Origin of the sequence: Streptomyces sp. NPDC085931, from assembly GCF_044540565.1 — a bacterium.
GTDB lineage: Bacteria > Actinomycetota > Actinomycetes > Streptomycetales > Streptomycetaceae > Streptomyces.
The window spans coordinates 57672-113906 of record NZ_JBITSK010000014.1; the positions used below are offsets into that span (position 1 = coordinate 57672).

Consider the following 56235-nt stretch of genomic DNA (forward strand, 5'->3'; position numbering starts at 1 on the left):
CTTCGGCCACGCCATCGCGCCGGGCGCCCCGGTGCTCTCCCGGGTCGGCGCCTTCGTCGAGGGCGCGGGCTTCCTGCCGCACCTGTCCGGCCGGGAGAACCTGGAGCTGTACTGGCGCGCCACCGGCCGCCCCGCCGAGGACGCGCACCTGGAGGAGGCCCTGGAGATCGCGGGCCTGGGCGACGCCCTCGCCCGCGCCGTGCGCACCTACTCCCAGGGCATGCGCCAGCGCCTGGCCATCGCGCAGGCCATGCTCGGCCTGCCGGACCTGCTCATCCTCGACGAACCCACCAACGGCCTGGACCCGCCCCAGATCCGCGAGATGCGCGAGGTGATGATCCGCTACGCCGCCGCCGGCCGCACGGTCATCGTCTCCAGCCACCTCCTGTCCGAGGTGGAGCAGACCTGCACCCACCTGGTGGTGATGGACCACGGACAGCTCGTCCAGACGGGCCCGGTCGCGGAGATCGTCGGCTCGGGCGACACGCTCCTGGTGGGCACGGCCACGCCCGTGGAGGAGCCCGTCGTGGAGAAGGTCGCCGCCCTGCCGGGCGTCGCCTCGGCCGTGCGCGCCGACGAGGGCCTGCTGGTCCGGCTCGACGCCGACGGCACCCCGCAGCGCCTGATCGCCGAGCTGGTACGGCTGGACGTGGCGGTCACGTCGGTCGGCCCGCACCGCCGCCTGGAGGACGCCTTCCTCACCCTGATCGGAGCCGAAGCATGAGCACGCTCGCCGAGCCGCCCGCCGAGGTCGCCGACGGCTACCGCGCGGGCCGCACCCTGCCCTTCCGCGTCGAGCTGGTCCGGCAGCTGAAGCGGCGCCGCACGATGGTCATGGGCGGCGTCCTGTTCGCCCTGCCGGTCATCCTGCTCATCGCCTTCCAGGTGGGCGGCGACCCGGGCGGCGGCAACAACCGGGTCAACCTCATGGACACGGCGACCGCGTCCGGGGCGAACTTCGCCGCGGTCAACCTCTTCTCCGCCGCCGGCTTCCTGCTCGTCATACCCGTCGCCCTGTTCTGCGGCGACACGGTCGCCTCGGAAGCCGGCTGGTCGTCCCTGCGCTACCTGCTCGCGGCCCCCGTGCCCCGGGCCCGGCTGCTGTGGTCCAAGCTCGCCGTCGGACTCACCCTGAGCTTCGCCGCGATGGTCCTGCTCCCGGTCGTCGCCCTCGCCGTCGGCACGGCCGCCTACGGCTGGGGCCCGCTGGAACTGCCCACCGGCGGCAGCCTGTCCACCGGCACGGCGGCCCAGCGCATCCTGATCGTCGTCGCGTACATCATGGTGTCCCAACTGGTCACCGCCGCCCTCGCGTTCTGGCTGTCCACCCGCACGGACGCCCCGCTCGGCGCGGTCGGCGGCGCGGTGTTCCTCACCATCATCGGCAGCGTCCTGGACGAGGTGACGGCCCTCGGCGACTGGCGCGACTTCCTGCCCGCGCACTGGCAGTACGCCTGGCTCGACGCCGTCCGTCCGCAGCTGGAGTGGTCGGACATGATCCAGGGCACGTCCGTCTCCGTCACCTACGCGCTGGTGCTGTTCGCCCTGGCCTTCCGGGGTTTCGCCCGCAAGGACATCGTCTCCTAGGGCCTGTCCGGCCCTTCCCGCCTGCCTCGCGGTACCGCCCCGCCCCATTGACCTTTGCTTACGCCCGAGTAAGTTTACTCCCGAGTAAGTACGAGCACGTGCCCGTACACACGAGCGGCAGCACGTCAGCCTCATCCGCGACCGGGAGCCGTCATGGGCGTACGCAAGGATCTGAAACGGGCGAAGCAGCGCACCGGCCTGGCGCTGCGCACCGGGGCCGAGACCGTCAGGGACGAACGGGGCGTCGTCCGCGAGGCCCGCGTGGCGCCCCTGGCGCCGCGCCCCACGACCGGCGCCATCGCCGACATCCCGTTCACCAACGCGGCCGAGGCGCCCGACGCCGTGGTCCTGCGCCGCGAACGGCACGGCAGCTGGCAGCCCGTCACCGCGGCCGCCTTCGCCGACGAGGTCACCGCCGTCGCCAAGGGCCTGATCGCGGCCGGCCTCGAACCGGGCGGCCGCGTCGCCGTGATGTCCCGCACCCGCTACGAGTGGACGGTCCTGGACTTCGCGATCTGGTCCGCCGGCGGCCAGACGGTCCCGGTCTACGCCACCTCCTCCGCCGACCAGGTGGAGTGGATCGTCCGCGACTCCGGCGCCCGCCACGTCGTCACGGAGACAGCCGGGAACGCCGACACGGTCCGGACCGGCACGGCGGGCCACCCCCGGCCCCCGCGCGTGTGGCAGCTCGACGGCGGCGCCCTCGACGACCTCACCGCCCTCGGCCGGGACGTGACCGACGAGGAGGTCGTCAAGCGCCGCACGGCCCTGACCCCCGACACCCCCGCCACCCTCTGCTACACGTCCGGCACCACCGGCCGCCCCAAGGGCTGCGTCCTCACCCACGCCAACCTGCACGCCGAGGCCGCCAACACCGTCGAACTGCTGCACCCCGTGTTCAAGGAGGTCACCGGCGAGACCGCCTCGACGCTCCTCTTCCTGCCCCTCGCGCACATCCTCGGCCGCACCCTGCAGATCGCCTGCCTGATGGGCCGCATCGAGATCGGCCACTTCCCGAGCATCAAACCGGACGAACTCCGCCCGGCCCTCCGGGCGTTCCGCCCGACGTTCCTGGTCGGCGTCCCGTACCTCTTCGAGAAGATCCACGACACCGGCCGCGCCACCGCCGAGAAGCTCGGCCGCGGCTCCTCCTTCGACCGCGCGCACCGCGTCGCCGTCCGCTTCGGCCAGGCCCACATGAACCGGTTCCTGGGCAAGGGCAAGGGCCCCGGCCCGGCCCTGCGCGCCGCGCACGCCCTGTACGACCTGCTGGTCTACCGCCGCATCCGCAAGGAACTCGGCGGCCGCCTGCGCTACGCCATCAGCGGCGGCAGCCCTCTGGACCGCGAGCTCAACCTCTTCTTCTACGCGGCCGGCATCCTGATCTACGAGGGCTACGGCCTCACCGAGACCACCGCCGCCGCCACCGTCGTCCCGCCCCTGGCCCCGCGCCCCGGCACGGTCGGCCTGCCGGTCCCCGGCACCACCGTCCGCATCGCCGACGACGGCGAGGTCCTCATCAAGGGCGGCATCGTCTTCACCGCCTACTGGAACGACCCGGCCGCCACCGCCGAGGCCCTGGACGACGGTTGGTTCGCCACCGGCGACCTGGGCTCCCTCGACGAGGACGGCTACCTCACCATCACCGGCCGCAAGAAGGACATCCTCGTCACCACGGGCGGCAAGAACGTCTCCCCGGCCGTCCTGGAGGACCGCCTGCGCAGCCGCCCGCCCATCGGCCAGTGCCTCGTCGTCGGCGACAACCGCCCCTACGTCGCCGCCCTGATCACCCTCGACCCCGACGCCCTCGCCCACTGGCTCGCGGTCCGCAGACTGCCCGCCGACACCCCGCTGTCCGAGCTCGTCCACGACGAACGCCTGCGCGCCGACGTGCAGAAGGCCGTGGACCACGCCAACGAGGCCGTCTCCCGCGCCGAGTCGATCCGCGCCTTCGCCCTGGTCGAGGGCGACTTCACCGAGGAGAACGGACTGCTGACGCCGTCCCTGAAGGTCAAACGGCAGGCGGCGACGGCGGCGTACGCGGAGCAGATCGAGGCGCTGTACGCGGGCAGGGCCTGACGCCACCGGCACAGCGAAAGGGGGCGGGCCGCCGGGCGACTGCCCGGCGGCCCGCCCCCTTTCGGGCGCGCGTGCGTCAGCCGCCGTTCGCCGACAGGATCGACACGTCCTCCAGCAGGTGCGCCAGCGCACCGTCGCGCTTGGCGTTGGTGGAGTTCTCCGCGCACTGCTGCTGCTGGTGGTCCGACAGGATCGGGATGTCCTGGATCGGGATGCCGATGAGCGCGCCGACACCGATCGGCAGGTCGTTCACGGCGATGCACGGCTTGTTGAACGAGCCCTGGATCAGGGCCATCTGCGGGCTCATGTTGCCGTACGTGGACGAGTTGCCGAAGCTCTGCATCGCCCCGTTGCCGTTCACGGCGGTCGGTCCGCTGTCGTCGCCGACAGCGAGCGCCTGCGGGGCCGCGGCGGCGGAGGCTCCCATGACGGAAGCGGCGATCGCCGCGGTGGCAATAACCTTCTTGATCACTGACCAGTCCTTTCTGAGGAAACCCCGTCCTCCGGAGCGTTCTGGTCAACTGCACGGGCGGTGCATGGTTTCTCCTCATCACTCTGTCAGCCCATGCCAGGACAGTTTGTGTGTTCTTACTTCCCGGTGATTATCAGGGATTTGGGGCGCTGCGGGCCAACCGGGTGAACACCCGCAACCAATCATCCGGAGCCGTGTTGATGAGGCCGTAGGACATGCGTCGCTACGAGGAAAGGAACGCGAAGTGCTCAAGAAGGCAATGGTCGCCGCGGCGGCCGCCGCCAGTGTCATCGGAATGTCGGTGGCGGCAGCTCCCCAGGCTCTTGCCGTCGGGGACGACTCCGGGCCGTCCGTCGCCAACGGCAACGGCGCCTCGTCGTCGTTCGGCAACTCGGCGACCAAGGGCGACATGAGCCCCCAGCTCTCGCTGGTGGACGGCACGCTCAACAAGCCCTGTCTCGCCGTTCAGGACCTCGACGTCGGCGTTGCCGCCCTCATCGGCGTGGTGGTCCAGGACATCCCGATCCTGTCGGACCACGTCCAGCAGCAGTGCGCGGACAACTCGACGAACGCCAAGCGGGACGGCGCGCTCAACCACATCCTGGAGGACCTGTCGGTCCTCTCGGCGAACGGCGACTGACCCGTACCGTACGCAGCCCGGGCGGCCCGCCGGATCCACGGCGGGCCGCCCGGCCGTACCCGGGGCATTCACGGGGCATTCGAGTGAATTCCCCTGCACCGTAAATATCTTAGTGTCTTCGAAGGTCGATTCCTCGTTTGCAGGCTGCAGGTCATGGTGCGAGCCGTTCCGGCTGTGCTCGCTCGGCTTCGGCCGACAAAGAGGCATGACTGCAGAGAAGGGAAAGTTCATGAAGAAGAGCGCTGCTGTCGTCGCGGGCGCGATCATGGCCCTGGGCATGGCCGGCCCGGCCATGGCGGACGCCGGAGCCCAGGGTGCCGCGGTGGGTTCCCCGGGTGTGCTGTCGGGCAACGTCCTCCAGATCCCGGTGCACATCCCGATCAACGTGTGCGGCAACACCGTGAACATCGTCGGCCTGCTGAACCCGGCGTTCGGCAACGTGTGCAAGAACGACTGACGCGGTAACGCACGAGCAGCACCGGCTGCGACCTGGCCGGCCCCGGGAGAACACCGTTCGCTCCGGGGCCGGCCTTTCCCACTTCTACGAGCACTCCACGAGCAGGAGGCAACGAGATTGCGACAGACTCTGAGCAAGGGAATGGTCGCGGCAGCGGCCGCGACGGGCATCCTGTCCCTGTGCGGCGGCGCCGCCCTCGCCGACTCGACCGCCGAGGGAGCCGCCAAGGGCTCTCCGGGCGCCGGGTCCGGCAACACCATCCAGGCTCCGGTCGAGGTGCCGGTCAACGCCTGCGGCAACACCGTCGACGTGGTCGCCGCGCTCAACCCGGCGTTCGGCAATTCGTGCGCGAACGACTCGGACGGCCGCGGCGGTCACGGTGACGGCGGCCGCCACGACTCCCCGGGCGACTCGGCGTACGACGACGGCGACGACTGGCCCGGCGACGGCGACGAAGGCGACGACGGTGAGGGCACGCCCGGCGACGAAGGCGACCAGCCCCCCGGCGACGGCGAGGACCGGTCCCACGGCGGCGGCACACCCCGCGGCGACGGCGGGTACGGCCACGACGACGGTGGCTACGGCCACGACGACGGCGGCTACGGGCGCGATGACGACGGCGGCTACGGGTACGGCGACACCCCGCCCACGAAGCCCCCGCACACACCCCCGGCCACGCCCCCGCACACCCCGCCGGTGAAGCCCCCGCACACACCCCCGCCGGGCGGCCATCAGTCGACACCGCCGCAGACGCCCCCCGCGGGCCACCGGACACCTCCCGGCGGTCAGGAGCAGCCGCCCAGTCTCCCCGAGACCGGCGCCGGGGCCCTGCTCGGTGCCGCGGCCGCCAGTGCGGCGCTGATCACGGGCGGCGCCGTGCTCTACCGGCGGGGCCGGGCCGCGTCCCACCGCTGACACAGCGGGTGCCGGACGCGAGCGCCCGGCACCCGTGAAGGCTGTGCGGTCAGCAGTCGCCCGGGTAGAAGAACCCGAGCAGGGGGATGCCCAGCAGGATCAGGCCCAGGCTGTCGTGCTCCTTGCACTCCTCCCGGTCCTTCGAGTCCCGGTCCTTCGAGTCCCAGTCCTTCGAGTCCCGGTCCTTCGAGTCCCAGTCCTTCGAGTGGGTGACCTCGGGGAGGATGTCCGCCTGAGAGGCCGTCGCGGTGCCGCCGAGGAGCGCGACACTCAGGGCGAGGCTGGAAAGCACCGTTGCGGTGCGCTTCATGTGAGTCATAGGAACAAATTAGGCATTCTCGTATAAAAAGCACGCACTTCTATCGCGCCATGCGGGTGAACCACCCAGCTGGCTCCGGGCGCAGACGCTCCAGCACCCGTCCGGCCGCGTGCCGGCCCCACAGGTGCCACATCGCCCGGCCGGGCGCCCGGTCGTCCGAGGCGTGCCAGGCCAGCTCCCGGCCGGCGGGCGCGGGCCGCAGCGCGCTCAGCGGGGCGTAGTTCTCCACCACGAACGCCCGCCCGGGCCGCGGCGCCCCCTGCGGCAGCGGACGGTGCGTCAGGTCCAGGTGCAGGGCCCGTACCACGTCCACGCCCGCCGTGTCGGTGAAGAGACGGAACTGGGCCCCGGGGCGCGGGTTGAAGTCGAGCAGGTGGTAGCGGCCCGTCGCGCCGCAGCGGCGGAAGTCCAGGTCGAGGATGCCGCGGTAGCCCAGTTCCCCGGTGATCCGCTCGGCGAGCACCCGCACCTCCGGGTTGGCCGTCCAGCGGCCGACCGACGTCAGGCCCGCCCCGCGCGGGCGGGCACGCTGCTTGCGGCCGGTGCCGCCGGCCCGCACCAGCCCGGAGCGGTCGGCGTACCCGTGGAAGAACCAGTCGCGGTCCGGGCCCGGCGGCAGGAACGCCTGCAGGAGCAGCCGGCTGCCCGCCTCCCCGGCCCGCCGATACAGCTCGCGCGCCTGCCGCGCGGAGCGCACCAGCACGGTGCTGCGCAGCCCGCTGTCCGCCGGCACCAGCCAGGGCCTGCTCCACTTCGCCACCACCGGCAGTCCCAGCCGCGCCACGGCCGAGGCCGCCCGCTCCGCGCTGTCCGGCACCAGCGTCTCGGGGTGCGCGACGTCCAGCGCGGCGCACACCCGGGCCAGTTCCGCCTTGTCGGCGACGCGTTCGGGCAGCGCCCCGGCCGTCTCGGGCAGCAGGTACGCCGGCGCCAGCTCCTCGCGCATCCGGCCCACCGCGACGGCCCCCGCGTCGTCCATCGCGATCAGCACCGCGGGACGCGCGAGACGCGTGGCGACACGGCGCAGCACCCGCGCGATCTCGGCCGGGGACGCCCCGGGCGGCGGCGGTGCGTGCAGCCCGCGCACGAAACAGGACTCGCGCACGGGACTCCCCGCGCAGTCCGCGACCACGTGCACCTCCACGCCCGCCCGGCCGAGTGAGCGCACGGCGCCCAGCGTTCCGTGGTGAAAGGGGTTCCGGTCCATCCGCAGCAGAACCGCGGGGACGCGAATGTCGAGCAGAGACACGGGCATTTCCTTCGAACTGGGTCACCGGTGCGGGCGAGGGGGCCACTCGAAAGCCTCAGTGGCGGTGGCGTGAATCCGTTTCATATGACTGAGTGTCAATAAGCGGAGGACAACGAAAGGGGCGGCCATGGGCACACGGCAGCGACGCGCACGGTCCCGGCGGCTGGCCTTCGTCGCGGCGGCGGTCGCCGCGACGGCGGCGCTGGCGTCCGGTCACACGGTCGTCGCGGGGACGGGGGCGGCACATCCCGCCGAACCACCGGCACCCGCGGCCACACCAGCGGCCACCCCGGCGGCACCGGCGGTTCCCGCCGTCCCGCCCGGGTCGCCCGCACCGGGCGCCACGGAACCGGGCACGGCGCCGGGCACCACACCCGCCGCACCCGCCCCCGCCTTCGGCGCCTACCTCGACTACGGCCCGCGCGGCGTGGCCCGCATGGCGCAGCTCAGCGCCTGGCTCGGCGGGGCGAAGCTGCGCGTCGGGCACACCTATCTGCCCGGCGACCGCTGGAGCAACATCGAGGGCCGCCCCGGCTTCCTCGACGTGTGGGCCAACTGGCGCCGCGAGCAGGCCGACCGGCTGCTCGTCCTCAACGTGCCCATGCTGGAGCGCAACGAGGAGGGCGTGCCCGACCACGAGGTCCGGCGGCTGCTGCGCGAGGGCGCGGCAGGGCGCTACGACCACCACTTCCGCGCGCTCGCCGAGCGGCTGGTCGAACTGGGCGTGCCGGACACGGTGCTGGTGCTCGGCTGGGAGATGAACGGCATCACGTACACCCACCGCTGCGGGCCGGACCCGGAGGCGTGGAAGCAGTACTGGAACCGGATCGTCACCACCATGCGCGCGGTGCCGGGCCAGAGGTTCCGGTTCGACTTCACCCCGAGCCGCGGCCGAGACGCCGTGCCCTGGACGCAGTGCTACCCGGGCGACGACACCGTCGACATCATCGGCATGGACGCCTACGACCAGCCGCGCGGAATGTCGTTCGACGAACAGGTGAAGGAGCCCTACGGGCTGCAGCAGCACGTGGAATTCGCGAAGGCCCACGGCAAGGCCATCTCCTTCCCGGAATGGGGACTGTTCCGCAACGGCGACAACGCCGACTACATGAAGCGCATGCTCGCCTGGATGGACGAGCACAAGCCGCTGTACCAGACCCTGACGGACTACTGCCCGCACGGCGTGTGGCAGTGCGACGACAACCCCCGGGCCTCCGAGGTCTACCGGTCCTTCCTGTTCGGCCGCGACGAGGACAGCACCCCCGCCCCGACCACCCCGGCCCCGACCGCCCCGGCCAGTCCACCGGCGCCCACCCCCACCCCGCGGCCGAGCACGCCCGAGCCGGAGCGTCCGGCGAACTGCTCGCCGCTGAACCTCGGCGACTGGGTCGAGTACTGGATGGGCGGCAAGCTCTGCCTGCGCCTCGACTGGTGGTCGCGTACGCACTAGCCCGGGGCCGTCAGCGCGGCCGGCGGCCGGCCCGGTCAGGGCCGGCCGCCACGGTCGCGCTCCCGCAGACGGCGCAGCACGTCCTTGCCGCGCCGCCGCGCCGCCGCGTCGCACAGCGCCGCCGCCAGCAGCGGTGCCGTGCGCCGCCGGGCCAGCAGCAGCCGCTGGTTCACCACCGTCAGCGGACGCCAGTGGTGCTTGTAGGGCTCGTTGCCGCGCAGCAGGCTCAGGGTGCCGAGGGTGGCGTCCTTGGTGTGGGTGGCGGTCGAGTCCAGCAGCATGGCCGCCACGTCCGCCTTGTGCTCGCGCAACCGCGGGTGGGCGCCGTACAGATAGCCGCCCGCGAGCCGCGGCGACAGCAGCGTCAGGTCCACGGCCACCACCTCCTCGTCCAGCCGGAACTCGGTGACCACCGCGTCCCCGCCGCGCACCATCGGCCCGACCGAGCGCACCAGGTGCTCCCGGAACCGCGGCCGCAGATGCTCCGAGGTCACCTTCCGCCCCTGCCACTGCAACCGGTGCAGCTCCAGCAGCCGCAGCAGGGCCGTCTCCACCTCGGGCGGCGCGACGACCCGCCGCTGGATGCCGAGCGCGTCCAGCCGGCGCAGCTTGGCGCGCAGCCGCTGCTGGGTCTTCGACGGCAGCCGGGCGATCAGCTCGCCCATGGGGACGGCCGGCAGCTCCAGGCAGACGGAGTCGTCCACCCGGCCGCGGGGCCCGGTCCACCGCTCGTAGACCCGCTCGGCCGCTCCGCCGGGCCGCACCTCGCGCAGGTCGATCAGCGCGGTGCGGGCCGCGGCCGACAGCGCGCCGGTGAGCGCGGCCAGCGCCTCCTCGCCGTGCGCGTCGTCCAGCAGCACGTCCCCGTAGTCGGAGATCGCCCCGCCGAGCGGCACCAGCGACGGGAGCGGGCGCCGCACCAGCGTCAGCGGGGCGGCGGCGACCAGGTCACCGCTTCGCCCGTCCCGCACCAGCACCAGCCGCAGCCGGCCGCGCCCGCCGTAGGACCGCCACCAGGAGTGCAGCCAGGCGTGGCTCTGGAACGGGGTGGCGTGCGCGTACCGCCGGTGCAGCCGGTCCCAGTCGGTGGCGAGGGCCGCGAAGTCCCGCTCCCGGGTGACCAGTTCCGCCGTGTACGTCACAGCTGCCCGTGCGCGTCGGCGGCGACGGCCGGACCGGGCACGGCGGCCTGCCGCCCGGTGGTCTCCGCGGCCCGGCGGGGCCGGACCAGCACCGCCAGCCCGCCCAGCAGCCCGCCCGCGCTCGCACCGACCAGCCCGGTCACCCGGGCGGAGGCGGAGGACGGCTCGGCCGGCTCGACCGCGCGGGCGAACTGCTGCAGCTCCACGCGGGTCGACTCCTCGGTGTCGGCGGCGTGCCGGGTCAGCGCGCGGGCCACGGCGTCGGCCATGTCGGCGGCGAGGTCCGGGCGGGAGGAGGTCGCGGTGACCGACACCATGGGCGCGTCCGGCGAGGTCGCCGTGCGGACGCTCTCCCGCAGCGTCGACACGGGCACCCCCGCCCACACCTGCGCGTCCCCGAGCACCGCGAGCTGCGGGGCGACCCGGCCGTAGGCCTGGGCGAAGCCGAGGGCGGTGGCGGTGTCGGACTTCTGGGTCGGCACGGCGACGACGTAACTGGTCGCCGTGTACTGCGGGGTCCTGACCAGGCCGTACGTGCCGCCGAGCAGTCCGCCTGCCACGGCCCCGGCCGCGAGCAGCGACCAGGGGGGCAGGGACCGGGTGAGGGCGGTGACCGGGCGGTGCTGCCGTGCGGGGGTGTCGGTCATGAGGTGCGGGCTTCCTGGGGCGAGGGGGACAGGGGACGGGCGACCGCGGCGGCGTACACGTCCATCAGCCGGGCGGCGCTGCGGGTGATGCAGTAGTGGCGGGCGGCCTCGGGCACCGTGCGCTGCCCGGTGCCCCGCAGCCGTACGTCCGTCAGGGCGCGGGCGAAGGAGTCGGGGCCGCCGGTGACGCGCCGGGCGAGGGGCGCCGCCGCCGGGGGCAGGTCCTGCAGGGCGGGGCAGGAGGCGTAGAGGACCGGCAGGCCGCAGGCGAGGGCCTCCACGATCGCCAGGCCGAAGGCCTCCTCCGGGGACGGCGAGGCGAGGACGTCCATCGCGCAGGCCAGCGACGGCAGGTCGGGGCCGGGTGAGCCGTCGGGGACACAGGGGCGCTCCCCGGTGAACAGCACCCGGTCGGCGACCCCGGCGGCCCGGGCGGTGCGGCGCAGCACGTCCTCCTCCGGGCCGCCCCCGACCAGCAGCAGCCGGTGGTCCTCCGGGAGCTGGGCCAGCGCCCGGATCAGCACCCCGAAGCGCTTGCCGGGCGCGAGCCGGCCGACGGCGCCGATCACGTACGCGTCCTCCGGCAGGCCGAGCCGGCGGCGGGTCTGCGCGCGGCGGGCCGCGTCGAAGCGGAAGCGGGCCACGTCGATGCCGTTGGGCACGACCTCGATGCGCGGGCCGGGCACGCCCCAGCGCTTCAGGCGGTCGGCGACGGTGGGGGAGACGGCGACCGTGGTGCGGCCGAGGCGCTCGCCCGCCAGGTACAGCGCGCGGACCCCCGCGTTGAGCGGCCGGCCCTCCATCTGCGAGTCGCCCAGGGAGTGCTCGGTGGCGACCACCGCCCGCACCCCGGCCAGCCGCGCGGCGATCCGGCCGTACACGCAGGCGCGGTACAGGTGGGTGTGCACGAGCTGGTAGCCGCCCGCGCGGATGATCCGCACCAGCCGGGGCAGCGCGCCCAGGTCGCGGTTGCCGGCCATGCCGAGGTGGTGGACGCGCACCCCGTCCGCGCGCAGCCCGGCGGCGACCGCCCCCGGGTTGGTCAGCGTCACCACGTCGCAGTCCACGGGCAGGTGCCGCAGCAGCAGCCGCAGTTGCTGCTCGGCACCGCCCACGCCGAGACCGGTGATGATGTGCAGGGCCCTCACCGCGGCTCCTCGACGGGTCGGCGGCGCAACCGGTGCAGCCGGTACTTCAGGAACAGCCGTACGGGGGTGTCGTTCTGGCCGATGTGCACCCGGGGCAGCGCGTGCGGGCCGCCCAGCGGGCCCGGGTCGATCGCGCAGGCGTAGGTGTAGCCCGCCCGCCGTACGGCGTCGACGGCCCGCGCGTCGACCGTGCCGTAGGGGTAGCAGAAGCCGGCCGGGGGCGCGCCGGTGAGTTCCGCGAGCACGGTCCTGCTGCCCTCGGTCTCCGATCGGAGGGTGGCGTCGTCGGCCCGGGTCAGGTCGACGTGGGTCAGGCCGTGCGAGCCGATCTCGACGCCCTCGGCGGCCGCGCGCCGGACCCCCTCGGCGGTCAGCAGCGGCTTGCGCGGACCGAGCGGGTCCCAGGCGTTCTCGCCGCCGAGCCGGCCCGGGAGCACGAACAGGGTGGCGCCGCAGCCGTGGCGGCGCAGGACGGGCAGGGCCGCGGAGACGAAGTCGGCGTAGCCGTCGTCGAAGGTGAGCCCGTACAGGCCCCGCCCCTCGCCCCGGGCCCGGGCGGTGAGCAGGTCGGTCATGGACACCCCGCGCAGCCCGCGCCGCCGCAACAGCCCGAGCTGCTGGTCCAGCCGCTCGGGCGCGACCGTGATGCGGTACGGGTCGTCCGTGGGGTCGCCGACGGAGTGGTACATCGCCACGAACAGGACCGGGCCGGGTCTGGCGCGGGTGCCGGTGTCCGGGGAGTCAACGGGAGCGGCCATGAGGGAGCCTTCGTGAGACGGAACGGAGGGTGGTCAGCGCGGTGCGGCAGCCCTGGTCGCCCAGGGCCCGGCCGAGCGTGAGGAAGACGACGGCGACGGTGAGGGCGCCGGCGGCGAGGGCGGTCAGGGGCGAGCCGGGCACGCCCGCGGAGTGCGGCAGTGCGAACCGGCCGGCGGCCCAGGCACCAGCCGCCGCCGCCACGGCCGCGGCGGCCAGCGGGCGGCCCAGCCCGGCCAGGACGCGCCGGGTGCGGATCGGGATGGAGCGCGGGCCCATGCCGGCCAGCAGCAGCGCGGCGGTGACGGTGATGCCGGCCGCGTTCGCGGCGGCGATGCCCAGGACGCCCCAGGGACCCACCGCCCAGGCCCCCGCGCCGGCGGTGACGACCAGGCCCGCCACCATCGCGCCGAGCGGGTACCAGGTGACCCGGCCGGCCGAGAAGTACGAGCGGATCAGGGCCCCCACCAGGGTCTGCGCGAGCAGCCCGAGGGCGTACACGCGCATCACCCGGGCGGTCGCGGCCGTGTCCTCGGCGGTGAAGGCGCCCCGCTGGAAGAGCAGGTGGACCATGTGCGGGGCGCAGGCCACGACGACCGCGCCGCCGGCCAGCACCAGGCAGGCGGCCAGGGCCAGGTCCCGCTCCACGCGGGCGCGGGCCCGCTCGGTGTCGCCGTCGGCCAGGGCGCGGGCGACGACCGGGAAGGTGACCGTGCACAGCATCAGCGACAGGGTCATGGGGATCTGGGCGACCTTCTGCGCGTAGTTCAGGTGCGAGATGGCGCCGGCGGGCAGGGCGGAACCGAGGAACCGCTCGATCAGCACCTGGGACTGGCGGCACAGCGCGAACAGCAGGACGGCGGCGAGCAGGGCGAGCCCCATGGGCCGCCCACCGCCGACCGCACCGCCGCCCGTTTCCGCACGGCCGACCGCACCGCCGTCCGTTTCCGCGCGGCCGTTCGCGGCGCCGTCCGTTTCCGCGCGGCCGTTCGCACCGCCACCCGTTTCCGCGCGGCCGACCGCAGTGCCGCCCGTTTCCGCACGGCCGGCCGGCCCGGCGCCCCGGGCGCGCCGCAGCTCGCGCCACATCACCGGGAGTTGGGCGAGGACCATCAGGCAGCCGCCCGCGGCCACCCCGACCGCCGCCGCGCGCACGCCCCACCGGCCGCCCAGCACGAGCACGGCCGTGATGATGCCGGTGTTGTAGGCGACGTAGATCGCCGCCGGGGCGAGGAACCTGCGGTGCGCGCGCAGGGCCGCGCTGCAGTACCCGGCCAGACCGAAGGTCAGTACGCAGGTCGCGGTGAGCCGGGTGCAGTCCACGGCGAGCGCGGGATCCGGCAGGCCCGGGGCCAGGACGTCCACGAGCTGCGGGGCGCAGACGGCCAGGAGCGCGGCGACCGCGGCGAAGGCCAGCGACAGCCGGGGCAGGGTGGTGACGACCAGCGAACGGACCGGGTCCCCCTCGGCGCCCTGCGCCCGCCGGGCCAGGGCCATGCTGAACGCCGGGATCAGCGCGATGGCCAGCCCGTCCTCGATGAGCAGTGTCGCCGCGAACTCCGGCACGGTCCACGCCACGAGGAACGCGTCCGTGTCGCTCCCGGCCCCGAACATCCGCGCCAGCGACAGGTCCCGCACCAGCCCGAGCAGCGCCCCGGCAGCGGAGAACACGGCGGTGACGAACGCGGCCCGGGCGAGGAACCCACGGGTGACGGGGGCGTCGGCGGGCGCGGTCCCACCCGGGGCGGTTGGGGTGCCCGGTGTCCCGGGGCGGCTCGCGTCCGGTGCGGCCGGAACCGAGGGTTCCGCCGCCGCCGGAATCGCCGTTTCCGCCGCCGGAACCGTCGTTTCCCGCGCCGCCGGGACCGTCGCTGCCTCGCCCGTGCCGGTCTGTTCAGGCGTCAGCGTCATCGCGCCGCCGCCCCCTTCGCCAGGGCCCGGGGACCGGAGCCGGCGCCGGCCCCGTCGGACCGCGGCCGGGTGCTCGCGGCGGCCAGCCCCCACCACGCCGCCAGGCCGAAGCACATCGCCGTCAGCACCGTGGACGGGCCGCCGATGTCGGCGTAGGCGAAGTCCGTCAGCTGCCAGACCAGCAGGCCGCAGGCGACGAGGCCGCAGTCCAGGCCCGGGGCGGGGGAGCGCCGGGTCCGCCACAGGGCGCGCACCGCGCACAGCAGCAGCGCCAGCCAGCTGCCCGCCAGGGCCAGCAGCCCCAGCAGGCCCTGCTCGGACAGGATGAGCAGGTACATGTTGTGCGGGGACAGCAGCGGCTGCTTGCGGAAGGCCGCGCCCGCGCCCTCCGTGTCGCTGCCCGCCGACAGCGCCAGGGAGGCGTGCGAGTCCCGGTGCTCGGGGAAGCCCTTGAGCCCGACGCCGGTCACCGGATGCTCGCCCCACATGCCGGTGGCCGCCGCCCACATGGTGTACCGGTCGGTCACCGACTGGTCGGGCGCGTCCGTGACCCGCGTGATGCTGCTGATCCGCTCCTGCAGCATCGCCGTACCCAGTCCGAAGCCGCCCACCACGATCACGCCCACCGCGGCCAGCACCGCCCCGGCGGTCAGCGCCCGCCGCAGCCCGGACAGCAGCAGCTGCGCGGTGACCGTCACCGCCGTCGCGATCCACGCCCCGCGGCTGAAGGACAGCGCGAGCGGCGGCAGCAGCACCAGCGCGCAGGCCAGCCCGATGACCCGCTGCCGCACGGGCCCGGCGCCGAGCGCGAGACCCACCGCGCACACCAGCCCGAGCGAGACGACCGTGGCCATCCCCATCACGTCCTGCGCCCCGAACGTGCCCACCGCCCGCACCGGCCGCCCCTGGTACGAGGCGCCGGTCCCGGTCGCGTACTGGTGCACCCCGACCGCTCCCTGCCACACCGCCAGCCCCACGAACGACCAGGCCAGCAGCCGGAAGTCGGCCCGGTCGCGCAGGAGCAGCAGCACGGCCGCCGGGACCAGCACGAAGACCTGGAGGTAGCGGCCGAGGCCGGTGAGCCCCTCGCCCGGCGACACCGCCCCCATCGCCGCGACGGTGACCCCGAGCACCGGAAGTCCCAGCACCACCGCGGCCGTCGGTGACAGCGGCCGCCGCCGGTCGCGGACCAGCCGGACGGCGCAGAACAGCACGACCACCGCGGACACCGCGTCGGCCGGCCCGGCCCCGCCCTCGCCGCCCGGCCCGAGCGGCAGCGCGAGCAGGACGACGACGGCCAGCAGCGGCAGAACGGGCGCGTGCGCCCCGACCCGGGTCATCCGGCTTCAGCTCCCCGTCGGACGCACGAGTGCGGCCGCGGTCCGCAGCAGCAGGCAGACGTCCTGCCACAGCGACCAGTCGTCGATGTAGGCGTTGTCGTACCGGGCCCGGTCCTCGATCGAGGTGTCGCCGCGCAGTCCGTGCACCTGCGACAGGCCCGTGATGCCGGTCCGCACCCGGTGCCGTGCCGCGTAGCCCGGGTGGGCCTGGCCGAACTGGGCGACGAAGTAGGGGCGTTCGGGCCGCGGCCCGACCAGGCTCATGTCGCCGCGCAGCACGTTCCACAGCTGCAGCAGCTCGTCCAGCGAGGTGCGGCGCAGGAAACGGCAGAACCACGGCATCCGGCGTTCGTCCGCCACGCTCCAGCGGGTCGCCGACTCGTGCTCGTCGACCGGGCGGTGGGTGCGGAACTTCAGCAGCGTGAAGGGCCGCCCGCCCTGGCCGATCCGCTCCTGCCGGAACACCACACCGGGCCCGTCGCTCGCCCGCAGCACCACAGCGCACACCAGCAGCAGCGGGCTGACCAGCAGCAGCAGCGCCCCGGACACCACGACGTCCAGTGCCCGCTTGCCGGCGCCGCCGCGCGGTCCCGCCCCGAGGTCGAGGTGACGGCAGGAGAACCCGGCGAGCCGGTCGGGCGACCGGTACGACGGCACGTCCGGGTCGATCTCCCACACCGTGCAGCCCGACTCGGCGAGCGCCCGCAGCAGCGGCCCCTGCCCGGCCCGCACGGAGGGGTGCACGGCCAGCACCTCGCGCACCCCGTTCTGGATCAGCGCGCGCTGGACCTCCTCGCCGGTGGTGAGCACGGGCAGCCCCTCGGCGCCGTCCGGCGCGTCGGCGACGACGCCCACCGGCCGCACCCCGTAGCGGGGATGGCGCAGCACGGCCGCGGCCACCCGCTGCGCGGTGGCGGCGGGCCCGACGACGAGCGCGGCCCGCGGCCGGCGCAGCAGCTCCGCGCGCCGGTGGGCGTGCACCGCGCCGCGCCCGGCGCAGCTCACCGCGGTCTGCAGCAGGAAACCGGTGAGCAGCGTCCGGGCGGACAGCGCGTGCTGCGGGGCGTGGGCGGCCGTGAACGCCGCGAGCGCCAGCCAGGCCACGGCGATCCGGGCGCTCACGGCGGGCAGTTCGTCGAGCAGGGCCGGCACGCGCGCGCTCCGGCGGGGACGCAGCAGCAGTGTGACGGTCACCAGCACGGCCAGCAGCAGCGGGTGGCGCTGGGTGCCGGTGAGCGCGAGCGCGCCCAGCACGGCGGCGGTGCCGTCCGCGGCGAGCAGCGGCAGCGGCGACACGTGCCGGGCCGCGGACCGTCCGGCGACCGGGCGGAAACCCGCCCCGGTGCCGCGCGGCGGCAGCAGCGTCACCGGTGTGAGTCCGTGGTCCCGGGGCTGCCCGGCGGGAGGGGGGACGGTGCTTTCCGCGGTCACGAGTGGACTGACTCCCTGTGCTCGGTGGACACGGCGCGCCCGCCCAGGAGCGCGCGGTAGACGTCCGCGACCGCCTGAGCCGTGCGGCGCACGTCGTGCGTGGTCAGGACGTGCCGGCGCCCCCGGTCGCCCAGCGACGCGCGCAGCGGCGCGTCCGGCAGCAGCCCGGTGACGGCCGCGGCCAGGGCCGCCGGGGCGACGGCGGGCACCAGGCAGTGCGGCGCGAGCCCGGGCGGCAGGCTCTCCCGGGCCCCGCCCACGTCCGTCACCACCACCGGCCGCCCGCACGCCATGGCCTCCAGCGGCGCCAGGGCCATGCCCTCCCAGCGCGACGGCAGGACGACCAGGTCCGCCGCCTGGTACCAGGGCACGACGTCGGCGACGTCCCCGGCGAACCGCACCGACGGGGGTGCCAGGGCCCGCAGCCGCCCCTGGTCGGGGCCGTCGCCGACCAGCACCAGCCGCGCCTTTGGCACCTCTCGCAGCACCGACTCCCACGCCGTCAGCAGGACGTCCTGCCCCTTCTGCCGGCACAGCCGCCCCACGCAGACCACCAGCGGCACCCCGGGACCGGCATCCGGCAGCAGCCGCGCCCGTACGGTGTCCGCGGCGGCCGGGCGGAAGCGCTCGACGTCGATGCCGTTGGGCACGACGGTCCACCGCCCGCGGACCCCGGCCGTCTCCCCCCGCCGGCGTTCCGCCTCGCTCACGCAGATCACCCGCTCGGCCCAGCGCGCCCCCCACCGCTCCCAGCCGCGCGCGAGTGCCGCGGTGGTGCCGCCGACCGCCTCGAACGACCAGGCGTGCGGCTGGAACACCGTCGGGATCCGCCCCCGCACGGCGAGCCGCCCGGCCAGTCCGGCCTTGGCGCTGTGCGCGTGCACCAGATCGGGCCGGACGTCCGCGACGATCCCGGCGAGCCGCCGTACCTCGCCGCCGAGCGACGGGCCCGGCGCGCGGGTGGCCGCCCAGGGCCGCACCTGTGCGCCGAGCGCCGCGAGCCGGGCCGCCAGCGGGCTGTCGGGGCAGGCGACCGTGACGCGCAGCCCGGCGGCGAGCTGGGCCCGGGCCAGGTCCGCCACGACGCGGGCGACGCCGCCGTCCACGGGCTGGGTGACGTGCAGGACCCGTGGCGGAGGGTCGGTCGGTGACAGGTGCATGCGCGGTTTCCTCGCTCACGGACGGCGCTCGGGACGGCGGGAACGCGCCTCACTGCCGGGTACCGACAGCGCCGAAAGCCGCGCCGGCGCACGCCGCGTCCCGCTGGGCAACGAGCCGGACGGCCACCTGGTCACCACCGCCCCGCAGGGCTTCGCGGAACGTGGTCTCCCCGGGTGGCTCGTCGAAAGGACGAGCGAGGCGTCTGCGGTCCGCGCGGGACCGGCGGGTCTCGTGAGACGTGTCAGGGGGCCGTCATCGGTGCGATCTGCTTGCTGTCGGGGTGCGTTGAGAGGACCGCAACTGTAGTCGCCACCCGTACGATTGCGGAGAAACCGGGCATGTGTGTCGGAACGGTGAAGAGGGTTGTCCCGGTCAGATCACTCCTTTGGCGGCACAACTCGCGCGCACGCCACGCGTTGACACAGCGCCGGGCATCCGCCCGGATGTTTGTGTCAACCCCAAGGAGCACCTCTCCATGTCGCGTATCGCGAAGGGCCTGGTCCTGACCTCCGCTGCCGCTGCCGCTGTCGCGGGCAGCACCGGCATCGCCGCCGCCGACGCCGGCGCGCAGGCCGCCGCCGCCCACTCCCCGGGCGTGCTGTCCGGCAACGTCGTCCAGGTTCCGCTGCACATCCCGGTCAACGTCTGCGGCAACACGGTCGACATCATCGGCCTGCTGAACCCGGCGTTCGGCAACGAGTGCGAAAACGACTGACGTCGTCGCGGAACCCCGACCGGCCGCCTTCCCGCAGGACCATGCGGGCGGGCGGCCGGTTCGCGTCATGCGGCCGGTTGCCCCGAACGGGGGCGGGTGCGCCGTCCGCCGGCCGCCCGCGCGCAGGCCGCCTCACCAGGGGGGACGCCGCGGGTTCGCGGACAAGGGGCTGACCTGGTGCGTTCGCTCGGTTGCGGAGCGTTGCGGCCGCTCGCACGGTGGGCACAAGATCCGACGCACCACCGAAAGGAACCCCCATGCGTCTGCCCGCACGGCGAATCGCGACCCCCGCACTCTGCGCCACGCTGCTGCTCGCGGTCACCGGGCCCGTGGCCGCGGCCGCCGACGGCGCCGCCGCCCCGGAGCGCGCCACCACGGCGTCCCGGGCTCCCGTCCCCGACGCGGACGCACTGCTCGGCCAGGTCGAGGGCCTGGGCGACCTCGGTGGCGTGCTCACCCCGGTGGCCGACCTGCTGACCGCCGTGCTCAAGGCGGACGGCGGGCAACTGCCGCCCTCCCAGGCGGCCGAACTCAGCACCTCGGTGCAGGACGCCATCGACCATGCCACCGCCTCCCCGGCCGCGACCGCGCCCGGCACCACCGCCCCGAGCGGCCCCCTGCCGCAGGCCAGCACCCTGCCCGCGCCCGTCGAGGACCGCGCCGAGGTATCGGAAGGGCTCGTGGCCGAGGCGCTCGCCGCCCTGGAGAAGGCCACCGGCGGTCTGCTCAAGGCCGTCACCTCCGGCGAGAGCGCCCAGGTCACACCGGCCGTCAACGCCGTGGTCACGGGCCTGGTCAACACCGTCGCCGCGACCCTGGTCGGCAGCGAGCTGCCCGCCCCCGACCTGGCCGGCCTGTCCTCGCTGCCGAAGGCCCCCTGAGCACCGGGCCCCCGCCCGTCCCGAAGCCGTGCCGGTCCCCTCGGACCGGCACGGCTTCTCGCTATGGCTCTTGCTGCGGCTTCTTGCTGGGGCTTCCCGTTGCGGCCTCCTGTTCCGGCTTTCTGTTCCGGCTTTCTGTTTCAGCGACTCATATGACGTTCCGGCGACGGGGTTTCCGCTCCGCACAGGCCTCGTTAGGCACGGCGTCGGAAATTCCCCCTAACGGTGACCCGAGTCGCCCAGGAAAGGACCACGATGAAGTCCCTGAAGGCCGCCGCCGTCGTTGCCGGTTCCCTCGCCGTCGTCGCGGGCGCCGCACCCGCGCACGCCGACTACGACCCCGCGCACGTCACCCCCACCAGCCTCAACGGCGCCGTCAACGCCCTCACCCGCGAGCCCATCGACCCGATGCCGCTCAAGCACCAGTCGAACGCGCTCGACACCGAGAACGAGGACTCCGTGCTCAGCACCGTCAAGAAGGCGACGACCAAGCTGAACTCCAGCCGCGGTCTGCTCGGCGGTCTCCCCCTGTCGAAGTGACCCCACCGTCCCCCGCGGCGGCGCCTTCGGGTTCCCCGACCCGATGCCGCAACGGGGCGCCCGGTCCGTCGTATTACTGCGGCAGTCGGGGGAATTGTGCGCTGGTGCGTCTCCCCGGCTCGTTACTCGGTACGCACGCTGAGCCCCGACACGCGAAAGGGACCGTACCCCTGATGAAGTCGACCACCCGAGGAACCCTCGCCGCAGTGATCACGTGTGTGGCGGCCGCGGCCGGCGCCGCCACCGCGACCCCCGCCGCCGCGGTCGGCACGGTCCCCGTCCCCGTGCCGCTCGGCGGCGCCGAGAAGGCCCTCAACGTGGAACTGCCCGAAGCCACCGGGCAGCTCCCCGTGCCCGTACCCGGCTCGCCCGACGGGCCGCGCTACGTCGAGGGCCGGCTCATCCCCGAGCGGGCGATCCCGCAGCTCCCGGTGCACGGCGGACTGCCCGGCGCCGACCTGCGCGCCCCCCTGCCGCACGTCCTCGGCGCCGGCTTCGACCACGTCGGTGTCGACGCCCCCGCCTCCGACCTGCGCACCCTGGCCCCGGGCCTGTCCGTCGACGCCCCGCTCAGCTCGCCCAACGCCGACGGCTTCGGCCTGCCCCAGGCGAAGCTGCCGCAGGCGGGCGTGCTGACCCCGCTGGTGCAGACGGTCCCGACCGCCGACCTGGGCGTCGGCCCCGGCCTGTAGGTCCCGGCCGTAGCGGGAGTTCTCGTGTGGCCCTCGCGGCGGTGACCGCGGGGGCCTTCGGGCGGTTACCGCTACGACAGCCCGAGCGGATTGAGGAGCACAGCATGGTCGTAGGGGTCGGCGGAGTACCGGTGGGCGCGCAGGCGGGGCCGGCACCGGAGGGTGACGGGCGGCGGACGCGGCGGGGCCTGATGCGCGGGCTCGTGGCCGTGGCACTCGGCGCCGCGGCCGTGCCCGTCGTCGCGGTCTCCCGGTCCGGGGAGTCCGCGCTGTCCGGGGGCAAGAACACGGACGTGCTCGCCGGGGACGGCATGTTCGAGGAGGTCTACCGGGGCCGCCGCATCCGGGGCGTGCCGGTGCCCTCCCCGGAGCGGACCGCAACGGACGTGGAGTGGCACGTCACCGTGGACGGCCGGCCGCTGCACCTGATGCGCCGCGCCGACGGCAGCTGGCTCAGCATGGTCGACCACTACCGCTCCTACCCCACCCCCCTGGCCGCGACCCGCGCGGCCGTCGACGAGCTCGGCCCCGGGCGGCACCTGCGCGACCTGCCCGGCCACGGCCCCGGCCGGCACCAGGAGGGGGGCCCTCATGGTGTACACGCGTAAGGACGTCAGCACGCTGACCCGCACCGAGAAGCGCCGGTTCGTGAAGGCGATGCTGGAGGTGAAACGGCGCGGCGAATACGACGAGTTCGTCCGCACGCACATCGAGTACTACACCGCCGACGGCGAGGACGGTCTGCGCACCGCCCACATGGCGCCCTCGTTCCTGCCCTGGCACCGGCGGTTCCTGCTGGAGCTGGAGCGGGCCCTGCGCAAGGTCGACGCGTCGGTGTCGGTGCCGTACTGGGACTGGACGCGCGACCGCTCGCCCACGTCCACGCCCTGGACCGCGGACCTCCTCGGTGGCAACGGACGGCGCTCCGACCGCCAGGTGACGACCGGGCCGTTCGCCTACGCGGAGGGCAACTGGACGCTCAAGGAGGGCGTCACCGACGAGGAGTTCCTCACCCGTGACCTCGGCCGCGCCCGCGACCCGATCCAGCTGCCGACCAGGAGCGAACTGGAGTGGGCCCTCAAGGACCCGCTCTACGACGCCTCGCCCTGGGACTCGACGGTCACCAAGGGCTTCCGCAACAAGCTGGAGGGCTGGGGCACCGGACGGGGCAGCGCCTCCTGGCACAACCACAACCGGGTGCACCGCTGGGTCGGCGGGGCCATGGTCGGCGGCGCCTCGGTCAACGACCCGGTCTTCTGGATGCACCACGCCTTCATCGACCTGGTGTGGTCCCGCTGGCAGCGGCGCCACCGGGAGCACCGCTATCTGCCGGCGAAGCCGCCCGGGCCGAGCAGCGCGCAGTACCGGCGGGTCGTGGCGCGGCACGAGAAGCTGCCGCCGTGGGACGTGAGCCCCGAGCAGCTGGAGGACCACGGGCGGATCTACCGCTACGCCTGACACGGCTCCGGCCTCACCGGGCCGCTGACGCGGCAAAGCTCACCGGCCCGATGGCGCGGCGAGGCTCACCGGCCCGGCGAAGCGGAAAAGCCCCGGCGCTCTAGGTGCCGGGGCTTTTCCGTGGGTGCACGCGGGGTGCGAACGGCTCAGTGACCGTACCCGTAACCACCCTTGTGGCCCTTGTGGTCGTCCTTGTTCTCGCACTCGTTGCCGAATGCGGGGTTCAGCAGGCCGATGACGTTGACCGTGTTGCCGCACAGGTTGATCGGGATGTGGACCGGGACCTGCAGGACGTTGCCCGACAGGACGCCCGGCGACCCGACGGCCGCGGCCTGGGCACCCGCGTCGGCCAGGGCCAGACCGGCCCCGCTGACCATCACGGCACCCGTGCCCAGCGCGACGCCGGCTGCCTTCGCGATGCGAGACATCACGTTCTCCTTCTGACTCGGTGAGCAGGCGGCAGGTGGAGCCGCCGTGCTCCCCGTTCAACGCGCCCGCTCACGCCGGGTCACGGCGATCATGCCCGGATCACCCGTCTTGAAGGCATGTCAGGGCAGCCGGCGCACCGGGGAGCCGTCGAGGAACGCCCGGATGTCCTCCACGGCCTGGCCGTAGTAGGTCGTGTAGTTGGCACGCGAGACGTAGCCCAGGTGCGGGGTGGCGAGCAGGCGCGGGGCGGTGCGCACGGGGTGATCCCCGGGCAGCGGCTCGATGTCGAAGACGTCGAGGCCCGCGCCCGCGATCCGGCCGGCGTGCAGGGCGTCGAGCAGCGCGTCCTGGTCGACGATCGCCGCGCGGGAGGTGTTCACCAGGTAGGCGGTCGGCTTGAGCAGGGCGAGCTCGGCGGGCCCGAGCAGGCCGCGGGTGCGGTCGCTCAGCGCGAGGTGGACCGACACGAAGTCGCTGTCGGCGAGCAGCTGCTCCTTGGAGGCTGCGAGTTCCACGCCGACCTCCTCGGCCCGTTCCGGGGTGAGGTTCCGGCTCCAGGCGCAGACCCGCATGCCGAAGGCGAGGCCCACCTGGGCGACCCGGCTGCCGATCTTCCCCAGGCCGAGGAGCCCGAGGCGACGGCCGTGCAGATCGGCGCCGACGGTGCTCTGCCAGGGGCCGCCCGAGCGCAGGGCGTTGCTCTCCTCGACGATGCCCCGGGCGAGGCCGAGCAGCAGCGCCCAGGTCAGTTCGACGGGCGGGGTGGAGGAGCTGGCCGTGCCGCACACCGTGACGCCGTGCGCCTCGGCGGCCGCGTAGTCGATGACGGAGTTGCGCATGCCGGAGGCGACGAGCAGTCTCAGCCGGGGCAGCCGGGCGATCAGCGAGCCGGGGAACGGCACGCGCTCGCGCAGGGTCACGACGATGTCGAACGCGGCGAGGGCGTCGGCCAGGGCGTCCTCGCCGTCGAAGTGCCGGTCGAACGACACGACCTCCACGTCGTCGGCGACGGCCGACCAGTCGGCGACCTCGGTCGCCACCTTCTGGAAGTCGTCCAGCACAGCACAGCGCAGCCGCACGGCATGCCCCTTTCACGGACCGTCATCGGGGTCCCATGATCACGCCTTCGAGGGAACACGGGAATGCCTCCGCCCGCGCCCGGCCCGGCACCGGCTCACCGCGCGGCCCCGAAGCCGCGCAGGGGATCGGACCCGGACGCTGCTCAGCGGGCGCCGCGAGGGCCGTTGCCGCGGGGATCGTTCTCCTCGTACCAGCGTTCCTCCTCGCGCCGGCCCTCGGCGCTCATGGAGTACTTGAAGGTGCCGAGGAGCACGGCCAGCGTGAAGCCGCCGAAGGCCAGCAGGAGAAGGAACGACAGGACGGCACTGACGACGGCGGTGATGACGCCCCACAGCACATACCCGAGCACGGCGACCGTCACGAGCTTGGCGAGGAAGTGCCAGGGCTGCGGAATCCGGCGGTACGGCCTGGGCAGCCGGGCCAGGACGGACAGCAGGGCCGTCAGCACCCTGTCCTCGCCCCGGCCCGGGCTCGGCCCCGTCGGCTGAGGACGGACCCGCCCTCGCGGCGCGCCGGGGCGTGGGCTGCGTCGGCGTGACGTCATCATGTGCCTTCCCTGGCGCGGAGAAACGCCGCCCCGTCCCGGAGGCGGAGGGCGCGCGTTCCCGTCCCTCTGGAGCGAGGGACGGGACAGCGATGCTAGGGAAGGGGCGGTCTGCGACATCGCCCGATGACCAGGACACCGCACCACTTGGTCGAAACCGACCGGAGAAGGACTCCGGACGCCGTGTACGGCCCGGATCCGTTCGATCTGTTCGATCCGTTCGACCCGTCCACCGCCGGTCAGTCTCCGGCAGGCGTCTCCCGGCGCCGCAGCACGATCAGCGTCGCCCCGCCGATCACGACCAGGCCGATGGCGATGCCGCCGATCAGGGGCGTCAGGCCCGAGCCGCCGGTCTCGGCGAGGTTGGTGTCCGCGGCGGCACCCAGCACGGCCGGGCTCGGTTCGGTCAGCGTCCGCGTGCCGGTGTCCGGCTCGGCGCCCTGGACCTGGCAGTCCAGCATGCCGGTGAAGCGCTGGGCGAGGCCGCCGGGGCCGTGGACGGTGAAGTCGTAGGCCTGGTCCTCCTGGAGGGGGACCGTGATCGTCCTGGTCTCACCGGGGGCGATGGTGTGCTCCAGGCCGACCAGGTCGAACGTGAACGGCTCGTCGCCCTTGTTGGCCGCGATGACGTCCACGCCGCCTTCGGCGCAGTTCTTCTCCGCCGACAGGGCCGGGATCGCGCCCTCCTTCGCCCAGGCCGCCCCGGCCGTCGCCGACACCGTCGACTCGCTGGAGCCGGCCAGGATCTGCGTCTGGCTGCGGCTTTCGGAGGCGAAGGCGCGGCCGACCGGCACGGTCGTCGAGGCCTGCACGGTCAGTTCCGCCGAACCGGCCGCCGCGTCCTCGGGCACCTCGAAGAACACCTGCCCGCCGTCGGTCGCCGAGGTGACCTCCCGGCCACGCCGGTCGACGATGCGCACCCCCGTCGTGGCGGCGTCCGCCGGCGGGGTGAGCGTCGCGGCACCGGCGTTGGTGCGCACCGTCACCGGGCCGATCCGCTCGCCCGGCCGGCCGGAGACGGCCGGCGGGTCGAGGACCAGCGAGGCCTGGGGCTCGGGCAGGGCGCGCGCGCTCTTGTGCAGGTAGTCGGCGAGCTGCTCGGCCTGGGGGTCGAGCGCGTCGACGGCCACGTCGTCCGAGTAGCGCCAGATCGCCACCTGCGTGCCGGCCGCCGCGTCCTGCTCGGTCAGCGCGCCCCGGACCCCGGCCTTCCGGGCGAGCGCCGCGAGGTCGTTGACCTGCGGGTAGGAGTTCTGCAGGATCCAGCGGATCCGGCCGGCGTCCTTGTTGGCGCCCAGCGACGTGCCGCTCCAGGGCGTCTCGTGGTACTTGGCGTCCCGCTGCGTCGGGTTGTGGAGGTCGACGCAGTACGTCTGCAGCGTGCCGCCGCCCTCGACGGACATCTCGAACAGGCCTGCCGAGACCTGCTGTTCGCCGTCGGCGCCGTGTATGACGGCGGTGCCGTACGTCTTGAGCCCGGCTATCGTCGCGGCCGCTCCGCCCTGGCTGCGCGTCGTCTCGTCGGCGGCGGCCGGGCCGGCACCGGCCAGCGCGCCCGCGGCGACGAGCCCGGTCACCAGCGTCGTGGCGGCGAAACGGGCCGCCCCTCGCCTGCGTGCGAACACCGCCGACAACGAAGCAAACACCACATCTCCTTCGAGTGGGACCCGTGACGTGGGGGGAAGGTCCCACCTGCAGATTTCGGAAGCCTCTGTGGCCCCGGGAGCCTCAAGAGCCATTCCGGCATCCTAGGGAGGACGCGAAGCCCGCCCGCCGGTCAGACGGTCCGATGAGTATTCCGACTCGGAATCGTTATCGCCGGGACCCCCGGTGAGCAGGGCTTATCGGTATGTCCGCCCTGATCGTTCGGGTGCGCACCCGTCGATAAGCCGCAGTTCGGACGGGGTGACGGTGATTGACGTCACGTCAGGAGCGCGGGCTCGGCGGCCCGTTCCGCAGTCAACTCCCGGGCGGTGTCCGCATCCTCCGGCGGAGTCTCCCAGTCGGGTTCCGGCCGGGGCGGTGACACCGTCGTCTCCTGCTTGCCTCCCCGCCGGAAGGCGGAGGTGCCCCAGGCGAGGTCGTGGCCGATCGCGACGGCGTCGATGTCCGCCGAGGTCCGGTTCTGCCCGTCGCGCACATCGGTGCGCACCTTGAGCCTGCCCTGCACGATCACGGGCTCGCCCACGGTCAGCGACGCCGCCGTGTTCGTGGCGAGCTGGCGGTTGGCCCACACCGTGAAGAAGTTGGTGTGCCCGTCCGTCCACGTGTTCTTCTCGCGGTCCCAGTAGCGCGCGGTCACCGCCAGCCGGAACCTCGCCGACGGCCCGGACGCCGTCTCCCGGTACACCGGCTGCGTCGCCACCCGGCCGACCGCGCACACCATCGTCTCGTTCATCGCGTTCCCCTCCCTCGCCCGGCGTCGACACCGGGCCGGCACACGTACGGGCCCGCCCCGTACGGCTGTGTCCCCCAGACTGCCGCCGCCGGGCCGGGCCCGCTGAACGCTGTGGACCGCCCTCTCACCTGTGGACAACTCCGTCACCCGCAGGGGTGACGCGCAGCGGTCGCACGTCCAGGCCTCAGGCCCCCACCACCCGCCCGTACTGCTCCCGCACCTCCCGGTACCGCAGCAGCTCCGCCGCCACCGGATCCAGCACCCGTGCCCTGCCGCACCCGGCCGCCGCCTCACGCAATCGCCGCTCGGCCTCCAGGCCGTAGCGCCGGCCGGGGCCGCGGGCCGCCATGCGGCAGCTCCACTCGATGAGCGGACCGCCGACGATGCCGATCACCATCAGCAGCACCGGCACACCCAGGTTCGGTGCCATGAACCCGATGATCTGGCCCAGCAGCCACAGCCCGCCGAGGAACTGCAGGATCGTCATGGACGCCTGGGTCAGCACCGCCACCGGCCACCACCCCGGCCGTGGTGGCCGCCCGGCCGGTACCCCCGCGCGCACGGACAGCTCGTCCAGCGCCTCGGGCAGCCCCTGCGCGCCGCGGGCGGCCGCCTCGCGCACCGCCTGGGCCCACGGCGCGGGCAGTCCGGCCGAGGCCCGGTCGGCCACCGTGCGCACCGCCTGCTCGACCCGCTGCCGCGCGGTGGCCTCCTCGTCCGCCTGGGTGCGGGCGGTGATCCTGCCGGTGGCGGGCTCGCCGCGGTCCTGGTACCAGCGCCACAGCCGCAGCCAGGGCGTGCCGCAGGCGCGGTTGGCGTTGCGCAGCCAGGCCCGTTCGGCCGCCTCGCCCGCCGCCGTGGCCCCGACGGCGTCCGCGAGCCGGTCGGCGAACTCCTCCCTGGCCTGTTCGCTGAGCCCGGTCCGCCGCCGCGTGGCGTAGACGGGCCGCAGCCGGGCCGCGGCGATGTCGACGTCCGCCGAGATGCGCCGGGCCGGTGCGCCGCGCTCGGAGACGAACTGGCCGAGCGCCTCGCGCAGTTCGCCGACCCCGTCGCCGGTGAGCGCGGAGAGCGCCAGGACGGTCGTACCGGGCTCCCCGTACTCCCCGAGGGCGATGCCGTCCTCGTCGAGGAGCCGCCGCAGGTCGTCGAGGACCTGCTCGGCGGCCTCCCCGGGCAGCCGGTCGATCTGGTTGAGGACGACGAACATGACCTCGGCGTGGGCCGCCATCGGCCGCAGGTAGCGCTCGTGGAGGAGGGCGTCCGCGTACTTCTCCGGGTCGACGACCCAGATGACCGCGTCGACGAGCGCCAGGATGCGGTCGACGTGCTCACGGTGCTGCACGGCGGCGGAGTCGTGGTCGGGCAGGTCCACCAGGACCAGTCCGCGCAGTGACTCGCCGTCCCCGGTGGGCAGCGGCCGCCGCCGCAGCCGGGGCGGGATGCCGAGCCGCTCGATCAGGCTCGCGGCCCCGTCGCTCCAACTGCACGCGATGGGCGCGGCGGTGGTGGGGCGGCGCACCCCGGTCTCCGAGATGGCGACCCCGGCGAGCGCGTTGAACAGCTGCGACTTGCCGCTGCCGGTGGCGCCCGCGATGGCGACGACGGTGTGCTGCCCGGAGAGCCTGCGCCGGGCGGTCGCCTCGTCGAGGACCCGGCCGGCCTCGGACAGGGTGCGGCTGTCGAGCCGGGTGCGCGACAGGCCCACCAGTTCGCGCAGGGCTTCGAGCCGGGAGCGCAGGGGACCGTCGTAGACCAGCGGGGTCACCGTGGTGGGGGCGGCGGAGCGGCTGTCCAGCGCGGGGAACGCGGTCCCGTCCGTGGTCTCCGTGACCCGGCGGGCGATCAGGCCGTCGTCCCAGGACTCCGCGGCGTCCGTACGGGCCGCGCGCTCGCCCTGTGCGGTGCCCGGGGACGGGTTTCCGGTGCGCGGGTCTCCGGCGGCGCGCGGGTTTCTAGCGGTGCGCGGGTTTCCGGCGGCGCGCGCCCGGTTCGCCTCGCCGTCCGGCTGGTCGGCGTGCTCGGTGGGGTCCTGGTCAGTGATGGCGGTCACCGGTCACCTCTCCTTCTGCAGTACCGACAGCGCGGCGATGAGTTCGGCCTGGGGCTCGGGGTGGATGCCGAGGGCGTCGAGGGGGGCGAGCCGGCGCTCGCGTTCGGCGTGCAGGACCCGGTCGACGTGCTGGCCGAGCAGCCGTCCGGCCCGGTCGCGCAGCCGCAGCGCGCCGTGGGCGCCGATCCGCTCGGCGAGCCCTTCCCCGGCCGTGCGGCCGCGGCGGCCGCCGAGCAGGGAGGTGGCGACCAGGGCGGCGACCAGCTCGGGGTCGGGCGCGAGAGCACGGTCCAGCTCGCGCACCTCCTCCTCGGCGTGCTCCTCCAGCTCGCGCCGCCAGCGCCGGACGGCGAGCCCGATCCGGTGCTCGGCGCTGTCCGCCGCGGGCTCGCGCGCGGCCAGTTCCGGAGCGGCCGAGGCCGGTTCACGCCGCCAGGCGTCGTCCACGCGCTCGTCGGCGGCGGTGACGGCGCACAGCAGCAGCGCGCTCAGGCTCTCGACGAGCGCGTCGAGCAGTTCGGCGGCGGTGCAGTCCAGGGGGAAGGCGCGCCACCGCTTGAGCGCGTCCCCGGCGAGCACGGCCCCGGACTGCAACCGGCCCCGCACGCGCGCGTGCTCGCTGTCGTACGCCCCCTCGACGGCCGAGGTGAGTCGCAGGGCGGCGGCGTACTGCGCGGCGGCGGCGCCGGCCAGCTCCGGCATGCGGGACTTGAGGGAGTCGAGGACGCCGTAGGCCGTCCGGGCCAGGATCTGCTGCCGGGCCGCGGGGTCCTGGGCGTGGTGGACGAGCCAGTTGCGCAGCTGGGCGACGGCCGTGGCCGGCAACAACCCCCCGCCCCAGGCGGACTCGGGCAGTTCCGGCACGGTGAAGCGCGGCACCTCGCCGAGCCCCGCCTTGGTGAGCAGGGCGCCGTACTGCCGTGACACCTCGTTGACCACCTGGTGGGGCACCCGGTCGAGCACGGTCACGAGGGTGACGTCGTACTCCTTGGCCGTGCGCAGCATGTGCCAGGGGACGGCGTCGGCGTAGCGGGCGGCCGTGGTGACCATCACCCAGATGTCGGCGGCGCAGATGAGTTCGGCGGCCAGGACGCGGTTGTCGGCGACCAGCGAGTCGATGTCGGGCGCGTCGAGCAGGGCGAGGCCGGGGGGCAGGGTCTCGGCGGTCTCGACGCGGAGCACGCGCGCGGGGTTCTCGCCGGGCAGCAGCAGGTCGTCGGTGGCGTCCTGCTGGGGCACCCACACCCGGGTGAGGTCGGGCAGCACCCGCATCCCGCTGAACCAGTGGTGGTCCTCCGGATGGCAGACCAGCACGGGCGTCCGGGTCGTGGGCCGCAGCACGCCCGCCTCGCTGACGCGCCGCCCCACGAGGGAGTTCACGAGGGTGGACTTCCCGGCGCCGGTGGAGCCGCCGACGACGGCCAGAAGTGGCGCTTCGGGGTCCCTCAGTCGGGGCACCAAGTAGTCGTCGAGCTGGGCGAGGAGTTCGTCGCGGTTGGCACGCGCGCGTGGGGCCCCCGCAAGGGGCAGCGGGAAGCGTGCGGCGGCGACACGGTCGCGCAGGGCGGAGAGTGCGTCGAGCAGCTGAGGCCGTACGTCCAAGGTCACCACATGTGAAGAATGCCCAATTTTAGGGGAATTCTGAAGCATATGAGCATGTCTGCGCGCCGACGGAACACAAGGGACGGAAGGGACGACTGGGACACGGGCACAGTCCAGGCATAACGAGTGCACAACACCCGATGCGTCGGACGCCAAAAGCGATGCACGATTCGTACCTGCCTGCGATTATCAGGACCGCTTCACCGAACCTCCACATCGAGCCACGGAGGCGAAGCAACAGGGACGAGGATGCGGGAGCCCTATCCTTGTCCCCGGCAACGTCACGGATCGGCCCACACCCGGGCACCCAGACAGAGGCCACCACACCCGGCCCCCGTAGCTCAGTGGATAGAGCAGGCGCCTTCTAAGCGCTTGGCCGCAGGTTCGAGTCCTGCCGGGGGCGCCACCTCTCACCAGCAAAAACGCCCCAGAGGGGATCTCCCCTCCAGGGCGTTTCGTGTCTGTGACGGCAACCGCCCCGTCAGGCGCCGGAGCTGACGTGTTGTCCACTCGCCGGCGGTTGTTCCAGGCGCATGCAAAGCCCGGCAAGCGACACCGGCTCCGGCCCCGACATCGTCGTCATATGAGGTATGAGGGGTGAGTGCGGTCGGCCCCGCCGGTCACGTCGCCACGGTGGCCCGGCCCTGCACAACGCCGCCGTCGAGTGATCACCGCCCGGCCCTCTCCGGGCGGTGCGAGGGGGGCGAGGCCGGGCAGCGGTGACCGGCGGTGGTGGACGAGTCCGGGCCACAAGGCTAACCCCCAGGTCACAGCCCCCCACCCCTACGCGTTTCCGCCCAGCCCTGGCGGTACGGCAAGATGGGGTGTATCTGCCCACTGCCAGTTTCAAGCTGCCGGACGGTTTCTCTTGGCTGAGTTCATTTACACCATGCGCAAGGCGCGCAAAGCGCACGGCGACAAGGTGATCCTCGACGACGTGACGACGAGCTTCCTGCCGGGGGCGAAGATCGGCGTCGTCGGCCCGAACGGCGCCGGCAAGTCGACGATCCTGAAGATCATGGCCGGCATCGAGCAGCCGTCCAACGGTGACGCCTTCCTCACGCCCGGTTACACGGTCGGCATCCTGCTGCAGGAACCGCCGCTGAACGAGGAGAAGACCGTCCTGGAGAACGTCCAGGAGGGTGTCGCCGAGATCAAGGGCAAGCTCGACCGGTTCAACGAGATCGCCGAGCAGATGGCGACCGACTACTCCGACGAGCTCATGGACGAGATGGGCAAGCTCCAGGAGCAGCTCGACCACGCCAACGCCTGGGACCTCGACGCCCAGCTGGAGCAGGCCATGGACGCCCTGGGCTGCCCGCCCGGCGACTGGGCCGTCACCAACCTCTCCGGTGGTGAGCGCCGCCGCGTCGCGCTGTGCAAGCTGCTGCTGGAGCAGCCCGACCTGCTGCTGCTCGACGAGCCCACCAACCACCTCGACGCCGAGTCGGTGAACTGGCTGGAGCAGCACCTGGCCAAGTACCCGGGCACCGTCGTCGCGGTCACCCACGACCGGTACTTCCTCGACAACGTCGCCCAGTGGATCTGCGAGGTCGACCGCGGTCGCCTCTACCCCTACGAGGGCAACTACTCCAAGTATCTGGAGACCAAGGCCGCCCGCCTCAAGGTCGAGGGGCAGAAGGACGCCAAGCGGCAGAAGCGGCTCAAGGAAGAGCTGGAGTGGGTGCGCTCCAACGCCAAGGGGCGGCAGGCCAAGTCCAAGGCGCGTCTGGCCCGCTACGAGGAGATGGCCGCCGAGGCCGACAAGATGCGGAAGCTGGACTTCGAGGAGATCCAGATCCCGCCGGGCCCCCGCCTGGGCAACGTCGTCGTCGAGGTCAACAACCTCACCAAGGGCTTCGGCGACAAGCTGCTCATCGACGACCTCTCCTTCACGCTGCCGCGCAACGGCATCGTCGGCATCATCGGCCCCAACGGCGCCGGCAAGACCACGCTGTTCAAGATGATCCAGGGCATCGAGGAGCCGGACTCCGGCTCCATCAAGGTCGGCGAGACCGTCAAGATCTCGTACGTGGACCAGAGCCGCGAGAACATCGACCCCAAGAAGACCCTGTGGGCCGTGGTCTCCGACGAGCTGGACTACATCAACGTGGGACAGGTGGAGATGCCCTCCCGCGCGTACGTGTCCGCCTTCGGGTTCAAGGGGCCGGACCAGCAGAAGCCGGCCGGCGTGCTCTCCGGCGGTGAGCGCAACCGGCTGAACCTCGCGCTCACCCTCAAGCAGGGCGGCAACCTGCTGCTCCTCGACGAGCCGACCAACGACCTCGACGTCGAGACCCTCTCCAGCCTGGAGAACGCGCTGCTGGAGTTCCCCGGCTGCGCCGTGGTCGTCTCCCACGACCGGTGGTTCCTGGACCGCATCGCCACGCACATCCTCGCCTACGAGGGCGAGTCCAAGTGGTTCTGGTTCGAGGGCAACTTCGAGTCCTACGAGAAGAACAAGGTCGAGCGGCTCGGCCCGGACGCCTCCCGTCCGCACCGCGCCACGTACAAGAAGCTGACCCGGGGCTGATCTTGCGGCACATCTACCGCTGCCCGCTGCGCTGGGCGGACATGGACGCGTACGGCCACGTCAACAACGTGGTGTTCCTCCGCTACCTGGAGGAGGCCCGTATCGACTTCCTGTTCCGCCCGGACAAGGACTTCCAGCAGGGGTCCGTGGTGGCTCGCCATGAGATCGACTACAAGCGGCAGCTGGTCCACCGGCACCACCCGGTGGACGTCGAGCTGTGGGTCACGGAGATCAGGGCGGCGTCCTTCACCCTCACCTACGAGGTGAAGGACGGCGACCAGGTCTACGTGCGCGCCTCGACGGTGATCGTGCCGTTCGACTTCGAGGCGCAGCGCCCGCGCCGGATCACCGAGCAGGAGCGGGAGTTCCTCAGCGAGTACATGGACGACGACGAGGAGGAGGCCGTCGCCGCATGACGGTGCTCCACCTCGCCGACGAGGGGGAGGCGGCGGATCTCGCCGCCTTCCTCTCCCGGCTGCTCCACTACGACCGCGGGGCCGCGGTGCGTCTGCAGGCCGCGGGCACCGCGCTCGCCGTCTTCGGGCGGCCGCCGTCCTTCGACGTGCTGGCGATCCGCGCGGTCCGGCTGGCGAAGCCCTACGAGAACGGGCTCGACGTCACGCTGGACGCGACCGTGTCCGCCGGTGAGCTGCTGGAGTCGGTGGACGACAAGGGCGCCACGGCCGTCGTGCCGGGCGCCGTGACCGGACCGCCCTGGGCCGGTGTGCTGCCGCCGCGCGGCGGCTGGCGGCCCGAGCCGGGGCTGCCCGGGCCGGACGCGCTGCGGTCCCTGGTGGCCGCCGTGGTCGCCGAGTTCCGCTCCCGCACGCAGGAGCTGCCCGACGAGCGGCGCACCCGCGCCGAGCTGGACCGGATCGGCCGGGACATCTGGTCCCGCACGGTCGGCGACACCCGGCTGCCCGTCCGGGCCGTGCACGCCGCGCAGGCGCTCGGCTTCCTGCGGCCCGGAGCGCCGCCGGCCCTGTTGTCGTCGGGCGCCTGGCTCCGGCTGCGCACGCCCTACGGGTCGACGGCCGTACGGCGGGCCGGGCTCGGGGCGCTGGACGTCAGCGTCCGCTGACCGGCTCCCCGCCGGGCGACCGGCCCGGTCAGGGTTCAGCCCGGGGTGTTCACCATCGACGCCGCCGCGTACGTCAGGTAGTTCCACAGCGTGTGCTCGTGCTCCTCGGACAGGCCGAGCTCCTCCACGGCGACCCGCATGTGCTTCAGCCAGGCGTCGTGCGCCGCGCGGTCGACCGTGAAGGGCGCGTGCCGCATCCGCAGGCGCGGATGGCCGCGGTTGTCGCTGTACGTCGTGGGGCCGCCCCAGTACTGGATGAGGAAGAGCGTCAGGCGCTCCTCGGCCGGGCCCAGGTCCTCCTCGGGGTACATGGGCCGTAGCAGCGGGTCCTCGGCGACTCCCTCGTAGAAACGGTGGACGAGCCGACGGAAGGTCTCCTCCCCGCCGACCTGCTCGTAGAAGGTCTGCTCCTGAAGCGTGCCGCGCCGAATCTCTTTCACGCCGTCCATGGTCTCAGACGCGCCGGCATAGGACTTGAGACCTAGGACCCGGCCGAAGATCCCCGCCTTACTGTGGAGACATGGGCGGCCACGACACGGAACTCGACGCACTCGCCGCCTCCGCGCGGGCGGAGCTGGTGCGGCGGATCGAGGCGAGCGGGGCCTGGGCGGCCGACCCCGGGTGGCGGGAGGCGTTCGCGGCGGTGCCGCGCCATCTCTTCGTGCCGTACTACTACGTCGGCGCCGCCCGGGGCTTCGAGCGCCGCTGGGGGGAGAGCCCGGAGCGCGAGGCGCGCCAGCGGTGGCTGCGCGGTGCCTACGAGGACACCCCGCTGGCGACCCGGCTGCGGGACGGTGAGCTGCTGTCGTCCAGCAGCCAGCCGTCCCTGATGGCGGACATGCTGGTCGCGCTGGACGTACGGGAGGGACACCGGGTGCTGGAGATCGGCGCCGGGACCGGGTACAACGCCGCGCTGCTGGCCCACCGGCTCGGCGACGACCACGTCACCACCGTCGACCTCGACCCGGAGATCACCGAGTCGGCCCGCCGGCACCTGGCCGCGGCCGGGTACCGCCCGCTCGTCGTCACGGGCGACGGGACCCGGGGCGTGCCCGAGCGGGCGCCGTTCGACCGGATCATCGCCACCTGCGCGCTGAGCACGGTGCCGCGGGCCTGGCTCGCCCAGGTCCGTCCCGGCGGTCGCGTGCTCCTGCCGCTCGCCACCGGCCTGATCGTGCTCACGGTCGGCGACGCCGGGCACGCCGAGGGACGGTTCCGGCACACGCCCGCCTACTTCGTGCCGCTGCGCGGCCAGGGCCGGCCCGGGGGCGAACCGCTCCAGCTGGGCGGGGTGCCGCACCGGGCCCGGGAGGACGACCTGTTCCGCTTCCTGCTGACGCTGACCCGCGGCAGCCTCGACCCGCAGGAGGCGCACGCGCTGTGGGAGCAGGAGGGCAGGCCGCAGCGCGAGCGCTACGGCATCACCGTCCGCGGGGATCGGGAGTGGGCCTGGCTGGACGACCCGGAGGGGCCGTACGCCTGGCCCCTCCCGTCCTGACGGGAGCCCCCGGACGACGGGGCCCGGTGGGCTCAGCCGCGGCGGATCGTGATCGTCGTCCAGGCGCCGACGTGGACCCGGTCGCCGTCCTGCAGCGGTACCGGGACGAACGGCTGGATCGGCTCCTCCGAACCGTTGACCGTCGTGCCGTTCGTCGAGTTCTGGTCGACGACCGCCCAGCTGCCGTCCGGCTGCTGGACCAGCACCGCGTGCTGGTGGGAGACGCCCGGGTCCTCCGGGGGCGTCGACAGGTCGATGTCGGGGGTGTCGCCGGTGGAGTGCCGGCGGCGGCCGATCGTGATCTGGTTGCCGGTGAGCGTGCGCTGCTGCTCGGGCGAGTACGCCGGCAGGTTCAGGCCCGCGGCCTCAGGGCCGGAGCGCTGCATCATCGCCATGAAGTACTCGCGGTCCGGGCCGATCGTCGCGGTCCAGGTGGCCGGGCCCTGGGGGGCCTGGGGCTGCTGCGGGAAGCCGCCGGGTCCGGGCGGGGCCTGGGTCGCGCCGGGCTGCGGGTAGCCGTAGCCACCGCCCTGGCCGGGGCCGCCCGGGCCGCCGGACGGCGGGGAGATCACCCAGTCGTCGTCACCGCCGCCGAAGGACGGACCGCCCTGCTGCGGCGGTCGCCGGGTCTCCTGCGGGAAGCCGGGCGGGGCCGGCGGGCCGGACGGGTGGTAGCCCTGCGGGGCGCCCGGACCACCGTGTCCACCGGGACCACCGTGTCCACCGGGACCACCGTGTCCACCGGGACCGCCGTGTCCACCGGGGCCGCCGTGCCCGCCGGGGCCGGGCGGGGGCGGGACCGGGCGGGACGGGTCGGGGCCGAATCCGGGCGGGCCGGAGGGGCCGCCGGGGCCGCCGGGGCCGGGGTGGCCCCCGGGACCGGGACGGCCGGACGGGTCGCCGCCGAAGGGCGGGATCGGCTCGGCCGGGCGGTTCATCTGCGAAGGACGGGAGCTCTGGTAGTCGTACGCGTCACCGCCGCCGTACGACGGGCCCCCGGGGCCGGGCCGGCCCGGCTGCTGGAAGCGCACGCCCTGGCCGGGCGGCGGCGGGGGCGGGGCCGCGGGGGTGTACGAGGTCGCCGTGTTCGTCAGGAAGTTCCACCGGCACTCCTCGCAGAACGGCGCACCGCCCTCGCGGGGCGTACGGCACTGCGGGCAGAGCTCCGGCTCGGCGTTGGGCACGGCGGACAGGTGCGGCGGGCGGCCGCCGGGCTGGCCGCCCGGGCCGCCGGGACCGGCGGCGGGCGGGAAGCCGTAGCCGCCGCCGGGCGGGGGCGGCGGGGGAGGCGGAGGCACGGCACCCGCCATGCGGTGACCGCAGACCTCGCACCAGTCGTCGGAACCCGACTGGTGTCCGTTCGGGCAGGTCGGCATGTCGGCGCGTCCCTCCTTCGATCTCTTCTAGGTCACTTCTTCACGCGAACAGTCTTGGTGGACCGGGTTTCGAGCGTCATCTCGTCGGCCTCCTCGACCTTCGCCTTCAGTCGCACAGTACCGGTCGCGGCATCGACCACGTCCACCACCTTCGCAAGCAGTTTCGCAGTATCGGCGTTCCCGGAGGCACTCGCGAGCTGAACGGCCCGGCCCAGTTTGGCCGTTGCGCCGTCCATATCTCCCGCTTTGCGCAGATCCAGCCCTTGTTGGATGACCTGTGCCAGTTCGGCCTGCCCCGTGTAGTGGGCGACCTGCGGGTTGATCGACGTCGAGGCGACCATGTCGTCCGTCCACACGGCCCGGACCAGGCCCTGCGCGCCGAGGTTCTGGACGCTGCCGTCGGGCTGCGGGACGACCAGCGAGATCCGGGCCGCCAGCATCTCCTGGCCGAGGTGCGCGGGCGGCACCTCCACGCAGAGGTGGTAGTCACGGGACTCGTCCCCCCAGGAACCGAGCGGGTAGTCGCCCGCGCGCGGGCCCGCCTCGGTGCGCCGGCCGGTCAGTTCCTCGACCGTGGGGGCGACCTGTTTGACGAACTTCACCGTCGTGCCGACCGGGGTCCACAGCCGCAGGGAGACGTCCGCGACCTCCTTGCCCATGGCCGTCTCCATCATCCGCGTGAAGTCGGCGGCCAGCCCGGCCGGATCGGCGACGATGTCGGCCGTGCCGAGCAGGGCGGAGGCGATCCCTGTGACTTCTTTCACGTCCCAGTCGGTGCCCACACCGCGCGCGTCACACGTGAAGCGCCCGGCGCACGCGTCGAGCGCGGCCTTCAGGTCCTCGGGCGACTCGTGCTCGTTGCGGCCGTCGGTGAGCAGGATGCCGTGCCGGATGGTGACGTCCGCCGAGGACAGCAGCCGGTCGGCCAGGCGCAGCCAGGTGCCGATCGCCGTGCCACCGCCCGCGCTCAGCGAGCGCAGCGCCTGCTTGGCCTGGGCCCGGGTCGTGGCGTCGGCGACCGCGACCCGGCCGCCGCCCGGGTAGACCTCCCTGGCCACGTGCGTCCCGCCGATCACGGCGAAGTGCACGCCGTCGCGCAGGGTGTCGATCGCGGCGGCCGTGGCGTCCCGGGCGTTGCGCATCTTGGTCGGCGGATAGTCCATCGACCCCGAGCAGTCGACCATGAGCGCCACGGCGGCGGACGGGCCCTGGCCGGGCGCGTAGAGGTGGGGCGACGCGACCGCGCTGCCGATCGTGCCGCCGCCGGTCGCCGTCACCGTGACGATGGCGTTGACCTCGCCGGAGCCCTCCGGCAGGTACTCGTTCTGGTACACGTCCACCGAGAACCGGGGCACGTTCGACTTCGAGAAATTGGCCATGCCTGCTTCGATCCCCCTTCAAAGCCCCCGCCGAGGCGGGGTGATGACGGTAGGCGGACCGGTCCCCTCCGGTCCGCCGAGGCGTCCCCGTACGTGGCCTCAGGCCGATCCTGCCCCCTGCGGGACGGCGGGGAACGGCACGAGGGCCACTGTTACGTTGTCGTGGCCCCCGCCGTCCAGGGCGTGGCCGACGAGCACCCGGGCGCTGTGCAGCGGATGCGTGGCCGCGTCGAGCGGGACGACCCGGGCCATCTCCTCGGCCGCCTCCGCGTAGTTCCACAGCCCGTCCGTGCAGACGACCACCACGCCCGGGCGGTCCGGCTTGAACGCGGCCGTGTGCGGCTCCAGTTCGTAGGCGTCGGCGCCGAGCCAGCCGGTGATGGCGTGGGCGCGCTCGTCGGCGTAGGCCTCGGCCTCGTTCATCAGGCCCGCGGCGACCATCTGCGCCGCCCAGGAGTCGTCCTCGGTGAGCCGGGCCGGGGGAGCGCTCCGGTCGACCGGGACCCAGTAGGCGCGGCTGTCACCGACCCAGCCGACGATCAGCAGGCCGGACGTCACCACCGCGCCGACGATGGTGCACGCGGGGGCGTTCTGGTGCGGGGCGTGCTCGCGGGCCGTGGCGGGCTCCTCGGCCAGCGCGTTGACCGCGCGGGAGGCGGCGACGATCGCGTCGTGCATCGCCTGCTGCGGGTGCGTGCCCCGGGGCAGGGCGGCCAGCAGGGACTCGCTCGCCGCCTGCGAGGCCGCCAGCGAGGCGTCGTCGGGGCGGGTCGCCGAGGAGACGCCGTCGCAGACGATCGCCACGGAGGCGGGCGAGCCGTCGGGCAGCGCGGTGCTGCCGAGGGCGAACGCGTCCTCGTTGCGGTGGTGGCGCAGGCCGCGGTCGCTGACCGCGGCCACCGGGCCGGACTCCTGCTCCATGTGGTCCCGTTCGCGCGGCTGGGCGTGGCCGCAGTTCTCGCAGTAGCCGTCGTCGTCCACGCGGCCGGCTCGGCAGGCGACGCAGACCTTGCCGCCGGCGCCGTCGGCCCGCGCCGCCGGGTCGGCGGACACCCGTGGGTCCGGTGCCTGGAGGAGGTACTCGTCGGGCTGGGCCCGCCCGGCGCCGGCCGGGGCGGCGTGACCGCCGGGTTGCGCCGGGCGGTCGAAGCGCACGCCCGCGGCCGGGGCCGGCGGGGCGCTCGGCGGCGGGGGCGTGCCCGGCGGCAGGGCGGAACCGCCCGAGTCGGTGCCCGGGAGGTCCGCCGGCAGACGCACCGGACCCGCCGCCCCCGGGCCGTCCGGCCCGGGGGCGGCGGGCCAGGCCGCGCCGGCCGGGGGCGCCGGCGGGGGCTCGGGGTACGCGCCGGCCGGAGCGCCCTGGGCGGGCACCGAGCCGTTCATGGCGATGGTCGGGTTGTCCTGCGGCCGTGACGGCACGGCGGACAGGTCGTATCCGCACGCGCCGCAGAAACGGTCACCCGATTCGAGGGGTTCCTCGCAACTCGGGCAGGCGGACAACTGGGGCATCTGCGACATCAACTACACCCACGTCCGGGGGCGGTAACGATTGGCACGTTCCACCAGGTCGATCCTCTCCTCGCCGCCCCGCGCCAGCCGGGCCAGCGTGCGGTACGAACGCTCCAGGCCGAAGCGCAGGCCGCGTTCGTCCAGGCCGCTGCCGAGCAGCGTCCGTCCTCCGGCGGCGGGAGGGGCGGAACCCTGGCCCCCGGAGAGTACCCAGTCCAGGGCGCAACCGAGGACTTCGGTGGACAGGCGCTCCCGGCGCGCCGGATCCAGACCGTACGCCTCCAGCGCCTCCACCTGCGCCGCGGCCGCCGTCAGGTCCTCCAGGAAGGCCGCGTCCGGCGCCGTCGCCGTGCGCCGGCGCAGCCGGGCCCGCACGGCCGCCACGCGCGCGGCCGTGTAGTGGATGGACGACTCCGGCACCGACTCCAGCGTCCGTACGGCGCCGCGCCGGTCCCCGGTCGCCAGCTGCACCCGGGCCAGCCCGAACGCGGCGCTGACGTAACTCGGGTCGGTCGACCACACCAGCCGGTAGTACTCGGCGGCGTTGTCGAGCTGGCCCAGCACCTCCGCGCACAGGCCCAGCGCCAGCTTGGGCGCGATCTCGCCCGGGAAGGCGTCGTAGATCGCGTCGAAGGCCAGCGCGGCACCCTCGTCGTCGCCGGTGACCAGGGCGGCCACGCCCCGGTACCAGACCACCCGCCAGTCGTCGGGCCGCTCGCCCTCCAGGGCGGTCAGGGCCCCCAGGGCGGCGCCCGGATCGCCCGTCTCCAGCCAGGCCCGGGTCTGCCGCAGCCGGGTCTCGGTCGAGGCGGCCGGGGCGGCCGCGAGGGCGCCGAGCAGCTCGGCCGGGGCCGAGGTCATCAGACCCGCGAGGAAACCGGCGTTGGGGTCGGTCGGGTCGACGCGGGGGACGGGCAGGGCCAGGGCGGCGGCGGCCGTGTCGACGGGCCTGACCAGGCCGGGCAGGGCCGGGCCGGCCGGCGGGGGCGGGGTGTGCGTGAGGGCCGGACCGGGCACCCCGCCGTACGGGCCCGGCCCGGCCGGAAGGGAGGGCGCGGGAACCGGGGCCGCCGCAGAGAGCGCGGCGACCTGCGTGCCCGTGGCGGGGAGCGCGGCGGTGGAGCGGCGCCCGGTGCGCACCGCACGGGCTCCCAGCCGGGACACCTCGCCGTCCAGTGCCGGGAACAACTCCGTGTCCGTCACCCGCAGTTCCGGCCCGAACAGGGTGGACAGCGCGGGCCGGGCGCGGCCCGTCTGCAGAGAGACGACCTCGCGCAGCACACCCGTCAGCTGCTCGGTCATCTCCTGCGCGGAGGCGAAGCGGCGGGCCGGATCGGGGTCCGTGGCGCGGACCAGCAGCCGGTAGAACGACTCGTACTGCCGGAAGACCTCGATGTGGTCCGGGTCGGGCAGGGAGTCGGCGTAGACGTTCGTGTAGCCCTGGAAGTCGAAGGTCAGGACGGCCAGGGTGCGCGCGACCGTGTACAGGTCGCTGGCCACCGACGGGCCGGCCTCGGCCACCTCCGGGGCCTGGTAGCCGACCGTGCCGTAGATGGCCGACTCCTCGTCGTCCATCCGGCGCACCGCGCCCATGTCGATCAGCTTCAGCTGGTCCTCGGTCTGGATCGCGTTGTCGACCTTGAAGTCGCAATAGAGCAGGTTGCGGCTGTGCAGGTGGCCGAGCGCCTCCAGCGCCTCGATGCCGTACGCGCAGGCCTGCTCCACCGGCAGCGGGTCGCGCCTGCCCTGCGCCGTGCGGCGGGCGTTGGCGATCTCCTTGAGGGACTTGCCGCCGACGTACTCCATGACGATGTAGCCGTCGAGCGAGCCCGTGCGCTGGTCCAGGTGTTCCACGAAGTTGTAGATCCGCACGATGTTGGCGTGCTCGATCTCGGCGAGGAAGCGCCGTTCGGAGATCGCCGCCGCCATCGCGTCCTGGTCGCCCGTGTCCAGCAGGCCTTTGAGGACCACCCAGCGGTCCGAGACCGCCCGGTCGACGGCGAGGTAGATCCAGCCCAGACCGCCGTGCGCGAGGCAGCCGACCACCTCGTACTGGCCGTGCACCACGTCCCCGGCCCTCAACTTCGGCACGAACGAGTACGGATGGCCGCACTTGGTGCAAAAGCCCTCCGTCCGTCCCGGCCGGTCGCCGCGCGCCCGGCCCACCGGAGCACCGCAGTCCGAACGCGAGCAGAACCGCTTCCGCTCGGGCACCTCGGGGTGGTCCAGGACCATCTCGCGCGGATCGGGCCGCGGGATCGGCGGCACCTGCACCAGCCCGGCACCCAGCCGCCCCCGGGACGACGAACCGGTCGCGGAACCCGAGCTGCGCACCGACACCGAACGGCCCGTCGAGCCGCCCGACAGGGAGCGCGAGAGCCGCCCCGACACCGACCGGCGCGACTTCGACGACTGCGACGACGTCCGGGAACTGCGGCCGCTGGAACGGGAGCCGGCGCTGCCCGAGCCGCGGGAGCCGCCCCTGCCGCCGGCGGTGATGCCGGTGGGGAGCGAGCCGACCGTGCCCTGGCCGGCGGGGGCGGGCGCGACGACCGGGGCCAGCCCGCAGGTGTCGCAGTACAGCTCGCCGCCGCCCACGTCCTCGTACGTGCCCTCGCAGGAGGGGCGCTGGCAACCGCGCGCGGGGCCGGGTGGTTCCTGCGGTGCCTGACTCATGGACTCCCCCTCGTCGCTCATGCGCCCGGCCCCCTCCGGTCGTCCTCGGGCACGCCCTGGTCCGGCACGCGCGGCCCGCCGAGCAGCTCGGCCGCCGCCCGCTGGTAGCGCAGCACCGCCTGCTCGGCGGCGCGCAGGTCGCAGGGGGCGCTCCACAGCATGCGGCGCGCCTTCTCGTAGCGCTCCACCAGCAGCGTGTCCTCCGCGAGGCCGTGCCGGGCCACCTTCGCCTTGTACGCGTCGAGCCGGCCGCGCAGCTCGGCGCGGACCGCCAGCGGGGCCGTGACGGCCGTCAACGACTCGCGGGCGCGCAGCAGTTCGTCCTCCGCCTTCTGCTCCAGCGACTCCAGGAGCGGGGACAGCCGGTGCCACTGCCCCTGCCGGCGGTACTCCGCGGCCGTCGCCAGCTGCTCCTGCAGCGCCGTGGGCGGGCCGCTGACGACCGGCACCTCCGTCGCGGCGATCTTCGCCAGGACCTCGCCGCGCGCCGTGCGCGCCTCGGCCAGCGTGCGGTCCGCGCGGCTGAGGACGTCCCGCAGTGCGACGATCCGCTTCTCCGCATCCTGACGGACCGTCAGCACAGCGTCGATCTCCCGCCGGACGTCCTCCAGGGCGCGCGCCTCGCGGTCGTACACCGTCGTGTCCGGACGGCCGCCGCCGGGCGCCGAACTGCCCTCGGCGGGCTGCCAGAACGCCAGCGGGTCCGAGATCACCTGCTCGCGCAGCTTCGTCAGCGTGCGCGTGATGCGCTCCAGGTCGTCGCCCGCCGGGTGCTCCCCGGGCCGCACCCCGACCGAGTGGGCGAGGCGGCGGGTGCGCTGCAACTCGGCCGCCAGCAGGTCGATCCGGGCCGGCAGCGCCGACCACACCGCGTCCGCGGCGACCACCATGTCCAGGCTCGTCGCGTACAGCTCGTTCATCCGGTCCACGAGCGTGGCGAGCGAGTAGCGCTCACTGAGCCTGCCCGGGCCGCCGTGCGGCGCCGGGGCGTTGGCGGTCGCGGCGCTGCCCGCGACCGTGACCGACTCGCCGCTGAGCAGCTCCGTCAGCTCCACCAGGTCCTCGCGGCTGGACCAGCGGCGGCGGGCCCGGATGTCCCGGGCGGAGCGCAGCGCGTCCGTGTACGCGTCGAAGTACGTCCACAGCAGCGTGATCGACGCCTCCGTGGACGCCCAGCGCTCGCGGGTCACGCCGGTGAGCTCGGCGCCCTCCAGAAGTCTGCGGCCCGCGTGGTCCTGCAGGGCGAGGAGCGAGGTCTCGATCGCCTCGTGCTCCGCGCCGAGCCGCGCCAGCGCACGGTCCACCTCGTCCCGGTCCATCACCGGCCCGGCGGGTCCCGTGACGCCCATCGATCACCTCTCGCTGCCTTCGTACCGGTCGGGGGGTTGGGGCTTGTTCACTCTTCGGTCCCGGCCACCCTCAGCCGGTGCGCAGGTACTCCGGTGCCGGGGGTTCCGACTTCTTCGCATCCTTGCCCAGTGTCGCCGACAGCCATTTGCGGTAGGACGCCTGCCAGCCGTTCGCGGTGTCCTTGCGGTAGTCCACCAGGATCCGGTTGACCCGGCGTACCAGATCGTCGGCGTCCTTCTTCATCGCCACGCCGTAGTACTCGGCAGTGAAGGCGTCGCCCTTGAGCTGGACCGTCGGGTCCTGGGCCGCCTGGCTCGCCGCGAGGGCGCCGTCCGTGACGACCGCGTCGACCTCGCCGAGCTGGAGCCGCACCAGGCAGTCGAGTTGGTTCGGGACGGTGGTGGAGATGTCGGTCGTCGCGGGCAGGTCGCCGCTGTCCCGGTCCTCCTTCAGCGTGGAGTACGCCGTCGAACCCGCCGCCGTGCAGACCCTCTTGCCGGCCAGCGTGCCGTCGTAGCCCGTGACGGGCGAGGACTTGGGCGCGAGCACCTGCTGGCCCGTCTTGAAGTAGGGCGCGGAGAAGGCGACGTCCTCGATGCGCGCGCAGTTGATCGTCATCGTGCGCACGACCATGTCCACGCGGCCGTCCTGGATCGCCGGGATGCGCTGGTCGGTGGGGATCGCCTTGAACTGGACGGCCTCCGGGTCGCCGAGTATGTCCTCGGCGATGCGGTGGACCAGGTCGATGTCGAAGCCCTCGAGCTCCGCGGTCCTGCCGCTGTTGGGGTTGCGGTAGCCCCAGCGGTAGCTGTTCTGGTCGACACCGACGACCAGCTTGCGCTTCTCGCCCGTGCGGTTCTTGATCTCCCGGATCGTGGGGCCGTCGGCGGAGGAGGGGGAGAGGGTCTGCTTCTCGGGGTCGTCGCAGTCCTCGTCCGCCTGCCCGGTGGTGGCGGTCCCGGTCGAGGTGGTCGCGGTGCCGCCCGTCGTGCGGGTGGAGTCCGGGGTCACAGCCGACTTCGGCAGGCAGAGCGCGAGGACCGCCACCAGGGCGCAGACGAACGCCATCGCGGTCACTCCGCCCCAGCCCCTGAGACTGCTCCGCATCGCGCCTCCTCCTTTCGCCCGTGGCCCGTTCACCGGTACTCCGAGAGCCTGCGGCCGATGCCGAGCACCGCGCCCGCGGCGCCCAGGACCGCCAGGACCGCGGCGCCCGCCGGGAGGCCCCTCAGCGCGTCCCGGCCGTCGCCCGCCGCGTGCTCGAACTCCGTCTCCTCGTGCGCCAGTGCCGCGCGCAGGTTCGCGTCGACGCTGTCGAAGCATTCGCCGGTCGCGCCCTTGTCGCCGATGACCAGGTCGAGCGCCTGCTGGTAGTTGCCGTTCTCGTCCTGCTCGCGGGCCGCCGAGTGGCGCTTGCGCCACTCCTCCATGCTGCTCACGGCCGTGGTGACGGGGCGTTCGCCCGGGGCGTCGTCGGCGAGCTTCCCGGCGGCCGCGAGGTGGGCGCCCAGGGCCTTGATGTCCGCGCCGAAGGCGTAGTCGTAGGCGTCGTACGTCCGGTCGCCGGCCTCCTTCGTCTGCGCGCCCCGGGCCACCAGGGTGAGGTTCTCGTTGCCCCGGGCCTTGAGGGAGGCGATGCGGGCGTCGTGCAGCACGTTCAGCGAGCGGACGCCGTGGTCGTAGGAGTCGTCCAGGGCGGCGCGGGCGACGCTGTGGCCGACGACCAGCCAGAGCAGGACGACCGTGGTGGTGGCCGTGGCGGCGACCAGGCCGTGGTTGAGGACCCGGTTGGTGCGGCGGTAGGTGCGGTGCTGCGACCAGGCGAGGGCGGCGAGGGCCAGGACGCCGAGGGCGATGGCCGCCCAGGGGTAGGGCCGGGCGTCCGCGTAGTCCGCCTCCAGGCGCTGGTTCTCCTTCTTGTAGAGGTCCTCCGCCCCCGGGAGCATCTGCTGCTGCATCTTCTCGTTGGCGTAGCGCAGGTAGGCGCCACCGACGGGGAAGCCCTGGCGGTTGTACGTGCGGGCGCGCTCGATCAGGCCCTTGTACTCGGGCAGCAGCCGGTTGAGCTCGGCGATGGTCGCGGTGGAGGGGGAGTCGGGGTTCGCGTTGGCGGCCGCGTTGACGAGCTTCTCGGCGGCCGTGCGGATGTCCTTCTCGTAGCGGTCGCGGGTGGCGGCCGACTCCTGGCCGCCGGCGAGGAAACCGCTGGAGGCGGCGGTGTTGGCGTCCGCGAGGGAGCGGTAGATGTCGGCCGCGTCGGAGGTGAGGGGCTGGCTGCTGGTGAGGACGTCGCCGGCGGCGGCCGCGCGGTCGGTCATCTGCCAGGCCGTGACGGAGCCGAAGGCGATGACGAGCAGGGCGAGGAGGGCGCCGATGATGCGCAGCCGGCCCGGCTCCGTGGTGGCGGCGGTGCGGAGCTGGTCCAGGCCCTCGGCGAAGGCGGTGCGGCGCGGGGGCTGCGGGGCCGGGCTGCCCGGGGTTCCCGCGGGGCGGGCCGGGGCCGGTGGGGGAGACGGGGCCGGTACGGCCGGCAGGATGGGCAGGCCGGAGCCCGCCGGTGGTGGTGCGCTGCTCTTCGGCGTGTACGTCACCGTGACCTCCCCCATGGTCATCCGTCGCCGCAAGTATCGCCGCCGGGACCGACATTCGCACCGGGCTTGCCTCGATCTTGATCGGATCGCGGCGTGGAGCACCACCCCTGTCCAGGTACACGTTCGGGGGGATTGTTCGGTTCCCGGGGTGGTGAGGGCGCCGTGGGAGCGGCTGCGGGCGCGCCGCGGCTGCTCACCCGCCGTAGTACGCCCGCAGCCGCTCCTGGGCCCGCGCGTCCGCGCCGACGCTGTCCAGGCCCAGCAGTGCCGCCCCCAGGACCGGGCGCGCCGTCACCACCCGGGGGGCCGCCTTGGGGGCGCGTTCCGTGAGCAGGTCGCGGATCCGGTCGTTCAGCTGGGGGTGACGGGCCGCCAGGACGCCGCCGCCCAGGAGGACCGGTGTCTCCTCGGACAGGAGGTCGAGGCGGGTGAGCGCCACCACCGCCATCGCGACGACCTCCTCGGCCTGGCGGGTGACGAGGGCGCGGGCGGTCGCGTCGCCCTCGGCGGCCGTCGCGAAGAGGACCGGGGTCAGCTCGTGGCGCCGGGGCGGCGGGACGCGCTCCAGGTGCAGTGCCTCGACGAGGGCGTACACGGACGGCAGGCCGAAGTGGGCGGGCAGGGTGCGGGCCAGTGCCGTGGGGGCGCCGCGGCCGTCCTCCGCCCGGGAGGCGTGCCACAGGGCCTCCTCCGCCAGGCCCCAGCCGCCGCCCCAGTCGCCCGAGATCCGGCCGAGCGCGGGGAAGCGGGCGGTGCGGCCGTCGGGGCGCATGCCGACGCAGTTGATGCCGGCGCCGCAGACGACGGCCACGCCGCGCGGTTCGGTGACGCCGGCCCGCAGGATGGCGAACGTGTCGTTGCGGACCGTCACCGTCCCGGCCCAGCCGTGGGCCCGCAGCGCGGTCGCCAGCTGCTCCTCCTCGACGGGGAAGTCGGCGTTGGCGAGGCAGGCCGAGACGTGGGTGACCGAGGTGAGACCGGCGGTGCGCAGGGCCCGCGTGACGGGCGCGGCCAGGTCCCGCATCGCCGTCTCCAGGCCCACGGCGGGCGGACGGAAGCCGCCGCCGCGCGCCGTGGCCAGGACCTCGCCGTCGGCCGCCACGATCGCCACGTCCGTCTTGCTGTTGCCCGCGTCGATCGCGAGGACACGTGCGGTCAGGCCCACGCCAGGTGCTCCCGGTTGTGTGCGATCAGTCGGTCGGTGAGCGTCTCGGCGTACGCGTACTGGGCGACGAGGGGGTGTGCGAGCAGGGCGCGGAAGACGCGGGTGCGGCCGCCGTGCAGGGCGGCGTCGAGGGCCAGCTGCTCGTAGGCCGTGACGTCGGCCATCAGGCCCGCGTAGAGGGGGTCGACGGGGTGCACGGGGAGCGGGGCGGCACCCTTGGCGCCGACGGCTGCCTGGACCTCGATGACGGCGTCGTCGGGGAGGAAGGGGAGCGTGCCGTGGTTGTACGTGTTCACCACCTGGTACGGCGTGCCGCCGCCGCCCAGCAGGGCCGCGGCCAGGTCCACCGCCGCCTCCGAGTAGTAGGCCCCGCCCCGCTGGGCGAGCAGCTCCGGCTTCTCGTCCAGGGCCGGGTCGGCGTACATCGCCAGCAGGCGCCGTTCCATGTCGGCCACTTCGGCCGCCCGGGAGGGCTTGGTGCGCAGCTCCCGTACGACCTCGTCGTGGGCGTAGAAGTAGCGCAGGTAGTAGGAGGGGACCACACCCAGCGTGTCGAGCAGGGAGGGGGGCAGGCGCAGGTCGGCCGCGATGGTCGCGCCGTGGTCGGTGAGGAGCTGGGGGAGGACGTCCTCGCCCTCGGGGCCGCCCAGGCGTACGCCCGTCTCCCAGGTGAGGTGGTTCAGGCCCACGTGGTCCAGGTGGAGCGCGGACGGCTCCAGGGCGAGCAGGGCCGCGAACTTGCGCTGCAGGCCGATCGCCACGTTGCACAGGCCGACCGCCTTGTGGCCCGCCTGGAGCAGGGCGCGGGTCACGATGCCGACGGGGTTGGTGAAGTCGATGATCCAGGCCCGGGGGTTGGCGCGGCGGACGCGCTCCGCGATGTCCAGGACGACCGGGACCGTGCGCAGGGCCTTCGCCAGTCCGCCGGCGCCGGTGGTCTCCTGGCCGACGCAGCCGCATTCCAGGGGCCAGGTCTCGTCCTGCTGCCGGGCGGCCTGACCGCCGACGCGCAGTTGCAGCAGGACCGCGTCCGCGCCGTCCACGGCCGCGTCGAGGTCGGTCGTGGTGGTGATGCGGCCGGGGTGGCCCTGGCGGGTGAAGATGCGGCGGGAGAGGCCGCCGACGAGGTCCAGGCGGTCCTGCGCCGGGTCGGTGAGGACCAGCTCCTCGATGGGCAGGGTGTCCCTCAGGCGGGCGAAGCCGTCCACGAGTTCGGGGGTGTAGGTCGAGCCTCCGCCGACCACGGTGAGTTTCATACGTGTTCTAACCCTTTACTCCGGTGAGCGTGACACCCTCGACGAACGCCTTCTGGGCGAAGAAGAACACGAGGATCACGGGGGCCATGACCAGCACGGTGGCGGCCATGGTGAGGTTCCAGTCGGTGTGGTGGGCGCCCTTGAACGACTCCAGGCCGTACGAGAGCGTCCAGGCGCCCGGGTTGTCCGAGGCGTAGATCTGCGGTCCGAAGTAGTCGTTCCACGCGTAGAAGAACTGGAAGAGCGCCACCGCGGCTATACCCGGCCGGGCCATCGGCAGAACGACCCTGATCAGGGTGCGCAGTTCGCCGCAGCCGTCCACCCTGGCCGCGTCCACGTACTCGTCGGGGATCGTGGTGAGGAACTGGCGCAGCAGGAAGATCGAGAACGCGTCGCCGAATGCCATGGGGACGATCAGCGGCCACAGCGTGCCGGACAGATCCAGCTGCTTGGCCCAGAACAGGTACATCGGGACGACGACCACCTGCGGCGGCAGCATCATCATCGAGATGACCAGCATCAGGGCCAGATTGCGGCCCCGGAAGCGGAACTTGGCCAGGGCGTAGGCGACGGGGACCGAGGAGACGACCGTGAGGACCGTGCCCAGGCCCGCGTAGAGCAGGGTGTTGCGCCACCACGTGAGGAAGCCCGGGGTGTCGAAGACCCTGGCGTAGTTGCCCCACTCCCAGGTGCGCGGGACCAGGTCGCGGCTGAGCGCCTGGCTGTCGCTCATCAGGGAGGTCAGCAGGACGAAGACGAAGGGGAGCGTGAAGAACAGGGCGGCGGCGATGCCCAGGGAGTGGACCGCCGTCCATTCCAGGAGCGCCCTGCGGCGGGCCGTGCGGTGCGCGGGCGTGTCAGGCGCCGCCTTCGTCGGCTCCGGGGGCCGGTCGAGTACCCGGGTCATCGCTCACCTGCCTGGATCAGGCCGCCCCTGCGGCGCATCAGAAGTGCCGTGAAGGCCATGGAGAGGGCGAACAGGACCAGGGCGACCACGCAGGCGGAGCCGTAGTCGAAGCGCTGGAAGCCCAGGTTGTAGACGAGTTGGGGGAGGGTCAGGGTGGACTTGTCCGGGTAGCCGGGCTCGAACTGGGTGCCCGCGCCCTGGATCACGCCCGAGGCGACCTTCCCGGCGATCAGCGGCTGGGTGTAGTACTGCATCGTCTGGATCACGCCCGTGACCACCGCGAACATGACGATCGGGGAGATGTTCGGGAGGGTGACGTACCGGAAGCGCTGCCAGGGGGAGGCGCCGTCCAGTTCGGCCGCCTCGTACTGCTCCTTCGGCACGTCCAGCAGCGCCGCCATGAAGATGACCATGAGGTCGCCGATGCCCCACAGGGCCAGCAGGGTCAGGGCCGGCTTCGACCAGGCGGGGTCGTTGAACCAGCCCGGCGCGGGCAGGCCCACGCGCTCCAGGATCGAGTCGACGGGACCCGTGCCGGGGTTGAGGAGGAAGGCGAAGGCCATCGTGGCCGCCACGGGCGGGGCCAGGTAGGGCAGGTAGAACAGGGTGCGGAAGACGCCCGTGGCCGTCCTGATCCGGGTGATCAGCAGGCCGACGCCCAGGCCGAAGACGACCCGCAGCGTGACCATGACGACGACCAGCCACAGGGTGTTGCGCAGGGCGGGCCAGAACAGCGGGTAGTGCTCGAAGACGTACGCCCAGTTCCTCGTGCCCACCCACACCGGCGGCTTGAAGCCGTCGTAGCGCATGAAGGAGAAGTAGACGGTGGACAGCAGGGGGTAGGCGAAGAAGACCGAGAAGCCGATCAGCCAGGGGGACAGGAACGCCAAGGTGCGCAGGGCCGAGCGGCGCCGTTTCGCGCGCAGCGTGAGGGTGCTCATGGGCTACTTCGCCTGCGCGATGTCCGTGTCGATCTGCCGGGCCGCCTTCCGCAGCCCCGCCTTGAGGTCGGTGGCCTTGCCGCTTTCGTAGTCGTAGCCGAACTGCTGGATCGTGGTGAGGTAGACGCCGCCGTTGACCGAGGCGGGAGCCGTCGTGGAGTGCGGGTTCGCGGCGATCTCCAGGAACGTCTTGAAGCGCGGGTCGTACTTCAGTTCGGGGGACTTCAGTGCCGCGAGCGTCGAGGGCACGTTGTGGATCGCGTTGGAGAAGTCCACCACCGCGTCGGTGTCGGTGGTCATGTACTTCACCAGCTCCCAGGCCGCGTTCTGCTTCCTGCTGGTCGCGGCGATGCCGGCGATCGTGCCGGTGATGTAGCCCTTGCCGTACTGGTCGGCCTGGTCGTCGGGGACGGGCAGCGGGGCCACGCCGATCTCGAACCCGGGCTCGGCCTCGAGCGCCATGCCCAGGCGCCACTCGCCGTCCAGCTGCATCGCGACCTGGCCGGTGTGGAAGGGGTGCTTGGGGCCCCACTCGTCGCCGAGCCCGGAGCGGTAGGTCTCCAACTTGCGGTAGCCGCCGAGGGTGTCGACCAGCTTCTTCTGCGTGCGGAACGCCTTCTCGAAGGCGGGGTCCTTGCCGACGTTCGACGTGCCGTCCTGGGCGAAGTAGGTGGGGGAGAACTGGCCGAGGTAGTGCTCGGTGGTGGTCTCCCAGCCGTGGTAGTTCGGCATGAAGCCGAGCTGCCGGTAGCTGTCGCCCTGAGGGATCGTCAGTTTCTTGGCGACCCGCTCGAACTCCGACCAGGTCTTCGGCGGGGCGGTGATGCCGGCCTTCTCGAAGGCCGTCTTGTTGTAGTAGAGGCCGTAGGCGTCGCCGAGCAGGGGGACGGCGCAGCGGTTGCCCTCGAACTGCGTGTACTCGTTCATGGCCTTCGGGAAGGTCTTCCGCGGGTCGACGCCCGACTTGTCGAAGAAGGGGTTGAGGTCCACCAGCGCCCCGGAGGAGCAGAACTTGCCGACGTTGTTCGTGGTGAACGACGAGATCACGTCCGGGGCCTTGCTGCCGCCGGCGCGCAGGGCCTGGTTGATCTTGTCGTCGGTCATGTTGCCGACGACGTCGACGTGGATGTTCGGGTGCGCCTTCTCGAAACCGGCGACCAGGTCCTGGACGGCCTTCACCTCCGAGGGCGCGCTCCACGCGTGCCAGAAGGTGAGGGTCGTCTCCTGGGAGGCGTCGTCGCTCGCGCCGGAGTCCGGCTGGCCGGTGCAGGCGGTGGCGAGGAGCGCGAGGGAGGCGGAGGCGGCGAGAGTGAGGGCCGCTTTTCGGGGCATTCCGGGCATGGCGAAGCTCCCTGAGGTACGGGGGAAGGAAGGGGGAACGCGAGCAGGGGGTGGGGTCAGCGGGAGGTGTCGAAGACCTCGTCCCGTGTCGTCGCCAGCGCGCTCTCCAGCGCGCCGCGCAGCACGGGGTGTTCACGGACGTCGCCCACGACCAAGCGCGGGCGGGACGCGGCCAGTTCCTCCAGCTCGGCCTGGACGAGGGCGCGCAGCGGCTCCCCGCCCGAGGTGAGGGCCGCGCCGCCCAGGACGACCAGCTCGGGGTCGAGGACCGAGACGAGGGAGGCCAGACCGGTGGCCAGGCGGGTCGCGTACGTCTTCAGCAGGTCGCGGTGGGCGTCGTCGCCGGACCGCGCCGCCCGGGCCAGCAACTGCGCGGCGACCTCGGCGTACGGGCCCTGGGGGATGTCGCCGATGCCGAGGTCACGGGCCAGGCGCGGGACGGCCTGGGAGCCGGCCAGCTCCTGAAAGCCGCCGCTGTTGGCCTTGGTGACCTGGCGGACCAGGGGCGCGCCGGGCACCGGCAGGAAGCCGACCTCGCCGGCGCCGCCGGTCCAGCCGCGGTGCAGCCGGCCACCGAGGACCAGGGCGGCGCCCAGGCCCTCCTCGTTCCACAGCAGCACGAAGTCCGCGTGACCCCGGGCCGCGCCCAGGCGCTGTTCGGCGAGCGCCACCAGGTTGACGTCGTTCTCGTACTCGAACGGCATCGGCAGGGCGGCGGCGAGCTCGTCCAGGAGGGTGGGGGAGTGCCAGCCGGGCAGGTGGGAGGCGTAGCGCAGGCGGCCCGTGGTGGGGTCGAAGGCGCCGGGGGTGCCGATGACCAGGCGGTGGATGTCGTCGCGGGCCAGCCCCGCCGCCTTCACCGCGCCGTCCAGGGCGTCGGTGACCTGCTGGACGACCGGGGTGCCGGTGCGCCGGCCGGGCGTGGGCAGTTCGAAGCGGCCGATCGTGCGGCCGGTGATGTCGGCGACCGCGGCGAGGATCCGCTGGGGGGTGACGTCGAGTCCGGCGGCGTGCCCGGCCGCCGGGTTGACCTCGTAGAGCTGGGCGCTCGGCCCCGGGCGGCCCTCGGTGGTGCCGGTGGCCAGGACCAGGCCCGCCGCCTCCAGGCGGGCCAGCAGCTGGGAGGCGGTCGGCTTGGACAGGCCGGTGAGCTTGCCGATCCGCGTGCGGGACAGCGGCCCGTGCTCCAGCAGCAGGTCCAGGGCGGCCCGGTCGTTCATGGCGCGCAGGACGCGCGGGGTGCCCGGCGTTCCGGCGAATCCTGCCATGCGTGTCCACACCTGCCCTTCGGCTGCTCAGCTTCTCAGTGATCGGGGAGGGAAGTCCACCGACCATTGTTAGGAAACTTACCTATCGGATGCGAGGACGGTAGGGCGCCGGAAGGGCGGCGTCAAGAGCCCGGGAAAAGGGGGGTGGCGGAAACGACGGAGGGCCCCCGGCGCTGCCGGGAGCCCTCCGTGCGGTGCGGACCGCTACTTGGTGACGTTCGGCGGCGTCAGGGGCGTCGCCGCCTGGGACTGCGGTGAGGTGGTGCTGGCGTACACCGACGGCGCGGCCATCCCCGCCGTCGGATCCGCGGGCGTCTCCTCCACCGGGGCCGTGGCGCCGCCGACGATCCGGATGTCCGCCGCGTCGAAGGCCCGCTTCACCCGCCAGCGCAGCTCCCGCTCCACGGTCAGCGACTTGCCCGGCATGGTCTTGGCCGACAGCCGCACGACCATCGAGTCCAGCAGCACGCTGTCCAGGCCGAGGACCTCGACCGGGCCCCACAGCAGCTCGTTCCAGGGCTCCTCGGCGCCCATCTTCTCGGCGACCTCGTCGAGCGTGGCCTTGACCTTGTCCAGGTCCTCGGAGGCGGCGACCGTGACGTCCACGTTGGCCGTCGCCCAGCCCTGGGAGAGGTTGCCGATGCGCTTGACCTCGCCGTTGCGGACGTACCAGATCTCGCCGTCGTCACCGCGCAGCTTGGTCACGCGCAGACCCACCTCGATCACCTCGCCGGAGGCGACACCCGCGTCGATCGTGTCGCCGACGCCGTACTGGTCCTCCAGGATCATGAAGACGCCCGAGAGGAAGTCGGTGACCAGGTTGCGCGCGCCGAAGCCGATCGCCACGCCCGCGACACCGGCGGAGGCCAGCAGCGGGGCCAGGTTGATGTTGAACGCGGACAGGATCATCAGGGCGGCGGTGCCCATGATGAGGAAGCTGGCCACCGAGCGCAGCACCGAACCGATCGCCTGCGAGCGCTGGCGGCGCCGTTCGACATTGACCAGAAGACCGCCCAGCGGGCTCCCGTCCGAGCTCTGCGCCGTGCGGCTCATGCGGTCGATGAGCTTGGTGATCGCCCGCCGCACCGCGACCCTCAGCACGGCCGCTATGACCAGGACCAGCAGGACCTGCAGGCCGATCGCGAGCCAGGTCGACCAGTTCTGCTCGACCCAGCCGGCGGCGTTCGTCGCGCTCTCCTGGGCGTCCTGGAGCGAGGGCACTCTCGGGGACTGCGTATCCGAGGGAGTGGGCGACGGCGACGGTGACGGGCCGGCGGCCGACAGGACGGCGTCCACGACGGACAGGGACACGGCAGGTACCTCCAGGTGCAGCGGTCTGCCCCGGTGCGGTGGTTCACGGGGGTCAAGGTCACGGCTGGGTCACCGAAGGGGCAGAACCACCACACTAACGGGGCATTGTGTGTGCCTTTGACGAATGTGTGAAGGAGAGACCGGACTCACCTGCGCTTGAACAGGCCATGATCCGGGGGATCCTCCAGATGTGGTCGAAAACACTCCCAGCCCGTTACGGGGACATGGTGGCGCTTCCACCAGGCATGAGGGGAGACTGACTACGAATCGTCCCGGCGCGAGCCACGCGCCGCCGGCGTCCAAGGAGGCATCCGTGCCGCATGTCCTGGTCCTCAACGCGTCGTACGAGCCGCTAGGCGTCGTACCGCTCCGCCGCGCGCTCGTCCTCGTCCTCGAGAACAAGGCCGTCTGCCTCGAGGAGTCCGGCGCCTATCTGCACAGCGCGACCGTCACAGTCCCCGCACCCAGCGTGGTCCGGCTCAAGCGATTCGTGCGGGTCCCCTACCGGGGGCCCGTTCCCCTCACCCGGCGCGCGCTGTTCGCCCGCGACGGGGGCCGGTGCATGTACTGCGGTGGCGTCGCAACCAGCGTCGACCACGTGATCCCGCGCAGCCGCGGGGGCAAGCACGTCTGGGACAACGTGGTGGCGTCCTGCCGCCGCTGCAACCACGTGAAGGCCGACCGGCATCTGGTCGAGATCGGCTGGCGGCTGCGCCACAAACCCGCCCCGCCCACCGGCCTGGCCTGGCGCATCATCGGGACCGGCCACAGGGACCCGCGCTGGCTGCCGTACTTGCAGCCGTACGGCGCGGACGACGCCCTGGCCCGGATCGACGGCATTTCCGCCTGACGACGATCCGGGCTTTCGTGTAGGTACGCGCGGCACCCGCCGGGCCCGGGGAACCCCCGTTCCCCCGGGCCCTCAGGCGCGTTCGCTCACGCGTACCGCAGCTCCCC

At 73.6% G+C, this 56235-nt stretch carries 52 protein-coding genes and 1 tRNA gene (2 of these 53 running past the window's edge); 19 read left to right on the forward strand and 34 right to left on the reverse strand.

All coding sequences use genetic code 11. The features are described 5' to 3' along the window. From ACIGAN_RS27030 to ACIGAN_RS27040, 3 genes are all read left to right on the forward strand, one after another. Positions 1-724, forward strand: partial view of a CocE/NonD family hydrolase gene (locus ACIGAN_RS27030; RefSeq protein ID WP_399861463.1) — the final stretch only. 1934 nt of this gene lie to the left of the window's left edge; the window shows 724 of its 2658 coding nt (coding positions 1935-2658); its start codon lies off the left edge, out of view; its stop codon occupies positions 722-724. Further along, positions 721-1587, forward strand: a complete 867-nt coding sequence (locus ACIGAN_RS27035; RefSeq protein ID WP_365085899.1) for an ABC transporter permease — start codon at positions 721-723, stop codon at positions 1585-1587. The genes ACIGAN_RS27030 and ACIGAN_RS27035 overlap by 4 nt, the downstream gene beginning before the upstream one ends. A 153-nt stretch (positions 1588-1740) precedes the next feature. Further along, positions 1741-3666 (forward strand): AMP-dependent synthetase/ligase, encoded by a 1926-nt coding sequence (locus ACIGAN_RS27040; protein ID WP_399861466.1) that lies wholly within the window; start codon positions 1741-1743, stop codon positions 3664-3666. Between the two features lie 76 nt (positions 3667-3742). Here ACIGAN_RS27040 and ACIGAN_RS27045 read toward each other — a convergent pair whose 3' ends face one another. After that, positions 3743-4138, reverse strand: coding sequence for a rodlin (locus ACIGAN_RS27045; RefSeq protein WP_161369419.1), 396 nt, complete (start codon positions 4136-4138; stop codon positions 3743-3745). A gap of 244 nt (positions 4139-4382) precedes the next feature. On the opposite strand from ACIGAN_RS27045, the gene ACIGAN_RS27050 reads away from it, so the two are divergent. The 3 genes from ACIGAN_RS27050 to ACIGAN_RS27060 all read left to right on the forward strand — a co-directional run bounded on the left by ACIGAN_RS27050 (position 4383) and on the right by ACIGAN_RS27060 (position 6150). Further along, a complete protein-coding gene (locus ACIGAN_RS27050) occupies positions 4383-4778 on the forward strand; it encodes a rodlin (RefSeq protein ID WP_365085890.1) in 396 nt (131 codons plus the stop codon). A gap of 205 nt (positions 4779-4983) precedes the next feature. Further along, on the forward strand, positions 4984-5235 hold the full coding sequence (locus tag ACIGAN_RS27055) for a chaplin (RefSeq protein WP_365740454.1): 252 nt from the start codon (positions 4984-4986) through the stop codon (positions 5233-5235). Between the two features lie 117 nt (positions 5236-5352). Then, positions 5353-6150, forward strand: a complete 798-nt coding sequence (locus tag ACIGAN_RS27060) for a chaplin (RefSeq protein WP_399861470.1) — start codon at positions 5353-5355, stop codon at positions 6148-6150. Between the two features lie 49 nt (positions 6151-6199). Here the strand turns inward: ACIGAN_RS27060 and ACIGAN_RS27065 are convergent, their stop codons facing one another. Beyond that, entirely contained in the window at positions 6200-6460 is a 261-nt protein-coding gene (locus ACIGAN_RS27065; RefSeq protein ID WP_399861472.1) for a hypothetical protein, read from the reverse strand. A 49-nt stretch (positions 6461-6509) separates the two neighbouring features. After that, positions 6510-7718: an ATP-grasp domain-containing protein gene (locus tag ACIGAN_RS27070; protein ID WP_399861473.1), complete on the reverse strand. Its 1209-nt coding sequence runs from the start codon at positions 7716-7718 to the stop codon at positions 6510-6512. A 127-nt stretch (positions 7719-7845) separates the two neighbouring features. On the opposite strand from ACIGAN_RS27070, the gene ACIGAN_RS27075 reads away from it, so the two are divergent. Beyond that, positions 7846-9168 (forward strand): glycoside hydrolase family 26 protein, encoded by a 1323-nt coding sequence (locus tag ACIGAN_RS27075; protein ID WP_399861475.1) that lies wholly within the window; start codon positions 7846-7848, stop codon positions 9166-9168. Between the two features lie 35 nt (positions 9169-9203). Here ACIGAN_RS27075 and ACIGAN_RS27080 read toward each other — a convergent pair whose 3' ends face one another. From ACIGAN_RS27080 to ACIGAN_RS27115, 8 genes are read right to left on the reverse strand one after another with little or no spacing between them, the layout of a single operon-like run. Further along, positions 9204-10310: a GNAT family N-acetyltransferase gene (locus ACIGAN_RS27080; protein ID WP_399861478.1), complete on the reverse strand. Its 1107-nt coding sequence runs from the start codon at positions 10308-10310 to the stop codon at positions 9204-9206. Further along, a complete protein-coding gene (locus ACIGAN_RS27085; RefSeq protein ID WP_365099837.1) occupies positions 10307-10957 on the reverse strand; it encodes a lipopolysaccharide biosynthesis protein in 651 nt (216 codons plus the stop codon). The genes ACIGAN_RS27080 and ACIGAN_RS27085 overlap by 4 nt, the downstream gene beginning before the upstream one ends. Continuing rightward, positions 10954-12105 carry a glycosyltransferase gene (locus ACIGAN_RS27090; protein WP_399861480.1) on the reverse strand — a complete coding sequence of 384 codons (1152 nt, stop codon included), beginning with the start codon at positions 12103-12105 and terminating at the stop codon, positions 10954-10956. The genes ACIGAN_RS27085 and ACIGAN_RS27090 overlap by 4 nt, the downstream gene beginning before the upstream one ends. Continuing rightward, positions 12102-12863 (reverse strand): polysaccharide deacetylase family protein, encoded by a 762-nt coding sequence (locus ACIGAN_RS27095; RefSeq protein WP_365744630.1) that lies wholly within the window; start codon positions 12861-12863, stop codon positions 12102-12104. The genes ACIGAN_RS27090 and ACIGAN_RS27095 overlap by 4 nt, the downstream gene beginning before the upstream one ends. Next, positions 12847-14772 (reverse strand): murein biosynthesis integral membrane protein MurJ, encoded by a 1926-nt coding sequence (murJ, locus tag ACIGAN_RS27100; protein WP_399861483.1) that lies wholly within the window; start codon positions 14770-14772, stop codon positions 12847-12849. Before murJ ends, ACIGAN_RS27095 begins: the two co-directional genes overlap by 17 nt. After that, positions 14769-16112 (reverse strand): O-antigen ligase family protein, encoded by a 1344-nt coding sequence (locus tag ACIGAN_RS27105; protein ID WP_399861486.1) that lies wholly within the window; start codon positions 16110-16112, stop codon positions 14769-14771. The genes murJ and ACIGAN_RS27105 overlap by 4 nt, the downstream gene beginning before the upstream one ends. A gap of 6 nt (positions 16113-16118) precedes the next feature. Further along, a complete protein-coding gene (locus ACIGAN_RS27110; RefSeq protein WP_399861489.1) occupies positions 16119-17543 on the reverse strand; it encodes an exopolysaccharide biosynthesis polyprenyl glycosylphosphotransferase in 1425 nt (474 codons plus the stop codon). Further along, positions 17540-18703 (reverse strand): glycosyltransferase family 4 protein, encoded by a 1164-nt coding sequence (locus ACIGAN_RS27115; RefSeq protein ID WP_399861491.1) that lies wholly within the window; start codon positions 18701-18703, stop codon positions 17540-17542. The genes ACIGAN_RS27110 and ACIGAN_RS27115 overlap by 4 nt, the downstream gene beginning before the upstream one ends. 476 nt (positions 18704-19179) lie before the next feature. On the opposite strand from ACIGAN_RS27115, the gene chpG reads away from it, so the two are divergent. From chpG to ACIGAN_RS27145, 6 genes are all read left to right on the forward strand, one after another. Continuing rightward, a complete protein-coding gene (chpG, locus tag ACIGAN_RS27120; RefSeq protein WP_062926927.1) occupies positions 19180-19419 on the forward strand; it encodes a chaplin ChpG in 240 nt (79 codons plus the stop codon). Positions 19420-19676: 257 nt separating this feature from the next. Further along, a complete protein-coding gene (locus tag ACIGAN_RS27125; RefSeq protein ID WP_365744620.1) occupies positions 19677-20300 on the forward strand; it encodes a hypothetical protein in 624 nt (207 codons plus the stop codon). A gap of 255 nt (positions 20301-20555) precedes the next feature. Continuing rightward, a complete protein-coding gene (locus tag ACIGAN_RS27130; protein WP_365098677.1) occupies positions 20556-20840 on the forward strand; it encodes a hypothetical protein in 285 nt (94 codons plus the stop codon). A gap of 173 nt (positions 20841-21013) precedes the next feature. After that, positions 21014-21532, forward strand: a complete 519-nt coding sequence (locus tag ACIGAN_RS27135; RefSeq protein WP_365744618.1) for a hypothetical protein — start codon at positions 21014-21016, stop codon at positions 21530-21532. A gap of 104 nt (positions 21533-21636) precedes the next feature. Continuing rightward, the gene (locus ACIGAN_RS27140; RefSeq protein WP_365744616.1) at positions 21637-22140 is read left to right on the forward strand and encodes a tyrosinase family oxidase copper chaperone; all 504 of its coding nucleotides are present in this window, start codon (positions 21637-21639) and stop codon (positions 22138-22140) included. After that, positions 22124-22990 (forward strand): tyrosinase family protein, encoded by an 867-nt coding sequence (locus ACIGAN_RS27145; RefSeq protein WP_365744614.1) that lies wholly within the window; start codon positions 22124-22126, stop codon positions 22988-22990. The genes ACIGAN_RS27140 and ACIGAN_RS27145 overlap by 17 nt, the downstream gene beginning before the upstream one ends. Positions 22991-23136: 146 nt before the next feature. Here the strand turns inward: ACIGAN_RS27145 and ACIGAN_RS27150 are convergent, their stop codons facing one another. The 7 genes from ACIGAN_RS27150 to ACIGAN_RS27180 form a co-directional block, all read right to left on the reverse strand. Continuing rightward, the gene (locus tag ACIGAN_RS27150; protein ID WP_365098669.1) at positions 23137-23418 is read right to left on the reverse strand and encodes a chaplin; all 282 of its coding nucleotides are present in this window, start codon (positions 23416-23418) and stop codon (positions 23137-23139) included. Between the two features lie 120 nt (positions 23419-23538). Beyond that, on the reverse strand, positions 23539-24498 hold the full coding sequence (locus ACIGAN_RS27155) for a D-2-hydroxyacid dehydrogenase family protein (protein WP_399861495.1): 960 nt from the start codon (positions 24496-24498) through the stop codon (positions 23539-23541). Between the two features lie 143 nt (positions 24499-24641). Next, positions 24642-24947 (reverse strand): hypothetical protein, encoded by a 306-nt coding sequence (locus ACIGAN_RS27160; protein WP_365098665.1) that lies wholly within the window; start codon positions 24945-24947, stop codon positions 24642-24644. 335 nt (positions 24948-25282) lie between these two features. Beyond that, positions 25283-26689, reverse strand: coding sequence for a Cys-Gln thioester bond-forming surface protein (locus ACIGAN_RS27165; protein WP_399861498.1), 1407 nt, complete (start codon positions 26687-26689; stop codon positions 25283-25285). Positions 26690-26964: 275 nt separating this feature from the next. After that, positions 26965-27441, reverse strand: a complete 477-nt coding sequence (locus ACIGAN_RS27170) for a single-stranded DNA-binding protein (protein WP_399861500.1) — start codon at positions 27439-27441, stop codon at positions 26965-26967. Positions 27442-27625: 184 nt separating this feature from the next. Beyond that, positions 27626-29494 carry a GTP-binding protein gene (locus tag ACIGAN_RS27175; protein ID WP_399861503.1) on the reverse strand — a complete coding sequence of 623 codons (1869 nt, stop codon included), beginning with the start codon at positions 29492-29494 and terminating at the stop codon, positions 27626-27628. Between the two features lie 3 nt (positions 29495-29497). After that, a complete protein-coding gene (locus ACIGAN_RS27180; protein ID WP_365098657.1) occupies positions 29498-31105 on the reverse strand; it encodes a dynamin family protein in 1608 nt (535 codons plus the stop codon). Positions 31106-31426: 321 nt separating this feature from the next. Here ACIGAN_RS27180 and ACIGAN_RS27185 point away from each other — a divergent pair. From ACIGAN_RS27185 to ACIGAN_RS27200, 4 genes are all read left to right on the forward strand, one after another. Beyond that, positions 31427-31502 (forward strand) — tRNA-Arg (locus tag ACIGAN_RS27185). A 462-nt stretch (positions 31503-31964) separates the two neighbouring features. After that, positions 31965-33629 carry an energy-dependent translational throttle protein EttA gene (gene ettA / locus ACIGAN_RS27190; RefSeq protein ID WP_094055543.1) on the forward strand — a complete coding sequence of 555 codons (1665 nt, stop codon included), beginning with the start codon at positions 31965-31967 and terminating at the stop codon, positions 33627-33629. A gap of 2 nt (positions 33630-33631) precedes the next feature. Beyond that, positions 33632-34045, forward strand: coding sequence for an acyl-CoA thioesterase (locus ACIGAN_RS27195; RefSeq protein ID WP_365098654.1), 414 nt, complete (start codon positions 33632-33634; stop codon positions 34043-34045). Then, positions 34042-34710, forward strand: coding sequence for a hypothetical protein (locus ACIGAN_RS27200; protein ID WP_399861507.1), 669 nt, complete (start codon positions 34042-34044; stop codon positions 34708-34710). The genes ACIGAN_RS27195 and ACIGAN_RS27200 overlap by 4 nt, the downstream gene beginning before the upstream one ends. Before the next feature lie 35 nt (positions 34711-34745). Here ACIGAN_RS27200 and ACIGAN_RS27205 read toward each other — a convergent pair whose 3' ends face one another. Continuing rightward, positions 34746-35159, reverse strand: coding sequence for a globin (locus ACIGAN_RS27205; RefSeq protein ID WP_365098650.1), 414 nt, complete (start codon positions 35157-35159; stop codon positions 34746-34748). A 71-nt stretch (positions 35160-35230) separates the two neighbouring features. Here ACIGAN_RS27205 and ACIGAN_RS27210 point away from each other — a divergent pair, with 71 nt between their 5' ends. Next, the gene (locus ACIGAN_RS27210) at positions 35231-36208 is read left to right on the forward strand and encodes a methyltransferase domain-containing protein (protein ID WP_399861509.1); all 978 of its coding nucleotides are present in this window, start codon (positions 35231-35233) and stop codon (positions 36206-36208) included. A 32-nt stretch (positions 36209-36240) separates the two neighbouring features. On the opposite strand, the gene ACIGAN_RS27215 is transcribed toward ACIGAN_RS27210, so the two are convergent. From ACIGAN_RS27215 to ACIGAN_RS27280, 14 genes are all read right to left on the reverse strand, one after another. Further along, the gene (locus ACIGAN_RS27215) at positions 36241-37584 is read right to left on the reverse strand and encodes an FHA domain-containing protein (RefSeq protein WP_399861511.1); all 1344 of its coding nucleotides are present in this window, start codon (positions 37582-37584) and stop codon (positions 36241-36243) included. Positions 37585-37616: 32 nt separating this feature from the next. Then, the gene (locus ACIGAN_RS27220; RefSeq protein WP_399861514.1) at positions 37617-38963 is read right to left on the reverse strand and encodes a vWA domain-containing protein; all 1347 of its coding nucleotides are present in this window, start codon (positions 38961-38963) and stop codon (positions 37617-37619) included. 99 nt (positions 38964-39062) lie between these two features. Next, the gene (locus tag ACIGAN_RS27225; protein ID WP_399861517.1) at positions 39063-40481 is read right to left on the reverse strand and encodes a PP2C family serine/threonine-protein phosphatase; all 1419 of its coding nucleotides are present in this window, start codon (positions 40479-40481) and stop codon (positions 39063-39065) included. Between the two features lie 3 nt (positions 40482-40484). Continuing rightward, a complete protein-coding gene (locus ACIGAN_RS27230) occupies positions 40485-43148 on the reverse strand; it encodes a serine/threonine-protein kinase (RefSeq protein WP_399861519.1) in 2664 nt (887 codons plus the stop codon). 17 nt (positions 43149-43165) lie between these two features. Beyond that, positions 43166-44497 (reverse strand): hypothetical protein, encoded by a 1332-nt coding sequence (locus ACIGAN_RS27235; protein WP_399861521.1) that lies wholly within the window; start codon positions 44495-44497, stop codon positions 43166-43168. Between the two features lie 70 nt (positions 44498-44567). Beyond that, positions 44568-45605: a glutamate ABC transporter substrate-binding protein gene (locus tag ACIGAN_RS27240; RefSeq protein WP_399861524.1), complete on the reverse strand. Its 1038-nt coding sequence runs from the start codon at positions 45603-45605 to the stop codon at positions 44568-44570. 29 nt (positions 45606-45634) lie between these two features. Then, positions 45635-47104, reverse strand: a complete 1470-nt coding sequence (locus tag ACIGAN_RS27245) for a hypothetical protein (protein ID WP_399861679.1) — start codon at positions 47102-47104, stop codon at positions 45635-45637. 178 nt (positions 47105-47282) lie between these two features. Then, positions 47283-48254 carry an N-acetylglucosamine kinase gene (locus ACIGAN_RS27250; protein WP_399861526.1) on the reverse strand — a complete coding sequence of 324 codons (972 nt, stop codon included), beginning with the start codon at positions 48252-48254 and terminating at the stop codon, positions 47283-47285. Beyond that, a complete protein-coding gene (locus tag ACIGAN_RS27255) occupies positions 48245-49510 on the reverse strand; it encodes a 6-phospho-beta-glucosidase (RefSeq protein WP_399861529.1) in 1266 nt (421 codons plus the stop codon). Before ACIGAN_RS27255 ends, ACIGAN_RS27250 begins: the two co-directional genes overlap by 10 nt. A gap of 7 nt (positions 49511-49517) precedes the next feature. Then, the gene (locus ACIGAN_RS27260; protein ID WP_365744794.1) at positions 49518-50417 is read right to left on the reverse strand and encodes a carbohydrate ABC transporter permease; all 900 of its coding nucleotides are present in this window, start codon (positions 50415-50417) and stop codon (positions 49518-49520) included. Continuing rightward, positions 50414-51358 (reverse strand): carbohydrate ABC transporter permease, encoded by a 945-nt coding sequence (locus tag ACIGAN_RS27265; RefSeq protein ID WP_365098629.1) that lies wholly within the window; start codon positions 51356-51358, stop codon positions 50414-50416. Before ACIGAN_RS27265 ends, ACIGAN_RS27260 begins: the two co-directional genes overlap by 4 nt. Positions 51359-51361: 3 nt before the next feature. Then, positions 51362-52699 (reverse strand): ABC transporter substrate-binding protein, encoded by a 1338-nt coding sequence (locus tag ACIGAN_RS27270; protein ID WP_399861532.1) that lies wholly within the window; start codon positions 52697-52699, stop codon positions 51362-51364. A gap of 56 nt (positions 52700-52755) precedes the next feature. Next, complete coding sequence (locus tag ACIGAN_RS27275) at positions 52756-53967, reverse strand: ROK family transcriptional regulator (RefSeq protein ID WP_399861535.1); 1212 nt, start codon at positions 53965-53967, stop codon at positions 52756-52758. A 204-nt stretch (positions 53968-54171) separates the two neighbouring features. Next, positions 54172-55278: a mechanosensitive ion channel family protein gene (locus ACIGAN_RS27280; RefSeq protein ID WP_365098623.1), complete on the reverse strand. Its 1107-nt coding sequence runs from the start codon at positions 55276-55278 to the stop codon at positions 54172-54174. Positions 55279-55591: 313 nt separating this feature from the next. On the opposite strand from ACIGAN_RS27280, the gene ACIGAN_RS27285 reads away from it, so the two are divergent. After that, on the forward strand, positions 55592-56128 hold the full coding sequence (locus tag ACIGAN_RS27285; RefSeq protein ID WP_030237121.1) for an HNH endonuclease: 537 nt from the start codon (positions 55592-55594) through the stop codon (positions 56126-56128). 86 nt (positions 56129-56214) lie between these two features. Here ACIGAN_RS27285 and ACIGAN_RS27290 read toward each other — a convergent pair whose 3' ends face one another. Beyond that, a protein-coding gene (locus ACIGAN_RS27290) for an ABC transporter permease (protein WP_399861538.1) crosses the window boundary here: on the reverse strand, positions 56215-56235 show its 3' portion. Its footprint extends 1329 nt past the window's final position; 21 of the gene's 1350 nt are visible here — the last part of the coding sequence; its start codon lies off the right edge, out of view — the gene reads right to left on this strand; its stop codon occupies positions 56215-56217.

Excerpts from the sequence above, each read along its gene's own strand:
- ACIGAN_RS27035 (WP_365085899.1), top strand. The coding sequence starts at position 721 with ATGAGCACGCTCGCCGAGCCGCCCGCCGAGGTCGCCGACGGCTACCGC.
- ACIGAN_RS27040 (WP_399861466.1), top strand. The coding sequence starts at position 1,741 with ATGGGCGTACGCAAGGATCTGAAACGGGCGAAGCAGCGCACCGGCCTG.
- ACIGAN_RS27055 (WP_365740454.1), top strand. The coding sequence starts at position 4,984 with ATGACTGCAGAGAAGGGAAAGTTCATGAAGAAGAGCGCTGCTGTCGTC.
- ACIGAN_RS27065 (WP_399861472.1), bottom strand. The coding sequence starts at position 6,460 with ATGAAGCGCACCGCAACGGTGCTTTCCAGCCTCGCCCTGAGTGTCGCG.
- ACIGAN_RS27075 (WP_399861475.1), top strand. The coding sequence starts at position 7,846 with ATGGGCACACGGCAGCGACGCGCACGGTCCCGGCGGCTGGCCTTCGTC.
- ACIGAN_RS27085 (WP_365099837.1), bottom strand. The coding sequence starts at position 10,957 with ATGACCGACACCCCCGCACGGCAGCACCGCCCGGTCACCGCCCTCACC.
- ACIGAN_RS27095 (WP_365744630.1), bottom strand. The coding sequence starts at position 12,863 with ATGGCCGCTCCCGTTGACTCCCCGGACACCGGCACCCGCGCCAGACCC.
- murJ (WP_399861483.1), bottom strand. The coding sequence starts at position 14,772 with ATGACGCTGACGCCTGAACAGACCGGCACGGGCGAGGCAGCGACGGTC.
- ACIGAN_RS27105 (WP_399861486.1), bottom strand. The coding sequence starts at position 16,112 with ATGACCCGGGTCGGGGCGCACGCGCCCGTTCTGCCGCTGCTGGCCGTC.
- ACIGAN_RS27115 (WP_399861491.1), bottom strand. The coding sequence starts at position 18,703 with ATGCACCTGTCACCGACCGACCCTCCGCCACGGGTCCTGCACGTCACC.
- chpG (WP_062926927.1), top strand. The coding sequence starts at position 19,180 with ATGTCGCGTATCGCGAAGGGCCTGGTCCTGACCTCCGCTGCCGCTGCC.
- ACIGAN_RS27125 (WP_365744620.1), top strand. The coding sequence starts at position 19,677 with ATGCGTCTGCCCGCACGGCGAATCGCGACCCCCGCACTCTGCGCCACG.
- ACIGAN_RS27130 (WP_365098677.1), top strand. The coding sequence starts at position 20,556 with ATGAAGTCCCTGAAGGCCGCCGCCGTCGTTGCCGGTTCCCTCGCCGTC.
- ACIGAN_RS27135 (WP_365744618.1), top strand. The coding sequence starts at position 21,014 with ATGAAGTCGACCACCCGAGGAACCCTCGCCGCAGTGATCACGTGTGTG.
- ACIGAN_RS27140 (WP_365744616.1), top strand. The coding sequence starts at position 21,637 with ATGGTCGTAGGGGTCGGCGGAGTACCGGTGGGCGCGCAGGCGGGGCCG.
- ACIGAN_RS27145 (WP_365744614.1), top strand. The coding sequence starts at position 22,124 with ATGGTGTACACGCGTAAGGACGTCAGCACGCTGACCCGCACCGAGAAG.
- ACIGAN_RS27150 (WP_365098669.1), bottom strand. The coding sequence starts at position 23,418 with ATGTCTCGCATCGCGAAGGCAGCCGGCGTCGCGCTGGGCACGGGTGCC.
- ACIGAN_RS27170 (WP_399861500.1), bottom strand. The coding sequence starts at position 27,441 with ATGAACGAGACGATGGTGTGCGCGGTCGGCCGGGTGGCGACGCAGCCG.
- ACIGAN_RS27200 (WP_399861507.1), top strand. The coding sequence starts at position 34,042 with ATGACGGTGCTCCACCTCGCCGACGAGGGGGAGGCGGCGGATCTCGCC.
- ACIGAN_RS27205 (WP_365098650.1), bottom strand. The coding sequence starts at position 35,159 with ATGGACGGCGTGAAAGAGATTCGGCGCGGCACGCTTCAGGAGCAGACC.
- ACIGAN_RS27210 (WP_399861509.1), top strand. The coding sequence starts at position 35,231 with ATGGGCGGCCACGACACGGAACTCGACGCACTCGCCGCCTCCGCGCGG.
- ACIGAN_RS27215 (WP_399861511.1), bottom strand. The coding sequence starts at position 37,584 with ATGCCGACCTGCCCGAACGGACACCAGTCGGGTTCCGACGACTGGTGC.
- ACIGAN_RS27220 (WP_399861514.1), bottom strand. The coding sequence starts at position 38,963 with ATGGCCAATTTCTCGAAGTCGAACGTGCCCCGGTTCTCGGTGGACGTG.
- ACIGAN_RS27225 (WP_399861517.1), bottom strand. The coding sequence starts at position 40,481 with ATGTCGCAGATGCCCCAGTTGTCCGCCTGCCCGAGTTGCGAGGAACCC.
- ACIGAN_RS27230 (WP_399861519.1), bottom strand. The coding sequence starts at position 43,148 with ATGAGTCAGGCACCGCAGGAACCACCCGGCCCCGCGCGCGGTTGCCAG.
- ACIGAN_RS27235 (WP_399861521.1), bottom strand. The coding sequence starts at position 44,497 with ATGGGCGTCACGGGACCCGCCGGGCCGGTGATGGACCGGGACGAGGTG.
- ACIGAN_RS27240 (WP_399861524.1), bottom strand. The coding sequence starts at position 45,605 with ATGCGGAGCAGTCTCAGGGGCTGGGGCGGAGTGACCGCGATGGCGTTC.
- ACIGAN_RS27245 (WP_399861679.1), bottom strand. The coding sequence starts at position 47,104 with ATGGGGGAGGTCACGGTGACGTACACGCCGAAGAGCAGCGCACCACCA.
- ACIGAN_RS27255 (WP_399861529.1), bottom strand. The coding sequence starts at position 49,510 with ATGAAACTCACCGTGGTCGGCGGAGGCTCGACCTACACCCCCGAACTC.
- ACIGAN_RS27260 (WP_365744794.1), bottom strand. The coding sequence starts at position 50,417 with ATGACCCGGGTACTCGACCGGCCCCCGGAGCCGACGAAGGCGGCGCCT.
- ACIGAN_RS27265 (WP_365098629.1), bottom strand. The coding sequence starts at position 51,358 with ATGAGCACCCTCACGCTGCGCGCGAAACGGCGCCGCTCGGCCCTGCGC.
- ACIGAN_RS27270 (WP_399861532.1), bottom strand. The coding sequence starts at position 52,699 with ATGCCCGGAATGCCCCGAAAAGCGGCCCTCACTCTCGCCGCCTCCGCC.
- ACIGAN_RS27275 (WP_399861535.1), bottom strand. The coding sequence starts at position 53,967 with ATGGCAGGATTCGCCGGAACGCCGGGCACCCCGCGCGTCCTGCGCGCC.